Source organism: [Haemophilus] ducreyi (assembly GCF_900109315.1).
GTDB classification, from domain to species: domain Bacteria; phylum Pseudomonadota; class Gammaproteobacteria; order Enterobacterales; family Pasteurellaceae; genus Haemophilus_B; species Haemophilus_B ducreyi.
The window spans coordinates 57,672-115,342 of sequence record NZ_FOJC01000003.1 but is presented as its reverse complement, the minus strand read 5'-3'; the positions used below and the strand labels follow the sequence as shown (position 1 = coordinate 115,342).

General features: G+C 37.7%; 53 protein-coding genes and 1 riboswitch (2 of these 54 cut by a window edge). Of the genes, 28 read left to right on the top strand and 25 right to left on the bottom strand.

Features of this window, described 5'->3' with window-relative positions; genetic code table 11:
* The 4 genes in view from nusB to BMX01_RS02765 are tightly spaced (at most 56 nt apart) and all read left to right on the top strand, a layout consistent with a single transcriptional unit that may run on beyond the window.
* Positions 1-49 carry the final stretch of a transcription antitermination factor NusB gene (gene nusB / locus BMX01_RS02780; RefSeq protein WP_064082624.1) on the top strand. The gene continues 365 nt to the left of window position 1, outside the view, so 49 of the gene's 414 nt are visible here — the last part of the coding sequence; its start codon lies off the left edge, out of view; it ends in the stop codon at positions 47-49.
* Positions 50-105: 56 nt separating this feature from the next.
* Positions 106-1,071, top strand: coding sequence for a thiamine-phosphate kinase (gene thiL / locus BMX01_RS02775; protein ID WP_064082625.1), 966 nt, complete (start codon positions 106-108; stop codon positions 1,069-1,071).
* A 1-nt stretch (position 1,072) separates the two neighbouring features.
* A complete protein-coding gene (locus BMX01_RS02770; RefSeq protein WP_064083425.1) occupies positions 1,073-1,546 on the top strand; it encodes a phosphatidylglycerophosphatase A family protein in 474 nt (157 codons plus the stop codon).
* 9 nt (positions 1,547-1,555) lie between these two features.
* Complete coding sequence (locus tag BMX01_RS02765; protein WP_064082626.1) at positions 1,556-2,176, top strand: LysE family transporter; 621 nt, start codon at positions 1,556-1,558, stop codon at positions 2,174-2,176.
* 60 nt (positions 2,177-2,236) lie between these two features.
* Here the strand turns inward: BMX01_RS02765 and BMX01_RS02760 are convergent, their stop codons facing one another.
* Positions 2,237-3,259 (bottom strand): TrmH family RNA methyltransferase, encoded by a 1,023-nt coding sequence (locus BMX01_RS02760; RefSeq protein WP_064082627.1) that lies wholly within the window; start codon positions 3,257-3,259, stop codon positions 2,237-2,239.
* Between the two features lie 166 nt (positions 3,260-3,425).
* Between BMX01_RS02760 and suhB the strand changes: the two genes are divergently transcribed.
* Positions 3,426-4,238: an inositol-1-monophosphatase gene (gene suhB, locus BMX01_RS02755; RefSeq protein ID WP_064082628.1), complete on the top strand. Its 813-nt coding sequence runs from the start codon at positions 3,426-3,428 to the stop codon at positions 4,236-4,238.
* A 71-nt stretch (positions 4,239-4,309) separates the two neighbouring features.
* On the top strand, positions 4,310-6,163 hold the full coding sequence (gene dxs / locus BMX01_RS02750; protein ID WP_064082629.1) for a 1-deoxy-D-xylulose-5-phosphate synthase: 1,854 nt from the start codon (positions 4,310-4,312) through the stop codon (positions 6,161-6,163).
* Between the two features lie 29 nt (positions 6,164-6,192).
* Here the strand turns inward: dxs and tyrA are convergent, their stop codons facing one another.
* From tyrA to pyk, 4 genes are all read right to left on the bottom strand, one after another.
* The gene (gene tyrA / locus BMX01_RS02745) at positions 6,193-7,311 is read right to left on the bottom strand and encodes a bifunctional chorismate mutase/prephenate dehydrogenase (RefSeq protein WP_074647724.1); all 1,119 of its coding nucleotides are present in this window, start codon (positions 7,309-7,311) and stop codon (positions 6,193-6,195) included.
* Positions 7,312-7,336: 25 nt separating this feature from the next.
* Positions 7,337-8,416 carry a 3-deoxy-7-phosphoheptulonate synthase gene (locus BMX01_RS02740; RefSeq protein ID WP_064082631.1) on the bottom strand — a complete coding sequence of 360 codons (1,080 nt, stop codon included), beginning with the start codon at positions 8,414-8,416 and terminating at the stop codon, positions 7,337-7,339.
* 39 nt (positions 8,417-8,455) lie between these two features.
* Entirely contained in the window at positions 8,456-9,502 is a 1,047-nt protein-coding gene (locus BMX01_RS02735; protein ID WP_064082632.1) for a glycosyltransferase family 9 protein, read from the bottom strand.
* Between the two features lie 99 nt (positions 9,503-9,601).
* Positions 9,602-11,041 carry a pyruvate kinase gene (gene pyk / locus BMX01_RS02730; RefSeq protein ID WP_064082633.1) on the bottom strand — a complete coding sequence of 480 codons (1,440 nt, stop codon included), beginning with the start codon at positions 11,039-11,041 and terminating at the stop codon, positions 9,602-9,604.
* 120 nt (positions 11,042-11,161) lie between these two features.
* Between pyk and sixA the strand changes: the two genes are divergently transcribed.
* The 3 genes from sixA (at position 11,162) to fis (ending at position 13,163) form a co-directional block, all read left to right on the top strand.
* Positions 11,162-11,650 carry a phosphohistidine phosphatase SixA gene (gene sixA, locus BMX01_RS02725; RefSeq protein WP_064082634.1) on the top strand — a complete coding sequence of 163 codons (489 nt, stop codon included), beginning with the start codon at positions 11,162-11,164 and terminating at the stop codon, positions 11,648-11,650.
* A 225-nt stretch (positions 11,651-11,875) separates the two neighbouring features.
* A complete protein-coding gene (gene dusB, locus BMX01_RS02720) occupies positions 11,876-12,838 on the top strand; it encodes a tRNA dihydrouridine synthase DusB (RefSeq protein ID WP_064082635.1) in 963 nt (320 codons plus the stop codon).
* Between the two features lie 28 nt (positions 12,839-12,866).
* Positions 12,867-13,163: a DNA-binding transcriptional regulator Fis gene (gene fis / locus BMX01_RS02715; protein ID WP_064082636.1), complete on the top strand. Its 297-nt coding sequence runs from the start codon at positions 12,867-12,869 to the stop codon at positions 13,161-13,163.
* 126 nt (positions 13,164-13,289) lie between these two features.
* On the opposite strand, the gene BMX01_RS02710 is transcribed toward fis, so the two are convergent.
* From BMX01_RS02710 to trhP, 6 genes are all read right to left on the bottom strand, one after another.
* Positions 13,290-14,321, bottom strand: coding sequence for an N-acetylmuramoyl-L-alanine amidase (locus BMX01_RS02710; protein ID WP_064082637.1), 1,032 nt, complete (start codon positions 14,319-14,321; stop codon positions 13,290-13,292).
* A gap of 14 nt (positions 14,322-14,335) precedes the next feature.
* Positions 14,336-14,836 (bottom strand): tRNA (adenosine(37)-N6)-threonylcarbamoyltransferase complex ATPase subunit type 1 TsaE, encoded by a 501-nt coding sequence (gene tsaE, locus BMX01_RS02705; RefSeq protein ID WP_064082638.1) that lies wholly within the window; start codon positions 14,834-14,836, stop codon positions 14,336-14,338.
* A 42-nt stretch (positions 14,837-14,878) separates the two neighbouring features.
* Positions 14,879-15,430 carry an oligoribonuclease gene (orn, locus tag BMX01_RS02700; RefSeq protein ID WP_064082639.1) on the bottom strand — a complete coding sequence of 184 codons (552 nt, stop codon included), beginning with the start codon at positions 15,428-15,430 and terminating at the stop codon, positions 14,879-14,881.
* The gene (gene coaD, locus BMX01_RS02695; protein WP_064082640.1) at positions 15,423-15,908 is read right to left on the bottom strand and encodes a pantetheine-phosphate adenylyltransferase; all 486 of its coding nucleotides are present in this window, start codon (positions 15,906-15,908) and stop codon (positions 15,423-15,425) included. The genes orn and coaD overlap by 8 nt, the downstream gene beginning before the upstream one ends.
* Before the next feature lie 2 nt (positions 15,909-15,910).
* On the bottom strand, positions 15,911-17,191 hold the full coding sequence (gene waaA / locus BMX01_RS02690) for a lipid IV(A) 3-deoxy-D-manno-octulosonic acid transferase (RefSeq protein ID WP_064083035.1): 1,281 nt from the start codon (positions 17,189-17,191) through the stop codon (positions 15,911-15,913).
* A gap of 146 nt (positions 17,192-17,337) precedes the next feature.
* Positions 17,338-18,735, bottom strand: coding sequence for a prephenate-dependent tRNA uridine(34) hydroxylase TrhP (gene trhP / locus BMX01_RS02685; protein ID WP_064082641.1), 1,398 nt, complete (start codon positions 18,733-18,735; stop codon positions 17,338-17,340).
* Between the two features lie 156 nt (positions 18,736-18,891).
* Between trhP and BMX01_RS02680 the strand changes: the two genes are divergently transcribed.
* The 7 genes from BMX01_RS02680 to BMX01_RS02650 all read left to right on the top strand — a co-directional run bounded on the left by BMX01_RS02680 (position 18,892) and on the right by BMX01_RS02650 (position 26,575).
* Positions 18,892-19,266 (top strand): cytochrome b562, encoded by a 375-nt coding sequence (locus tag BMX01_RS02680; RefSeq protein ID WP_064082642.1) that lies wholly within the window; start codon positions 18,892-18,894, stop codon positions 19,264-19,266.
* 107 nt (positions 19,267-19,373) lie between these two features.
* Entirely contained in the window at positions 19,374-20,435 is a 1,062-nt protein-coding gene (locus BMX01_RS02675) for an AI-2E family transporter (protein WP_074647721.1), read from the top strand.
* Positions 20,436-20,625: 190 nt separating this feature from the next.
* Positions 20,626-20,740, top strand: a riboswitch (glycine riboswitch).
* Between the two features lie 133 nt (positions 20,741-20,873).
* Positions 20,874-22,241: an alanine/glycine:cation symporter family protein gene (locus BMX01_RS02670; RefSeq protein ID WP_064082644.1), complete on the top strand. Its 1,368-nt coding sequence runs from the start codon at positions 20,874-20,876 to the stop codon at positions 22,239-22,241.
* A 173-nt stretch (positions 22,242-22,414) separates the two neighbouring features.
* Positions 22,415-23,617: an aminotransferase class V-fold PLP-dependent enzyme gene (locus tag BMX01_RS02665; protein WP_064082645.1), complete on the top strand. Its 1,203-nt coding sequence runs from the start codon at positions 22,415-22,417 to the stop codon at positions 23,615-23,617.
* Between the two features lie 108 nt (positions 23,618-23,725).
* Positions 23,726-24,700, top strand: coding sequence for a 6-phosphofructokinase (gene pfkA / locus BMX01_RS02660; RefSeq protein ID WP_074647718.1), 975 nt, complete (start codon positions 23,726-23,728; stop codon positions 24,698-24,700).
* A gap of 119 nt (positions 24,701-24,819) precedes the next feature.
* Positions 24,820-25,818: a glycosyltransferase family 2 protein gene (locus tag BMX01_RS02655; protein ID WP_064082647.1), complete on the top strand. Its 999-nt coding sequence runs from the start codon at positions 24,820-24,822 to the stop codon at positions 25,816-25,818.
* Positions 25,819-25,864: 46 nt separating this feature from the next.
* Positions 25,865-26,575, top strand: coding sequence for a YwiC-like family protein (locus BMX01_RS02650; protein ID WP_064082648.1), 711 nt, complete (start codon positions 25,865-25,867; stop codon positions 26,573-26,575).
* A gap of 7 nt (positions 26,576-26,582) precedes the next feature.
* Here BMX01_RS02650 and rluD read toward each other — a convergent pair whose 3' ends face one another.
* The gene (gene rluD, locus BMX01_RS02645) at positions 26,583-27,560 is read right to left on the bottom strand and encodes a 23S rRNA pseudouridine(1911/1915/1917) synthase RluD (protein WP_064082649.1); all 978 of its coding nucleotides are present in this window, start codon (positions 27,558-27,560) and stop codon (positions 26,583-26,585) included.
* Positions 27,561-27,713: 153 nt separating this feature from the next.
* On the opposite strand from rluD, the gene BMX01_RS02640 reads away from it, so the two are divergent.
* From BMX01_RS02640 to recQ, 6 genes are all read left to right on the top strand, one after another.
* A complete protein-coding gene (locus BMX01_RS02640; RefSeq protein WP_064082650.1) occupies positions 27,714-28,496 on the top strand; it encodes an outer membrane protein assembly factor BamD in 783 nt (260 codons plus the stop codon).
* Between the two features lie 84 nt (positions 28,497-28,580).
* Entirely contained in the window at positions 28,581-29,627 is a 1,047-nt protein-coding gene (gene tsaD / locus BMX01_RS02635; protein WP_064082651.1) for a tRNA (adenosine(37)-N6)-threonylcarbamoyltransferase complex transferase subunit TsaD, read from the top strand.
* A 14-nt stretch (positions 29,628-29,641) separates the two neighbouring features.
* Positions 29,642-30,070, top strand: coding sequence for a glycosyltransferase family 25 protein (locus tag BMX01_RS07890; protein ID WP_064082652.1), 429 nt, complete (start codon positions 29,642-29,644; stop codon positions 30,068-30,070).
* Positions 30,046-30,432 carry a hypothetical protein gene (locus BMX01_RS07885; RefSeq protein WP_064082653.1) on the top strand — a complete coding sequence of 129 codons (387 nt, stop codon included), beginning with the start codon at positions 30,046-30,048 and terminating at the stop codon, positions 30,430-30,432. The genes BMX01_RS07890 and BMX01_RS07885 overlap by 25 nt, the downstream gene beginning before the upstream one ends.
* Positions 30,433-30,483: 51 nt before the next feature.
* Positions 30,484-30,789, top strand: a complete 306-nt coding sequence (cyaY, locus tag BMX01_RS02625) for an iron donor protein CyaY (protein ID WP_064082654.1) — start codon at positions 30,484-30,486, stop codon at positions 30,787-30,789.
* A gap of 35 nt (positions 30,790-30,824) precedes the next feature.
* Entirely contained in the window at positions 30,825-32,630 is a 1,806-nt protein-coding gene (gene recQ / locus BMX01_RS02620; RefSeq protein WP_074647716.1) for a DNA helicase RecQ, read from the top strand.
* Between the two features lie 57 nt (positions 32,631-32,687).
* On the opposite strand, the gene eno is transcribed toward recQ, so the two are convergent.
* The 5 genes from eno to lexA form a co-directional block, all read right to left on the bottom strand.
* Positions 32,688-34,001: a phosphopyruvate hydratase gene (gene eno / locus BMX01_RS02615; protein ID WP_064082655.1), complete on the bottom strand. Its 1,314-nt coding sequence runs from the start codon at positions 33,999-34,001 to the stop codon at positions 32,688-32,690.
* A 187-nt stretch (positions 34,002-34,188) separates the two neighbouring features.
* Entirely contained in the window at positions 34,189-35,361 is a 1,173-nt protein-coding gene (rlmC, locus tag BMX01_RS02610) for a 23S rRNA (uracil(747)-C(5))-methyltransferase RlmC (protein ID WP_064082656.1), read from the bottom strand.
* 40 nt (positions 35,362-35,401) lie between these two features.
* On the bottom strand, positions 35,402-36,436 hold the full coding sequence (gene nagZ / locus BMX01_RS02605; RefSeq protein WP_064082657.1) for a beta-N-acetylhexosaminidase: 1,035 nt from the start codon (positions 36,434-36,436) through the stop codon (positions 35,402-35,404).
* A gap of 30 nt (positions 36,437-36,466) precedes the next feature.
* Positions 36,467-37,147 (bottom strand): DNA mismatch repair endonuclease MutH, encoded by a 681-nt coding sequence (gene mutH, locus BMX01_RS02600; protein ID WP_064083036.1) that lies wholly within the window; start codon positions 37,145-37,147, stop codon positions 36,467-36,469.
* A gap of 44 nt (positions 37,148-37,191) precedes the next feature.
* Positions 37,192-37,827, bottom strand: coding sequence for a transcriptional repressor LexA (gene lexA / locus BMX01_RS02595; RefSeq protein WP_064082658.1), 636 nt, complete (start codon positions 37,825-37,827; stop codon positions 37,192-37,194).
* A gap of 162 nt (positions 37,828-37,989) precedes the next feature.
* Here lexA and plsB point away from each other — a divergent pair, with 162 nt between their 5' ends.
* Entirely contained in the window at positions 37,990-40,425 is a 2,436-nt protein-coding gene (gene plsB, locus BMX01_RS02590; RefSeq protein WP_064082659.1) for a glycerol-3-phosphate 1-O-acyltransferase PlsB, read from the top strand.
* A 106-nt stretch (positions 40,426-40,531) separates the two neighbouring features.
* Positions 40,532-41,713 carry a formate-dependent phosphoribosylglycinamide formyltransferase gene (gene purT / locus BMX01_RS02585; RefSeq protein WP_064083241.1) on the top strand — a complete coding sequence of 394 codons (1,182 nt, stop codon included), beginning with the start codon at positions 40,532-40,534 and terminating at the stop codon, positions 41,711-41,713.
* Positions 41,714-41,780: 67 nt separating this feature from the next.
* Here purT and dnaE read toward each other — a convergent pair whose 3' ends face one another.
* The 3 genes from dnaE to lptF form a co-directional block, all read right to left on the bottom strand.
* Complete coding sequence (gene dnaE, locus BMX01_RS02580; RefSeq protein WP_064082661.1) at positions 41,781-45,257, bottom strand: DNA polymerase III subunit alpha; 3,477 nt, start codon at positions 45,255-45,257, stop codon at positions 41,781-41,783.
* Positions 45,258-45,368: 111 nt separating this feature from the next.
* Positions 45,369-46,451, bottom strand: a complete 1,083-nt coding sequence (lptG, locus tag BMX01_RS02575; protein WP_064082662.1) for an LPS export ABC transporter permease LptG — start codon at positions 46,449-46,451, stop codon at positions 45,369-45,371.
* A complete protein-coding gene (lptF, locus tag BMX01_RS02570) occupies positions 46,452-47,555 on the bottom strand; it encodes an LPS export ABC transporter permease LptF (protein ID WP_064082663.1) in 1,104 nt (367 codons plus the stop codon). It lies immediately after the preceding gene.
* Positions 47,556-47,887: 332 nt separating this feature from the next.
* Here lptF and BMX01_RS02565 point away from each other — a divergent pair, with 332 nt between their 5' ends.
* Positions 47,888-49,387 carry a leucyl aminopeptidase gene (locus tag BMX01_RS02565; RefSeq protein ID WP_064082664.1) on the top strand — a complete coding sequence of 500 codons (1,500 nt, stop codon included), beginning with the start codon at positions 47,888-47,890 and terminating at the stop codon, positions 49,385-49,387.
* A 69-nt stretch (positions 49,388-49,456) separates the two neighbouring features.
* Here the strand turns inward: BMX01_RS02565 and BMX01_RS02560 are convergent, their stop codons facing one another.
* Genes BMX01_RS02560 through queC form a run of 3 tightly spaced genes read right to left on the bottom strand, consistent with a single transcriptional unit; the run spans position 49,457 to position 51,175 of the window.
* Positions 49,457-50,086 (bottom strand): 7-carboxy-7-deazaguanine synthase QueE, encoded by a 630-nt coding sequence (locus BMX01_RS02560; protein WP_064082665.1) that lies wholly within the window; start codon positions 50,084-50,086, stop codon positions 49,457-49,459.
* Positions 50,086-50,508: a 6-carboxytetrahydropterin synthase QueD gene (queD, locus tag BMX01_RS02555; protein ID WP_064082666.1), complete on the bottom strand. Its 423-nt coding sequence runs from the start codon at positions 50,506-50,508 to the stop codon at positions 50,086-50,088. The genes BMX01_RS02560 and queD overlap by 1 nt, the downstream gene beginning before the upstream one ends.
* Complete coding sequence (queC, locus tag BMX01_RS02550; RefSeq protein WP_064082667.1) at positions 50,501-51,175, bottom strand: 7-cyano-7-deazaguanine synthase QueC; 675 nt, start codon at positions 51,173-51,175, stop codon at positions 50,501-50,503. The genes queD and queC overlap by 8 nt, the downstream gene beginning before the upstream one ends.
* 364 nt (positions 51,176-51,539) lie before the next feature.
* Between queC and purM the strand changes: the two genes are divergently transcribed.
* The 3 genes from purM (at position 51,540) to aspA (ending at position 54,478) form a co-directional block, all read left to right on the top strand.
* Positions 51,540-52,580 (top strand): phosphoribosylformylglycinamidine cyclo-ligase, encoded by a 1,041-nt coding sequence (gene purM / locus BMX01_RS02545; protein ID WP_064082668.1) that lies wholly within the window; start codon positions 51,540-51,542, stop codon positions 52,578-52,580.
* Positions 52,581-52,721: 141 nt separating this feature from the next.
* A complete protein-coding gene (locus tag BMX01_RS08015) occupies positions 52,722-52,922 on the top strand; it encodes a DUF1294 domain-containing protein (RefSeq protein WP_261786246.1) in 201 nt (66 codons plus the stop codon).
* 128 nt (positions 52,923-53,050) lie between these two features.
* Positions 53,051-54,478: an aspartate ammonia-lyase gene (aspA, locus tag BMX01_RS02535; RefSeq protein ID WP_064082669.1), complete on the top strand. Its 1,428-nt coding sequence runs from the start codon at positions 53,051-53,053 to the stop codon at positions 54,476-54,478.
* Between the two features lie 77 nt (positions 54,479-54,555).
* On the opposite strand, the gene clpB is transcribed toward aspA, so the two are convergent.
* Complete coding sequence (clpB, locus tag BMX01_RS02530) at positions 54,556-57,126, bottom strand: ATP-dependent chaperone ClpB (RefSeq protein ID WP_074647713.1); 2,571 nt, start codon at positions 57,124-57,126, stop codon at positions 54,556-54,558.
* A gap of 224 nt (positions 57,127-57,350) precedes the next feature.
* A protein-coding gene (gene argE / locus BMX01_RS02525) for an acetylornithine deacetylase (RefSeq protein ID WP_074647710.1) crosses the window boundary here: on the bottom strand, positions 57,351-57,671 show its end. The gene runs 822 nt beyond the window's last position; 321 of the gene's 1,143 nt are visible here — the last part of the coding sequence; its start codon lies off the right edge, out of view; it ends in the stop codon at positions 57,351-57,353.

The following is a 57,671-nucleotide window of genomic DNA, read 5'->3' as shown; positions in this document are numbered from 1 at the left end:
TATTAATGGTATTTTAGATAAATTAGCACCCGCATTAGGTCGTAAATAGTGATATAAGGTAAGCGAAAGCTTGCCTTTTTGTTTTGAAGTTTACAAAGGAAAATTATGGGTGAATTTGATCTAATTAAACGTTATTTTAACCGCCAATCACCGAAATTTAGTGTTGAACTTTCAATAGGTGATGATTGTGCTATTGTTGCTCATCAAGCAGATACAAGAATTGCGATTAGTACTGATACACTTGTGGCAGGTAGCCATTTTTTAGCGAATATATCGGCCGCGGATCTTGCGTATAAAAGCATTGCGGTTAATTTAAGTGATTTGGCGGCAATGGGAGCCAAGCCTGCTTGGATTTCATTAGCATTAACGCTTGATAAGGTTGATCACGATTGGTTGGCGGAATTTAGCCATAGTTTATTTGCAATATTAGATCGTTATCAGACCACTTTAATTGGCGGAGATACTACTCGAGGCCCTTTGGCGTTGACGATTACCGCACAGGGGCTCTTGCCAAAATTAGATGCATTATTACGTCAGAATGCGAAAGAAGGCGATTGGATTTTTGTTTCTGGCACCATAGGAGATAGCGCAGCTGGTTTGGCTTTATTATTAAGTGGTCGTAAAATTTTAGAAGATGATGACTGCTATTTAGTGCAACGTCATTTACGCCCAACGCCACGTGTTGAGCTTGGTTTAGCATTACGATCTTTTTCGCGTTGTGCGATTGATATTTCAGATGGCTTGTTAGCAGATTTGAACCATATTCTTGAATCTAGTCAAGTGGGTGCAGAAATTTATCTAGAGCATTTGCCACTTTCAACGCCGTTACTTAATCGCAATAATCGTGAACAAGCAGAACAATTTGCGCTAACCGGTGGTGAAGATTATGAACTTTGTTTTACGGTAGCAGATGATAAACGGGCGGAAATGGAACAAGTTTTACATTCACAAGGTATGAAGGTTGCTTGTATTGGTAAGATTGTTGCGGTTAAAAATGGAATGCGATTGTTTAAGCATGGACAGCCTGTTGCTTGTCCTACTCAAATAGGTTTTGATCATTTCAATGAATAAAATAAAAAAAATTAATTTAAAAAATCCAATTCATTTTTTAGCGGTCGGTTTTGGTGCGGGTTTAATTAAACCTGCACCGGGTACTTGGGGATCGCTTATTGGGCTTGTCGTGGCTATTTTATTATGGAATTTGACCGCTTCATCGCTATTTTTCATTATGTTAAGTACGATCTTATTTATTGCGGGTTGCTATATTTGTCGTCAAACAAGCGATGATCTAGGGGTTCATGATGATGGGCGGATTGTATGGGATGAGATAGTCGCCATTTTGTTGATGTTTGCTTTTTTACCTGAATATAATATGACCGCATATTTAATGGCTTTTGTTAGTTTTCGTTTTTTTGATATCGTAAAGCCTTACCCTATTCGTTATTTTGATGAAAAATTAACAACTGGTTTGGGTATTATGTTTGATGATTTACTTGCAGCCATTTATGCATTAATTTTGTTACATTTTATTTATTATTTTATTTAAGGGAAGCAAATGCTCACAATTATATTAGTTCATTTAGTTGGGTTGGCTAGTCCTGGACCTGATTTTTTTTATGTGGTTCGGCGTTCTGCAGGCCATTCTACTAAAGCGGGTTTTTTAGCGGCTATTGGTACTTCAATTGGGAGTATTTTTTGGGCCAGTTTTGCTATTTTTGGTTTAGCTTGGTTAAGTAATAGTGCTGGTACGGTTTTTCAGCATTTTATTATGTTGGCAGGTGGCATTTATTTAGCGTATTTAGGTTCAGTGATGGTGTTTTCTGTTAAGCAAGCGGCTTTTGATCATCAAAAAATAGTTGTAACACCATTAAAAATGTGGACTGAGGTAAAAAAAGGATTATTGATTAATCTTGCTAATGCTAAAGCCGGTATTTATTTTACTAGTGTGATTTCTGTATTTATGGCCAAATTTAATCAAGTATCCGATCTCTTTTTATTGTTATTTTTATTTGTTATTTCAACGTTACTTTATTTTGGTTCAGTGGCAATGTTATTCTCACGTAAACCTGTTCAAGCATTGTATTCAAAATATAATCATTATATTGAGAATATTGCGGGGATGATTTTTATCTTATTTGGCTTATTTTTGTTTTATACTGGTATCAAGAGCCTATAGTTCAAAAAAAGCTTACTGTATTTAGCCGTAAGCTTTTTGTTAGATTGGGTGAATATAATATTAAATAAGGTGGGTTTGATACCATTGATTTAACAGGATACCTGCGCTGACCGTAACATTTAAGCTACTGTTGAGTAGATTCTCAAACGAAAGTTGAACAGTAGTATCGTTTGGATATGAAATATCTTGTGTGGGAATTTCATTTAAGACAAAGACTACTTTGGCAGCTAAAGTTGTTTTAGCTAATGAAGGTGCTTGCTTATTGCGCGTTAGATGTACTATTTGATAGCCTGCTTGGCGTAATTGCGTTAAGGCAATTTCTTTATGTTTACTTTCAAGCGGGCGAATAAATTCTAGTCCACCTTCTGCAACACGTGCTGCGGCACTAGCGTGTAAAGTATCACTGTTTTCTACAATAATTCCTTTTACGTTATAGAAAGCACAAGTACGCATAATTCCACCAATATTTTGCGCATTATGAATATTATCGAGTAATACTAAGCAGTCACGTTTGCGTGGAATGTTTAAATAGCCTTCCAAAATAAAGGGGGTAGATTTTTTAACTAATAAACAGATATCGCCGTGATGTGGTGTACCCGTTACCCGTTCCATTTCTATACGATCGACAATATGATAGGCTTTTTTCTGATTAGCTAAATAGCTTAACTCATCAGCTAATTTTTTCGCGCCTTCCACGGTTGCCCATAATCGCACAATTGCTTGTGGACGTTGCTGAAATACACTAAGGCAAGCATTCTCACCATATATCTTCATTTCTTCTGCCCGATTTTTTTTAATTTTTTCTGGCGCGCGCGGTGATAAAGGCCCTGTTTTTTTCTCCGTGGATAATTTATTATTTTTGACATTGATTTGCACTTTGCCTGTGCCATTTGCTTTACGTGCTTCAGTGGGATAGCTGAATGTATGCGATTTTGCTTCGCTCTTCTCTTGTTTAGCATCACGAGTACGCGTTGAAAAACCGTTTTCATTATTGAAATGGTGCGTTTTAGTACGGAATTTATGTGGTTGCGACTCATTTACGGTTTTAAATTGTGGCGTATTTTTATTGGTTTTTATTTTCATATTGGTGTTCCTTCGTAAATATTGCATTTATTATAGAGTATTGTATTTGGGAAAAGCGGTTTTTTTTGTAAAAAACTTTGGGAAACTGACCGCTTTTTATTTCTTTATTTACTGACTTTCTTTATAATCATTCGTCATTTTATGTTCTTTAAAATTTGGTGGAATTATGAACCCAATGTTAAACATTGCTATTCGTGCAGCACGAAAAGCAGGCAATATTATTGCAAAAGGCTATGAGCAAGCGATCATTGAAACAGAAGTTGTTCAAAAAGGTATAAATGATTATATAACGGATATTGATAAAGCGGCTGAAGCGGCAATTATTGATGTTATTCGTAAATCTTATCCTGATCACGGAATTATCTGTGAAGAAGCGGGCATTTTGGCTGGAAAAAATGAGAATGTACAATGGGTGATTGATCCATTAGATGGCACAACTAATTTCGTGAAGCGTTTACCTCATTTTTCTGTATCGATTGCAATCCGTGAAAATGGCCGTACTACGGTAGGTGTCGTATATGATCCTATTCGTAATGAGCTTTTTACTGCGGTACGTGGTGAAGGTGCAAAATTGAATGAATTCCGTTTACGTGTAAATGCAGAGCGTCGTGATTTAACCGGTGCTATTCTTGCGACAGGTTTTCCATTCAAATCCTCGCAACATCGTGTTGCCCATTTAAATATGCTAGAAGCATTAGTGAATAATGGCGTTGCAGATTTCCGTCGCACTGGTTCAGCAGCATTAGATCTGGCGTATGTAGCGGCAAATCGAGTAGATGGTTTTTTTGAGATTGGTTTAAAACCTTGGGATTGTGCAGCGGGCGATTTAATTGCGCGTGAAGCGGGCGCTATTGTGAGCAATTTTGTAGGCGGTACTGATTATTTAAAATCAGGCAATATTATTGCAGGCCAATCACGAGTTGTGAAAGAAATTTTAAATTATATTCAGCCAACATTAACGGCAGATCTTAAAAACTAATTTTTATTGCGGAATAAGTTATTGTTATTCAATGTAACAATCTTATTCCGTAATAATTTAAAGAAAACATTATGCAAAATAAATATCCTCTGTTAAGCCAAATTGATTCACCTGAAGATTTACGTTTACTTGGAAAAGAAGATTTATCCGCTTTAGCGAATGAGTTACGAACTTATTTATTGGATTCAGTAAGCCAAACGAGTGGGCATTTGGCCTCAGGTTTAGGCGTTGTTGAGTTGACAGTTGCTTTGCATTATGTTTATCATACACCTTTTGATCAACTGATTTGGGATGTTGGTCATCAAGCCTATCCGCATAAAATTCTTACCGGTCGCCGTGATCAAATGCATACTATTCGCCAAAAAAATGGTATCCATCCTTTTCCTTGGCGAGAAGAAAGCCCTTATGATGTGTTAAGTGTTGGTCATTCTTCTACTTCCATTAGTGCAGGTTTAGGGATTGCAGTTGCTGCACAAAAAGAGAATGCTGGTCGTAAAACGGTTTGTGTTATTGGTGATGGTGCTATTACTGCTGGAATGGCGTTTGAAGCGATGAATCATGCTGGTGCATTACACACTGATATGTTAGTGATCTTAAATGATAATGAGATGTCAATTTCTGAAAACGTTGGCGCATTGAATAATCACTTGGCGCGTATTTTTTCAGGATCACTTTATACAAGTATGCGTGATGGTAGTAAAAAAGTCCTTGATAAAGTGCCGACTATCAAAAACTTCATGAAAAAAAGTGAAGAGCATATGAAAGGTGTGATTTTTTCGCCCGATAGTACGCTATTTGAAGAACTTGGCTTTAATTATATTGGGCCTATTGATGGGCATAATATTGAAGAGTTAGTGAAAACATTGACAAATATGCGGGAATTGAAAGGTCCACAATTTTTACATGTCCGCACTAAAAAAGGGAAAGGCTATGAACCGGCTGAAAATGATCCTATCAGTTATCATGGTGTACCTAGGTTTGATCCAGCATCGGGTAAATTACCACAATCAAAAATAGTGCCGACATATTCTGATATTTTTGGTAATTGGTTATGTGAAATGGCAAAAAATGATGAAAAGATCATTGGTATTACACCTGCTATGCGTGAAGGCTCGGGAATGGTTGAGTTTTCAAAACGTTTTCCTACACAATATTTTGATGTGGCAATTGCCGAGCAACATGCGGTCACTTTTGCAGCAGGACTAGCTATTGTGGGTTATAAACCAGTAGTGGCAATTTACTCAACTTTTTTACAACGTGCTTATGATCAATTAATTCATGATATAGCTATTCAAAACTTACCGGTAATTTTTGCAATTGATCGTGCGGGTGTTGTGGGTGCAGATGGCCAAACTCACCAAGGCGCATTTGATTTGAGTTTTATGCGTTGTATTCCTAATATGACCATTATGTGTCCAGCGGATGAAAATGAGATGCATCAAATGCTTTATACTGCTTATAAAATGCAGACACCAACGGCGATTCGTTATCCACGTGGTAATGCACGCGGCATCGCGTTACAACCAATGGCAGAGTTAGCAGTCGGTAAAGCAAGAATCATTCATCAAGGTAAAAAGGTGGCTATTTTGAATTTTGGCGCATTATTAAGTGAAGCGCAAGAAGTGGCCATTTCACATAATTACACCTTAGTGGATATGCGTTTTGTTAAACCATTAGATAAAACACTGATTAGTGAATTAGCCGATTCACATAGTTTATTGGTGACGTTAGAAGAAAATGCTATTCAAGGCGGAGCAGGCAGTGCAGTAAATGAATATTTACAACAAATAGGCAAAATTAAACCGCTTGTGCTGATTGGGCTTCCTGATATGTTTATACCGCAATCAACTCAACAAGAGAGTTATGCTGATTTTGGTTTAGATGCAAAAGGGATTGAGCAGAAAATTAAATTAGCATTATCATAAATAATAATGCTTATCGAAAGATGAGCTTATTACCAATCATCATTTGCTTTTTGAAGTAAAGTGCCACTTTCTTTTAAGAACTGTTTTGAATAATCACCAAACCATTTATGTACTTTATTAAAAGTTTCAATAAAGGTTGTTTTATCATTATTTAAAAAGAATGCTAAGCTCGTTTCATAGGTTTCTTGAAGGGATTTTAAAACGGCTAAATTTTCAGGCTTATTGGAAATGATATCGGCATATAAACTGCCATCTTGAGCAAACAATCGACCGACCATCGCTAATTCTAAATGGTAAATGGGGGAAGAGAGAGTAAGTAATTGCGATAATTGTATTGGCTGTTTCGATAAGTGTAAGCCCATTGAAAACGTTGCGAAATGGCGTAGTGCTTGTATATACGTCATAGCTTGATCGTGTTCTTCTGCTTCAATAACTTCAATTTTTGCACCCCAAATCCGTATTTGTTCAAGTAGCCATTCATATTGGTCAGCAAAACGCCCAGGACAGTATAAGACAACTTGTTTTGCCATATTAGGAATATCAGGACCAAACATTGGATGTAAGCCTATTACTGCGCCGCGATGGACAGCTAACATTTTTTTGAGTGGAGCGGTTTTTACTGAAGTTAGATCTGCCAAAAGCATATTGGGAGTCAGATAGGGTGCTAAGCATTCTAGGGTTTCTAGAGTGCTTGCAATAGGCACACAAACAATAATTACATCACTATTTGCAATAATTTGTTCAGCATTAGGCCAATCTTGTTGGTCGAGTATTTCTATATAATAACCAGATTGCTTCAGGAAAGATCCAAATAACCCGCCTAGCTTACCTCTTCCGCCGACAATAACGATTTTTTTTATAAGAGGGTTAGTTTTTTTAAAGCCAAATTTATTTTCATTAACATAAGATTCTCGCATCACTCTTCTTAAGATATCTTCGATAAAATCGCTTGAAATGCCTAACTTTTCAGCATATTGTCGGCAATTAGCCAGTACAGTGACTTCTCGATCAGGGGTATAAATAGGTAGACCGTCTTCATATTTCACTTTGCCGATTTGTGTAACAATTTTTAAGCGTTCGCTAAGTAATTCAATCAGCGCTTGATCTATTTGATCAATTTTACGGCGTAAATGAGTGAGTTGGTGCATATCAGTTTAGGCATCAAGATTAATATTACTGAAAGGAAGATGGGGGATTTCTTAATTTTGCAGCGAAGTTGAGAAGTATATGTTCAGTGGTTTGCCAATCAATACAAGCATCTGTAATGGATATGCCGTATTTCATCTCTTGGAATGATTGTTCAGAGGGCTGATTACCCGCATTTAAATGGCTTTCAATCATTAAGCCGATGATCGATCGGTTACCTGCCAATAATTGCGTCAGTACATTTTCTGCAACTGCAGGTTGACGTGTGTGATCTTTATTTGAATTACCGTGGCTACAATCAATCATTATGGCTTCTTCTAAACCTGCGTTACGTAATGCAGTTTCACATTCCATTACATATTTTTGTTCAAAGTTAGGTTTTTTACCGCCACGTAAAATCACGTGCCCATCAGGATTTCCTTTAGTATTTAATAAATTGACCTGTCCATTTTGATTGATACCAATGAAACGATGCGGTTGTGCGGTAGATTGCATGGCGTTAATCGCCACAGCTAGGCCGCCATCAGTGCCATTTTTAAAGCCAACGGCCATAGATAAACCAGAAGCTAATTCGCGATGTGTTTGTGATTCAGTCGTTCTTGCTCCAATCGCTGACCAGCTAAAAAGATCTGCTAAATATTGTGGTGTCATTGGATCTAGTGCTTCTGTGGCTAGTGGTAAGCCTAGTTCAGTTAAATCTAAGCACAATTTACGTGCAATGCGTAAACCGGCTTCAACATCAAAAGTGCCATCTATTTGTGGATCGTTAATTAAGCCCTTCCATCCTACGGTGGTGCGCGGTTTTTCAAAATATACCCGCATTACAATATAAAGTTGATCGCTTACTTGGTCGGCTAATTTTTTTAGTTTTTGGCCATACTCTAATGCGGCAGAGATATCGTGAATAGAACAAGGTCCGATGATAATAAGTTTACGTGGATCTTTTTTATGAATAATCGCGGCAATTTTTTGGCGTGATTTTTCAATTTGCTTACGTAAATGATCGGGTAATGGAAACTCAGTTTTTAGTTGTTTTGGAGTAAGTAATACTTTTTCAGTAGAGATATTTACATTATGTAAACTATCTTGATTTGCTACAGAATCCACCTTTATTTCCTTGTATAAAATTTTTGATACATTATTATTTTATAATTTTAAGTTAAGAGTTTCAACTATTTTTTGTTTGACCGCTTCAACAGTAATACGCTGCATTAATTTTTCGCCTTTTTTACTTTTAGCTTTAGTTGCCCAAGCAAGTTTATCCCAAGAGGTGCCGTAATAGTCTAGAATTGCTTCATCATAGACAGAAATTACATTCGCTTGATCAGAATAAGGTGCAGTTCTGCGAGGGTTATGAATGGCATATAAGCCGATTACACGAGTATGTTGGGTGGTGGCAATATGAGCGACTCCCGTATCAGGTGCAATAACAAGATCAACTTGTTTAATTAAAGCCGCAAGCTGTTTTAATGTTGTTTTTCCTGTGGTGTTGATCACCTTAGGCGCTAATTGTTTGATTTGGTTGGCAGTAGCGCATTCGTAATCAGTTGGTGAGCCGACAATAATCACATTAATATTTTGATCAGTTAGCCATTTTGCAATTTCAGCATTAGAGGCGATATCCCAGTCTTTTTCAGTTTTGCTAGAACAAGGCGCAATCACAACATTTTGTGTATGTGGATTTAAAAATTGATTACTGTAAGCAAGATCTGTTGAACTAACGGGTAAATGCCATCTTGGTGTAAGATCAGTAACGCCAATGGCTTTTGCAAACATCATCTGTCCATCTAATACGTGTGGAGAAGCGGTCATTTCTACTTGAGAATCGACAAATAGTGATTGCATTTCTCTTGCGCGATCTTTATTAAAACCAATTTTGTGAGTTGCTTTTATTCCTATTGAAAGCATTGAAGCACGTAATGCGGTTTGCATATTGAGTAAGAAATCAAATCGCTTATTTTTTAATTGTTTCCAAAGTGTAATAATTCCTTGCCAACCGCTTTTTTTATCGTAAGGGATAAGTTCAACATTGTGAATGCCTTGCATTAAATGTGCTTCTGTTTTGCCTATAATCCAACTGATCTTGATATCAGGATATTGGCGTTGTATAGCTTGAATGACTGCAAGGGTATGGCATACATCACCTATGGCAGAAAGGCGTAGAATACAGATATTAAGCGGTGGTTTTTTCATTAGAATTGACGATCCTATACTATGTTGTAATGGCTAATGAGTTTGGTGATAGTAAAAAACCCACGTTGGCACGTGGGTTGCGGTATTTAAATATGAAATTTATTCCACTTTTAAAATTCGACAAGTATTAGTACCGCCATCTTTTGATTCGCTACCTTGTGTTAATAAGACTAAATCACCGGTCATTAAATAGCCTTTTTCTTTGAGCAATGCAATACCTTTTTTAGCCCCTTCGATTGTACGGCTTTCTTCGTTATAGTATACGGGCGTTACACCACGATAAAGTGCAGTGCGATTTAATGCTTGTTGATTACGTGATAGCGCATAAATTGGTAAGCCAGAACTAATACGGCTCATTAATTTTGCCGTTTCACCGGAGTGAGTCAATGCAATGATTGCAGAAACGCCTTCTAGATGGTTAGCCGTGTACATCGCAGACATTGCAATGGCTTCATCAATGGCGGCGAATTTGCCTTGCATGCGGTGGCGAGAAATATTAATACTTGGCATAGTTTCTGCACCTAAACAGACTTCTGCCATTGATTTAACAGTTTCTACAGGGTAATCACCGCTTGCAGTTTCGCCTGACAACATTACGGCATCAGTGCCATCTAACACGGCATTAGCCACATCCATTACTTCAGCACGTGTTGGCATTGGTTTCTTGATCATTGATTCCATCATTTGAGTTGCGGTGATCACTACACGGTTTAACTTTCTTGCACGACGAATTAATCGTTTTTGTACGCCAACTAATGCAGCATCACCAATCTCAACACCTAAGTCACCACGTGCAACCATCACCACATCAGCACCTAAAATGATATCGTCCATTGCTTCTTCAGTTGCTACAGTTTCAGCACGTTCTACTTTTGCAACAATTTTGGTATCTAAGCCCGCTTCTTCTGCTAATTGACGTGCATGGTGTAAGTCTTGACTAGATTGTGGAAATGAAACCGCTAAATAATCTACACCGATACGCGCAGCTAATTTAATATCTTCTTTATCTTTTTCCGTTAGTGCAGGAGCAGATAAACCACCGCCTAACTTATTAATGCCTTTATTATTTGATAAAGGACCACCAAGCGTGACTTCAGTATGTACTTTAGCACCCTCTACAGAAATAACTTTTAATTGTACATTACCATCATCTAATAAAAGGATATCACCGGGTACGACATCGTTGGGTAAGTTTTTATAATCTAAACCGACCACTTGTTGATCCCCTTCACCACGTGGTAAATCAGCATCTAAGGTAAATTTATCGCCTATGTTTAAGAAAATTTTTCCTTCTTTGAACGTTGATACACGAATTTTTGGACCTTGTAAGTCACCTAAAATAGCAACATGTTTACCCAAGCGCGCAGCTATTTCACGAACTTTATTTGCTCGTTCAATATGGTCTTCAGGCACGCCGTGTGAGAAGTTCATACGAACCATGTTTGCTCCTGCGGCGATAATTCTTTCCAAATTATTGCTACGATCAGTTGCAGGCCCCATTGTACAAACAATTTTGGTTCTTCTAAGTTTTCTAGACATGTATTGCTCCGTAATTTATTGATAATAATTAAAAATTCTTTTCACATAGGCTTGTAACTGCTGTAAACGTGTAGCATTATACGCCTAAATGAATGAACTTTAAACAAAAATGAGGTGTTGATGAATATTTGGATTATGCGCCATGGTGAAGCAAGCTTTAATGCAACTTCAGATAGTCAACGCTCACTCACGCCATTAGGGCAACAAATGGCGGAACGGCAAGGCAGATGGTTAGCAGAACGGTTACAAGCACAACAGCAAATATTAGATAAGATTTTGGTGAGTCCTTTGTTACGAACTCAACAAACTTTGACCTATATCAATAAAGGAATGCAAGCGATTAATTTTAGTCAAAATTTGTCTGAGTTAGTTGGAATTTGGCAAGGAATTACCCCGTCAGGCAATCCGGATAATGTTAAAAATTATTTAACCTTTTTATATGAAATAGGCTATAAAAATGTTTTAATTATTTCGCATCTTCCATTAGTGTACGATTTAGTTTTATCGATAACCTGTCAACAAAGCCATATTCATTTTTATCCAGCCGTGATAGCAGAAATAGCTTGGCAATCTGATTTTGGTACGCTTGTTGTGACACAAAAGCCTTAGTTTTTGTATGAATGAATAATTATTTAATTATTTTAATTTTTTTTAATTTGTCGAATAAATAGGCTTCCAAAAAATCAAAAAAGTGCGTATTATATGCGCCTGAATATCAGCATATGCTGACAATTAGATGATATAAACAAGTACGGTTTTTTTAGCCGTACTTTTTATTTGGATGATCCATAAAAAAGCTGCTTCAATTTTAATCACTTATGTAAGAGAGGTAATATGCGAATCGGGCAATATGAGATAAATAGTCGTATTTTTCTCGCACCTATGGCAGGCATTACTGATCAACCTTTCCGGCGTTTGTGTTCACAACTTGGAGCAGGATTAATGTTTTCTGAAATGATGTCTACTAATCCTGATGTTTGGCATACAGAAAAGTCGCGCTTGAGGCTTGCTCATCATGCTGAAATCGGTATAAACGCGGTGCAAATTGCAGGTTCGGAACCGACAGAAATAGCTGAAGCTGCAAAAATAAATGTAGCATATGGAGCACAAATTATTGATATTAATATGGGCTGCCCTGCGAAAAAGGTAAACAAAAAAATGGCAGGTTCTGCTCTTTTACGTGAACCTCAATTAGTTGCACGTATTTTAGATGCGGTAGTAAATACTGTTGATGTGCCAGTTACATTAAAAATTAGAACAGGTTGGGATAAAACGCATAAAAATTTTTTGCAGATTGCCAAGATTGCTGAAAAAGCGGGAATATCTGCATTAACCATTCACGGTCGCACTCGAGATTGCCTTTTTAATGGACAGGCAGAGTATGAAAGTATTAAAGCGGTGAAACAAGCAGTTTTTATGCCGATTATTGCTAATGGAGATATTACTTCTCCACAAAAAGCAAAAGATGTTCTTGATTATACAGGTGCAGATGCAGTGATGATTGGTAGAGGGAGTTTCGGACGCCCTTGGTTGTTTCAAGAACTGAAACAGTTTTTAGAGGCGGGTGACATTATTGATTTATCAATCGATGAAAAATGTCAATTGATGTTGAAGCATATCGAAGATCTTCATCATTTTTATGGTGAACAAAAAGGTTATCGAATTGCACGTAAACACGTTGGTTGGTATTTAGATCAATTAACGCCAGGCTCAAATTTTAAACGTACTTTCAATGCATTAAGTTCAACAACAGAACAATTGATAGCATTGAAAGATTTGGTCAAATCGATTCGTTAGAATCCTTGTTTAAGTTGGATAGAGGACAATGTTAGAACAACAACCTGCACAAAACCCATTAATGGTATCAATGCTGAATGCACAAGCACAGCAAGTAAATAAGCCACTTCGTGATAATGTGAAAGCGGCATTAAAAAACTATTTATCTCAATTAAACGGTGAAGATCCAACAGAATTATACGAATTAGTATTATCTGAAATTGAACACCCGATGTTAGATATGGTGATGCAATATACACGAGGTAATCAAACCCGTGCGGCAACGATGCTTGGTATTAACCGCGGTACATTACGTAAGAAGTTAAAGAAATACGGTATGGGCTAAATGCTTAACAAGGTTAATCAATAAAAAAAACTCATCGGCAAGAGTGAAGTTTTTTGTGTGTGATATTTATAAATAAGCGCACTCATTTGCTATTTTTTTGCAAATAAGTGCGCTTTATTATTAGGATTATTGAATTTTTAATTTTTTGCCGACAACAATATGATTGTTTTGGATTTTATTTAATTTACTCAATTTATCAGGCGTAGTGTTATATAAACGGGCAATCGAATAAAGCGTTTCATTTTTTTGCACAATATGATAGCCATTATTCAATTTACCATTTTCTTTGTTGGCCGTTGCTGTTGATTGGGTTGTTGAAGTTGATTTTGGGGCGCTATCTTTTTTAGGCGATGGTTTAACTTCTTTTTTGTTATTTTCTTTCATCTTGTTTATATTAGGGTGATATGCCCAATAAGTATTTAAGCCTTTATAAATAGCTTGTGCGATTTTGCGTCGATAAACTGGACTGGCTAGTTGTTTTTCTTCAATTGCATTAGATAAAAACCCTGTTTCGACTAAAATTGAGGTGATATCTGGCGAACGTAAGACGCTTAAACTTGCGTGTTGAGGCGTTTTTTTAGCAAGTGGAGTAACTTTTTCAAGGTAAGATAATACGGCTTTACCTAATTCATAACCCGAACGTTGTGAATGAGAAAACTGTAAATCCAATACGGTTTGATTAAGATAACGTTCATTTTTATTAGATAATAATGAGCCTGCACCGCCGAGTAATTCTGATTGCTTTTCGTGATCTTCTAACCATTTACCCATTTCATTGCTAGCGCGTCTATTTGATAACACCCATACTGAAGCACCTTTTGCACTATTTGAGCTAGGTGATGAGTCTGCGTGAATAGAGACAAATAAATTGGCTTTATTTTTTCGTGCTATTTCAGTCCGTTGTGATAGTTGAATAAAAGAATCATCATTACGTGTCATTATTGCCTTAAAGTGAGGATCGGCGTCCAATAATGCTTTTAATTCTTTGGAAATAGCTAAGGTAACATTCTTTTCTTGAATACGAAGATTTTGACCGATAGCACCTGGATCTTTACCGCCGTGGCCTGCATCAATGACGACCACCATTTTTGCATAACCGGTCAGACTAAAACATAAAGTAAATAAACTCGTTATAATATATTGTGCTAATTTCTTCATATTATTCCTCGTATTTAAGCGATCTGATTTGCCTTAATCGTTGCTAAGAGTGGTTTCGCCGTTGCAGTATTTGCTTGCAAACTAAGATGGCGGCCTTGTTCAGCATAATCAATTTGAATCGTTATATCTGCAGGCGGTATCACGCCTTTGCCACGATCAGCCCATTCGAGTAGACAGAGCGTTTGTGGTTGGAAATAATCGCGGATCCCCATAAATTCAAGTTCTTCGGGAGCGGCAAGTCGATAAAGATCAAAATGGTAAATGGTTATGGTCGGCAGTTGGTATTCTTCAACCAGTGCATAGGTTGGGCTTTTGACGTTACCATTATAGTCAAATGCACGAACAATACTGCGCGTTAAGGTTGTTTTGCCTGCCCCCAATTCACCATTTAGGTAAATGACAAGTGAATGTTGTTTATCAGTGGCCAAATAAGTTTTGATGTGTTGTGCCAACTGTTGCCCAAAATTGAGCATTGCCGTTTCGGTGGCAAAATAAAAAGTAGTTAAATCTGACATTGATGATGACTAATAAAATAAAAAGGGGTTTTTCATTGTGAATTATGCTAGCTTAATGAAATGCTCACGGTAGAACTTTAGTTCTTCAATTGATTCACGGATATCATCTAAGGCTAGATGGCTATTTTTTTTGCTGAATTGTTGTAATATCTCTGGTTTCCAACGACGTGCAAGTTCTTTCAAAGTACTTACATCTAAATGCCGATAATGGAAATAATCTGCTAAATCAGGCATATATTGATATAAGAAGCGTTTATCTTGTGCGACGCTATTGCCACAAATTGGTGAACTGCCTTTCATTACCCACTGTTTTAAAAAATCAAGTGTTTGTAATTCAGCTGCTCGTTCAGTCAGTTTGCTTTGTTTTACGCGTTCAATTAATCCATTTGCGGTATGTGTTTTAATGCACCATTCATTCATTTTACTGAGTAATGTGTTTGGTTGATGGACGGCTAATACGGGTCCTTCGGCGAGAATATTCAGATCTTTATCTGTCACAATAGTCGCAATTTCAATAATTCTATCTTGGTTTGGATCAAGCCCAGTCATTTCTAAATCGATCCAAATTAAATGTTGGTTAGCTAATTTATTCATTATTTTTCCTATTTTGTAATGCTTGCACAACCGCGGTTGGTACAAAAGCGTTGACTTGACCTTGGTGATAATAGATTTCTCTTATCATTGTAGAGGATAAGTAACGCCATTCAACCGCAGGTGGTAGAAAAACCGTTTCTAAGCCATCTGCTAATTTATTATTTAATTGTGAAAGTTGAATTTCGTATTCAATATCATCACTACCACGAATGCCTCTAATTAATGCTTTAGCGTGATGTTGTCGGGCAAAATCAGTAAGTAAACCACTAAAACTGACCGCTTCTACATTCGTTAAATGGCTACAGCTTTGTGCAACTAATGCGGTTCTTTCCGATAAAGAAAAGAGCGGTTGTTTAGTCGGGTGTTGTGCTACAGCGACAATCACTTTAGCGAAGAGCTTAGTGGCTCGAGTAATAATATCCAAATGGCCATTGGTAATGGGATCAAATGTCCCAGCATAAATAACAGTATAACTCATCTTTATTTTTCTAAATAAGGGGCTAATAATTGTAAATGGCGTTGTAGTGAGCCTTGGTTTGCTTTTAACACACTCAAACCCGATTGAGCAATTGCAGTGTATTTTTTCGGATCTTTCAGTAGCAAATTGACCGCTTGTGCAAGATCAGTGGGGTCATTGGTGACCTCAATTACGCCGTGGATAGCCTTTAACTTGTTAAAGATCTCTAAAAAATTAAAGGTATGAATACCTGAGATAATAGGTAATCCAAACGCAATAGGTTCTAGAGGGTTATGTCCACCGTGTTTGATTAGACTGCCGCCAACAAAAGCGATATTAGCTAAACCATATAAGATCATCATTTCCCCTAGCGTATCGGCTAACAGCACTTGGGTATGATCAGTTAAGGGGCATTGTTGACTACGTTTAACATAACATAATTCTGATTTAATTAATAAATTTTCTACATTTTTAAAGCGGTTTGGATGGCGAGGCGCCAGAATTAATAGTAAATCAGGCCATTCAGTCAGCAATTGTTGATGTGTAGCTAAAATAATTTCATCTTCACCCTCGTGTGTACTTCCGGCAATCCAAACAGGTCTATTCGCTAAGGTTAATGTTTGCTTAGTTTTTTGTATGGTTTGGCGTAATTGCTCACTAATTTCTAAATCAAATTTAAGGTTGCCAGCAGTGGTTAATTGCTGAAGATTAAAGCCTAATTGTGCATAACGCTCGGCACTGATTTGGTCTTGGGCAATGATCATAGAAATTTGATTTAATATTTTCTGTAATGCGGGTTTAAACCATTGATAATGCTTGAGTGAGCGGGCAGATAGCCGTCCATTTGCAATGATGAACGGAATCTGTTGCCGGTAAGCTTGGGTAATTAAATTGGGCCATAATTCAGTTTCAATCACGATAAATAAGCGCGGTTGAGTGAATTTAATAAAACGATTTACCGCAAAAGGCAGATCAAAAGGTAAATAAATATGTGAAACCGTATTAGCAAAAATAGCCTGTACTCTTTCAGAGGCGGTTTGTGTGAATGTAGTGACTGTGATCGGTAATGTTGGATAGAGGGTTTGGATCGCGTTAATTAAGGGGGTTGCGGCAATTACTTCACCGACAGAAGCCGCATGGATGACGATCCCTTGTGGTCTAGGTGCGGTAAGTTGGCGATAAATGCCATAACGTTCCCATAGCCGAGACGTTTGCTTGGTGTGTCTAGCCGTTTTTTGCCACATCATCAATAAAAGAACCGGTTGGCTTAAATAATTTAATAAAGTATAAATAATCCGTAATATCACGTTATTAGCTGTGTAATTGGTGTTGTTAATGATAAACCATTTTGGAAAATGGTGAGATAAAGTAAATAAGTCAAGCTTAACATATCACGCCTATAAAAAATCCCCTCGTTAAGAGGGGCGGGGATTATAGCGCGTGATTAAGATCAGGCTTTATGTGGATTACGTGTATTAGTATCGGTCAGATTACGCATTAATAAGCCAAAATTTAGATCAATATCAGCAGGTATATCAAGAAAAACAAAATGGCCATCGCCTAAGCCTGCGTTAATGTTTTCGTTTTTACGATTTAACAGGCGTTCAATTTTAAAAATAATATTATCTTTTGGCGTCATTATTTCAACGGTATCGCCAACTAAGAATTTATTTTTTACGGCGACTTCTGCTAAACCTTCAGTATTTCGTTTGCCGGTAAACTCTCCAACAAATTGTTGGCGATTGGAAATAGAATAACCGTATTCATAATTTTGATATTCATCGTGTGTATGGCGGCGCAAGAATCCTTCAGTATAGCCACGGTGAGCAAGTGATTCTAAGGTATCCATCAATGATGGGTCGAATGGCTTGCCCATAGCCGCATCATCAATTGCTTTGCGATAAACTTGTGCTGTACGTGCGCAGTAATAAAATGATTTTGTGCGCCCTTCAATTTTCAATGAATGGACGCCCATTTGCGTTAATCTTTCAACGTGTTGCACAGCACGTAAATCTTTTGAATTCATAAAATAAGTGCCATGTTCATCTTCAAAGGCGGTCATCTGTTCATCTGGTCGATTAGGTTCGGTATATAAAAACACTTTATCTGTATGAGCACCTTCGCCTAAGGTTGGCGCAATGTTTTTAACTTCGATTTCAGGTGTATATTGTTGTACGGTATTTTTTGGCACAATATTGCCCGCTTCATCGGTTTTACCTTCTTCAATTTTATATTCCCAACGGCAAGCATTGGTACAAGTCCCTTGATTTGGATCGCGTTTATTAATATAACCAGAAAGTAAACAACGGCCTGAATATGCCATACATAAAGCACCGTGTACGAAAATTTCTAATTCCATTTCTGGCACTTGTTGACGAATTTCAGCAATTTCCTCTAAAGACAGTTCACGCGATAAAATAACCCGAGTTAAGCCCATTTTCTGCCAAAATTTCACTGTTACCCAGTTAACTGCATTTGCTTGTACGGAAAGATGAATATCAATATTGGGAAAATTTTCTCTTACTAACATAATTAAGCCGGGATCGGACATAATCAACGCATCAGGTTGCATATCAACCACGACTTTTAAGTCTTTAATGAAAGTCTTTAATTTTGAATTGTGAGGTGCAATGTTGACTACAACATAGAATTTTTTGCCTAATTGGTGTGCTTCATTAATCGCAATTTGTAAATTGGCATGGTTAAATTCATTATTTCGTACCCGTAAACTGTAACGCGGTTGGCCTGCATAAACGGCGTCTGCGCCATAAGCAAACGCATAACGCATATTTTTTAATGTGCCAGCAGGTGAAAGTAATTCAGGTTTAGTATATTTTAATTCGGTCATTGCGATTCTCTTTGTGATAATAATAAGTGATTATTCTGTAATTTAATGGAAACAATAATAAAAGTATTCATTTTCTAGTAAATATTACTTTATCGCAACAAATAGATGGATTAGAATACGGGTCTTTACCCTAAAACCTAACTAATGGAAATTTTTATGAACAAATTAAGAGCAATTTTAGCTACTTCGTTATTATCTTTTTCTACCATCGCTTTTTCAAATGGCGTAATGATGGAAATGTTTCAAATGAATAAACAGTTAAAGAGTCTAGAACAGGCTCAAACGAGTAAAGATTTTGAAACGATAGCTACAGATTTCCTTCTTGTTGCACGAAAAGCAAAAGAAACGATGCCTGCTAGCCTACAAGATGATCAAGAGCGTTTTAAAGGTTATCAAGCCGGTATTCAAGATATTATTGATCAAGTTAAGAAAGCTAAAGAGTTAGCGGAACAAGATAAATTTGTTGATGCAAAAGAACTTGTTGAACAACTACATGATCTGAAAAAGAAATATCATTTAGAATATAAATAATGCAATAGATAGCAGATTATTTTGATTAAACGACAAGCGGTCTTATTTCGGCAAAATTTTGCAAGAAAAAGACCGCTTATTTTATATCTCGTAACGTATAATAGATTATGAATCAGCAACCGTATTTAACGAAAGTTTTGGTGACAATTGCCGCGATTATTATTATTTTGGCAGGTATAAAAATGGCGGGTGAAATTATTATTCCTTTTTTGCGTTCACTCTTTATTGCCATAATTTGTTCGCCAATTATTAAATTTATGACAAATCGCCGTATTCCATTAGGCATGGCGATTACTATTTTGCTAGGTTTAATTGTCCTGATTTTTTTCTTATTAGCAGGTATGGTCAACAGTGCTGTGCAAGAGTTCACCGCGTCTATTCCACAATATAAAGTGTTATTGGGACAACGTTTAGAAACGATTTTTAATCTGTTAAATCACTATCATTTACCTCTGAATATTACACAAGAAGAAATCGCAAACAAATTCGATCCAAGTTCAATAATGAATTTTGTCAGCCGGTTACTGCTTAGCTTTTCTGGCGTATTATCTAATTTGTTTGTTTTGTTATTAGTGTTGATTTTTATGTTATTAGAATCACCGGTTGCTAAATATAAGCTCGCTTTAGTATTAAGCCCTGATGATGATTTATCTAATGAAGAGCACTATATTGAACGTGTACTTGAAGGGGTAATAGGTTACTTAGGTGTTAAAACAATAATAAGTGTGCTGACGGGTTTGAGTGTCTGTTTGCTGTTAGTTTTATTGAATGTGCAATATGCTGTGTTGTGGGGAATATTAATCTTTTTACTCAATTATATTCCTAATATTGGTTCAATTTTGGGCAGTATCCCTGTAGTATTACAAGCCCTGTTGTTGAATGGCTTTACGGTTGGTTTAACCGTTTTAATTGGTGTTGTCGCGATTAATATGTTATTTGGCAATGTAGTGGAGCCTAAAATGATGGGTAAACGATTAGGATTATCAACCTTGGTTGTATTTCTTTCATTGCTTTTTTGGGGCTGGTTGTTAGGTACAGTTGGAATGCTATTATCTGTACCTTTAACGATGAGCTTAAAAATTGCGTTAGAATCTAGCCCATCTACTCGGCGTTATGCTGTGTTACTTGGCCATTTAGAAGAAGTACCAAAACATGGACCGCTTTTTTAGCATAAGCGGTGTGATTCGTTAAAAAGTTAGCATTATTGCTTGACGAGAATGAAAGAATGATTAGAATCCTAATCATTCTTTTAGAATAAAAGAAAACGTTCGGATGAAGGTAGCTGGAGAAGAGTTTAGGCTCTACCGACGAGGTAAAATCTTTCAGGTGCAATAGTTTAACTATGTGAGGACAGTTACTGGACGAACCCTTGGAGAGATCCACTCTGTACTATAGTACAGAAAATGGACGCCGAAGGCGCAAATATAAAGCAAATTTATGTGAAACGCTCAGGCAAAAGGACAGGGGAGAAAAGTGATTTCCATTCTTACTCAGTGGTGTTTTAGATGGCAATAAATGCTGTATGCGGGCATTTAACGGGCTAATTTACTAACACTATTACTTTTCTTTCCTTTCCTGCGTAAGTTGTGATTACGAGGAATCATTTAATGTCAATTGACACCATTCTTAATTCAATTAATAGTTTTATTTGGGGCGCGCCCTTATTAATTTTACTCTCTGGAGTTGGTATTTATTTCAGTTTTATGTTGAAGGGTATTCAACTGTCTAAATTGGCGTTAGCTTTTGTATATATGTTTAAGCCTGAAAAGGCGAAAGGACAGGCGGGCGATATTTCAGCATTTGCTGCGCTCTCTACTGCCTTGGCGGCAACGATTGGTACGGGCAACATTGTTGGGGTGGCGACTGCGATCCAAGCTGGCGGACCGGGTGCATTATTTTGGATGTGGTTAATTGCTTTTTTTGGTATGGCGACTAAATATGCAGAAGGCGTGCTAGCGGTTAAATTTCGTACCCGTGATAAAGCCGGGTTTATGGCTGGTGGCCCGATGTACTATATTGAAATGGGAATGGGGCAAAATTGGAAATGGCTAGCGAAAGCATTTGCTTGTTTTGGTATCTTAGTGGCTTTATTTGGGATTGGCACTTTTCCGCAAGTGAATGGTATTACGACCGCATTACAGGATAGTTTTGATTTACCTATAGCGATAACTTCTATCACGTTAACCTGTGTGGTTGCTTCGATCATTTTGGGCGGTGTGAAACGTATTTCAAAGATTGCGAGTGTGATTGTGCCTTTTATGGCATTGGCTTATGTGGTAACTGCGGTGCTGATTTTGATTTTAAATGCTGAAAAAGTCCCCGCTGCATTGGCTTTAATTATTCAAGCGGCTTTTCATCCTGAAGCTGCTGTTGGTGGGGTATTTGGCTTTAGCGTAATGCAAGCCATTCAATCCGGTTTGGCGAGAGGTATTTTCTCAAATGAAGCCGGTTTGGGATCGGCGCCTATCGCGGCGGCGGCAGCACAGACTAAAGAACCTGTCCGCCAAGGATTAATTTCAATGACAGGTACTTTTTTAGATACCATTATTGTTTGTACTATGACGGGGATAGTCATTGTGTTGACAGGTGCTTGGACCGGTGAAGCTAAAGGTGCTGCGTTGACTAATAGTGCTTTTACGTTTGGCTTAGATCACTCAATAGGTGCGATGGTTGTTACAATAGGGTTAATTTTCTTTGCGTTTACTACTATTTTAGGCTGGTGTTATTATGGTGAGCGCTGTTTTGTTTACTTGACGGGTGGTAAAACCAAAGGGATTAAATTTTATCGCGTGATCTTTATTCTGTTGATTGCACTTGCACCATTTCTACATTTAGAAATGATTTGGACAATGGCCGATATTGTGAATGGCTTAATGGCATTTCCAAACTTAATTGCGTTAATTGCCTTGCGAAAAGTGATTTTGAATGAAACAAAAGCGTATTTTGCGCGTTTGAAAGCAGGGCAGCTAGAATAATCATCATACGCTATCTGCTAAAGTGTAGGGGGCTCCCTACACTTTTTTATTATCATTGGTTCAATAAAACCTATACTATTGGCAAAAAATAGCATAAAAAAGCCCGCTTATGGGGGGCTAATTGAGATAAGCAAAATACGATTAAGCGATACGTTTATAAAGGATTATGGAATATGAGTGAACAACTAGTTGCTGGATTTAGACAACAATTTCCTTTTTTTACGCAGTATGCAGAATGGAGTTATTTAGACTCGGCAGCGACCACCTTAAAACCGACAGTATTAATAGAGGCTATGAGTGATTTTTATGCTTCAGCGGGATCGGTTCATCGTAGTCAATATGATTTAGCCCAAACGCAAGACTATGAGTTAGCGCGGCAGTTAGTGGCAAAGTGGTTTAATGTTGAGTCCGCAGAGGGTGTCATTTGGACTAGTGGCACAACACATTCGATTAATTTAGTGGCAAGTGGATTAGCTTATAGTTTAAATGCGGGTGATGAAATTATTATTTCGATTGCAGAGCATCATGCTAATTTTATTCCTTGGCAACAGCTTGCTATGCAAACGCAAGCTAAATTAATTATTGTATCTGTGTCAGCCAATCTTGAGTTAACCGTAGAGCAACTAAAGCAGGTATTATCAACCAAAACCAAAATAGTGGCGTTAAATTTGGTTTCGAATGTGACAGGAATCCGTCAGCCGGTTGAATCGCTGATCCCTATTATCCGACAATATTCATCTGCAAAAATTTTGTTAGATTGTGCTCAGGCGGTCTGTAGTGAAAGGATAGATGTACAGCGGTTAGGTGCCGACTTCTATACATTTTCCGCACATAAAATGTATGGGCCAACAGGGGTGGGTGTCTTGATGGGCAAGGTGCAAAGTTTAGCCCAAATTAGACCGCTTTTTTTTGGTGGTAAAATGCTGAATGATGTTTCGATTGATCATCTTGAATTAGCTGAGTTGCCTTATCGTTTAGAAGCCGGTACGCCAAATATTGCCGGTATCATTGGTTTTGGTAAAGTGTTGCAATGGTTGACAAAGTGGGATATGGATACATTAAACCAAGCGGTGAAGCAATTATCCATACAAGCCTATCAACGATTGACAGGCTACTCAAATATACGGCTGTTTTGTGACAAACCCATAACCATTATTAGTTTTGCAGTGGATCGCATTCATCATGCAGATATTGCTGCGATTATGGCGGAAAGCAAAGTGGCTATACGTAGTGGTGAACATTGTGCTAAGCCCTATTTAGCCCATTTAAATCAGCCGGGTACCTTGAGGATTTCGCTTGCGCCCTATAATCAAGCACAAGATTTAAACCGCTTATTTGAGGCACTAGAGGTGGCATTTACGCTTTTGGCTGATTAGATCAAAAAAAAATTAAGTTTTGCTAGGCGCTATACCCTAAATAGGGTAACCTTTTAAGCAACTAAGCGGGTGTATTTTCAATTTTTAATGATTAGAAAGGTGTCTAATATGGCTAAAGAAATCAAGAAAATTGCAGTGTTGACCAGTGGTGGTGATGCTCCTGGTATGAATGCGGCGATTCGTGGTGTGGTTCGAGCAGCATTAAATGAAGGTCTAGAAATCTTCGGTGTTCAAGATGGCTATTATGGTTTGTATCACGATAAAGTGATTCCATTAGATCGCCGTTCTGTCTCGGAAATTATTAACCGTGGTGGTACTTTTTTAGGTTCGGCACGTTTTCCACAATTTAAAGATATTGAGGTTCGCAAACAAGCGGTTAAGATTTTAGCAAAATATGAAATTGATGCTTTGGTGGTGATTGGCGGTGACGGATCTTATATGGGCGCTAAATTACTCACGGAAGAATTTGGTTATCCGTGTATAGGCTTGCCGGGCACAATTGATAATGATATTGTTGGCACTGATTATACTATTGGTTATCAAACCGCTTTACAAACGGCCGTTGAGGTAATTGACCGTTTACGTGATACTTCTACCTCACACCAGCGTATTTCGATTGTAGAAATTATGGGACGCCATTGTGGTGATTTAACCATTAGTGCAGCATTAGCCGGTGGTTGTGAATATATTATTGTGCCAGAAAAAGGTTTAGATAAAGAATCGCTTATTCATAGTATTGCTGATAATTTCCGCAAAGGTAAACGCCACGCAATTATTGCTATTACGGAATTAATGACAGATGTGCATCAATTGGCAAGAGAATTAGAAAAAAAATTTGGTCATGAAACACGGGCTACCGTGTTAGGGCATATACAACGAGGGGGTTCACCTTGTCCATTTGATCGTATTTTAGCCTCCCGTATGGGAGTCTATGCGGTTGATTTATTACGTCAAGGTTTTGGTGGTCGTTGTGTCGGCATTCAAAATGAGCATTTAGTGCATCATGATATTATTGATGCAATTAATAATATGCGACGTCCATTTAAACAGGATATATTTGAAGCAGCTAGTAAATTAGCCTAATTTTGCTTAAAATAAGAAAGGCGACTGAAATAGTCGCCTTTCTTTTGAATGGCCGTGCTTAAGCTCTAGAAATAGTTAAATAACATGATTTCTGGCTAACAAAAATGAGAGGGGTAAGAATGACAACTTTAGTGTCAGTTTTGATTTGTGCTTATAATGTAGAAAAATATATTGATGAATGTTTAAATGCGGTTATTGCGCAAACCTATAAAAACCTTGAGATTATTGTTGTTAATGATGGTTCAACAGATGGAACATTAGCTAAATTACGTCAATTTGAAGCTAAGGATCCAAGAGTCAAGATTATTGATAATATTGTCAATCAAGGGACGAGTAAATCATTAAATATTGGCATTCAATATTGCCAAGGGGAAATCATTGCACGTACAGATTCAGATGATATTGTCGATATACATTGGATTGAAACATTAATGCGTGAGCTAGATAATTCACCGGAGACGATTGCTATTAGTGCTTATTTAGAGTTTTTAGCAGAAAAAGGCAATGGTAGTAAATTAAGTAGATCGCGTAAGCATGGTAAGATCGCCGAAAATCCAATCTCGTCGGAGGCAATTAGCCAACGTATGTTATTTGGTAACCCTGTCCATAATAACGTTGCATTAGTTCGAAGAAAAGTATTCAGTGAATATGGTTTAAGGTTTGATCCTGATTATATTCATGCGGAAGATTATAAGTTTTGGTTTGAGGTTTCTAAGCTAGGTAAAATGAGAACTTATCCTAAGGCATTAGCATTAGTTAAATATCGATTACATGCTACGCAAGTGTCTTCAGCGTATAATCAAAAACAAAGAAGTATTGCTAAAAAAATCAAACGAGAAGCCATTTCTCATTACTTACAACAATATGGCATTCAGTTACCGGAAAAATTAACTATACACGATCTGTTTAGTATTTTTAGCCCACAAATAGAATTAAGCTTAACAGTAGCAAATAAACAAGAATTATTTTGGTCCTTAGCGACTTCATTATCAGAATATCGTTTTCGCGATTTGTTAAAAATCTATTCATTGGATATATTTCATCAGTTAAGTTTTAAATATAAGAAACGTATTTTTAGAAAATTTCTGTTCCCCAATGGATATCCGTCTGTTATTTAACATTAATAACCGCTCAATAATCTGCTAATTTTAAACAATAAATGTTATGTATAAAGTTAACCCCGTTATTTCAAATCAGCATGGTGCATTAGTTATGGCAAGCATTCCATTTGTATATGGTATGTTTGCGGCTAAACCAATAATAAATCACAGTTGGCTTGCGTTATCTTGGCTATTCTTATACCTATTTTCTTATCCATTTTTTTCGCTATTTAGTAAAAAACCGACCGCACGTAATAAAAAATGGGCAGTGATTTATGCCAGCTTAAGTTTGTTATTTGTTTTGCCTGTTTTATGGCAGAAACCAACGATCTTGCAGTTTTTAGGGCTAATTTTACCGCTTGCAATAATTCAAATTTATTATGCTAAACAGCAGAATGAACGGCATTTAGTGAATGATATTGCGGGTTATTTGACCTTTGGTGTAATGGGTATGGCTAGCTTTTATCTCGCGACTGAACAGGTAAATTGGGGCATCTTGCTCCACCCAACATTATTTTTTATTGCGGCTACTTTTTATGTTAAAAGTATGGTTCGTGAACGAAAGCAGCCGCTATATATGGAATTGAGCATTGCGATACATTTAATTTTAGCGATCAACTATATTTTAGGCGGGCATATTTGGTTATTTTTAGCGTATATTGTGAGTTTAGCGCGCGCCATTATGGTACCGAGTTTTGCTTGGAATATAAAAAAAATAGGGTTATTAGAATTCCCGATAATGCTGTTATTTTTAGCCTGTTTAGTGATGACGTAGATATTGCTTAATAATATAAGTCCTCTTTATAACGTTGATAATCTGTTTTAAGTGCCTCAATTAGCTCAACAAAATCAGCAGGTAATGGAGCGTGACATTCTATTAATTCACTGTTAATAGGGTGTTCTAAGCGTAACATAGTGGCATGTAATGCTTGCCGTTGAAAAGCGCGTAACACGGTAAGGAATGCTTCACTGCTTCCTTTCGGGGGTCTAGGTCTTCCTCCGTATAACTGATCGCCTAATAATGGATGAGCAATGTGCGCCATATGTACTCTAATTTGATGTGTTCGACCTGTTTCTAAGCGTAGCCTTAAACGTGTATAGTTGCGGAATCGTTCCATAATACGATAGTGAGTGATGGCAGGCTTACCCATTGGATGTACTGCCATAGCGGTCCGTTTTGTTGGGTGACGTGCCATTGGTTCATCAACTTTGCCACCTTGTGTCATGATTCCACTTGCGATGGCTTCATATTCACGTGTAATACGACGTTTTTGTAACGCCGTAACTAAATGGGTTTGCGCTGGAATATTTTTTGCAACGACCATTAATCCTGTGGTGTCTTTATCTAAGCGATGAATAATTCCTGCTCGTGGCACTTCTGCAATAGGTGGATAGTAATATAATAAAGCGTTTAAAACCGTCCCATCTGGATTGCCAGCGCCGGGGTGAACAACGAGGTTTTTCGGTTTATTTATTATAATAATATCATCGTCTTCGTGGATAATATTAAGCGGGATATTTTGTGGCTCAAAGTGAATTTCTTCTTCAATTTCTGCTTGGATTTCAATTTGTTCTCCGCCAAACACTTTTTCGCGTGCTCTATTTACAATGATACCGTTCACTTTCACCAAATCATTTTCAATCCAAACTTTTATTCGTGAGCGAGAGTAGTCAGGAAAAAGTTGAGCAAGTGCTTGATCAAGGCGATAACCTAATAAATCTGCAGAAATTTCTGCTGTTAAAGTCATTTGTTGTGTCATTAAATATAAATTCCAAAATTTGTCTGTTGCTTATTTAGTAATGTGCTATAAAATACCATTATTTTTTATGAACTTAGCAAAGTGCCATTGGTCAAATGCTACCATTGTACATTACTTTTTTCATGGCACACACTTTTTATAGGTAAAAATCATATGCGTAAATTGAATTCTCTTGTATCGCTTGTTTTAGCGGGATTATTAGTTATAGGTTGTTCAAATCAAAATCAAACAGAGCAAGAAATACTTTCAGCACAAGCGCTTTATACTCAAGCACAAACTCAATTAGAAAAAGGTGATTATGCCTCTGCTATTGCATCTTTTGAAAAGATGGGTTCAAGAAACGTACAAGCGAGTTTATTTGGTGAACAAATTCAATTAAGTTTAATTTTTGCTCATTATAAAACCGGTGAATATTATAAAGCACTAGACCTAGCTGAACGTTTTGTACGTGCTTATCCAAACAGTAATAATATGGATTATGTGTATTATTTAGTCGGGTTAAGTAATGTTCGCTTAGGAGATAACTTTATTCAGGATTTCTTCCACGTAAATCGTTCTTCGCGCACAATTGAGAGCATTCGTAATGCTTATGGAAATTTCCAAATGATTGTGAGAAATTATCCACAAAGCCAATATGTAAATGATGCTCAACAGTGGATGGTTTATTTATTGAATCGTATGGCAGAGCATGAATTATCTATTGTAAAATTTTATGATAAACGTAATGCATCTGTTGCGGTCGTAAATCGTGTTGAAGAAATGATTCGTTTTTATCCTGCAAGTAAGCCAACCTTTGATGCGTTACCTTATATGCAAAAAGCATATCAGAGAATGGGATTAAAAGATTCAGAGGCAAAAGTCACAGAGTTGATTGAAATGAATAAAGCAAAAGTATTCCCTAAAATTACTAAGCCAGAATATACTAAGCAATTCTAAGTAGTTCTATCATAATATTAACTTAATAAGGGGCGTTATTTGAGATAATGCCCCTTTCCCTATTTAATTAATTAGACGAACATAATGCGAATTTTAGGAATTGAAACTTCATGTGATGAAACTGGTGTTGCTATTTATGATGAGCAACGAGGTCTAATTGCAAATCAACTTTATAGCCAAATTGAGATGCATGCTGATTATGGTGGTGTGGTTCCCGAGTTAGCTTCACGAGATCATATCCGTAAAACATTACCTTTGATTCAAGCGGCATTAAAAGAAGCAAATTTAACCGCTTCTGAGATTGATGGCATTGCTTATACGGCTGGACCAGGGCTAGTTGGAGCTTTGCTTGTTGGTGCCACTATTGCACGTGCATTAGCTTATGCTTGGAATGTTCCCGCATTAGCTGTACATCATATGGAAGGGCATTTAATGGCACCTATGCTAGAAGAAAATTCTCCTGAATTTCCCTTTATTGCGCTGTTGATTTCAGGTGGGCATACACAATTAATTAAAGTAGCGGGTGTAGGTGAATATGAAATTTTAGGCGAATCAATAGATGATGCTGCGGGAGAAGCTTTTGATAAAACGGGTAAATTGCTTGGTTTGGATTACCCTGCTGGTGTTGCTTTATCGCAATTAGCGGAAAAAGGTACGCCGAATCGTTTTGTTTTTCCTCGTCCAATGACGGATAGGCCAGGTTTAGACTTTAGTTTATCTGGTTTGAAAACCTTTGCAGCAAATACGATTAATGCTCAGTTAGGTGAAAATGGTCAGTTAAATGAACAAACGCGTTGTGATATTGCACACGCATTTCAGCAAGCTGTTGTGGATACGATTATTATTAAATGTAAGCGAGCATTACAGCAAACAGGCTATAACCGTTTAGTTATGGCGGGCGGTGTAAGTGCTAATAAACAGTTACGTGCAGAATTAGCTACTATGATGCAAGCATTAAAAGGTCAAGTCTATTATCCTCGTCCTCAATTTTGTACAGATAATGGGGCAATGATTGCCTATACCGGTTTTATTCGCTTGAAAAAAGGGGAAAAAACGGATTTAAGTGTAAGTGTAAAGCCTCGTTGGCCAATGACAACCTTATTAAAATTATCAGCGCACCATAAAGTTTAAAAAGAGAATTTTTTATGCAGAATATACACCAGCATAATTATGTTATTAGTTTAAAAACAGCAGATGCGCGTAGGCAACATATTATTCAAGAGTTCGCTAAACACAATATTCCATTTCAATTTTTTGATGCGATTACACTCGATTTAATTGAAGAGAAAGCTAAGGAATTTAACTGCGATATTTCAAATAGTAGCTTAACGAAAAATGAGATAGCCTGTGCATTAAGCCATATTGCTTTATGGCGGTTAGCGAAAGAAAAGCAATTAGATTACATTTGTATATTCGAAGATGATATTCATTTAGGCCATAATGCATCTGCATTCTTAGATAGCCACTATATAGATACAAATGTGCATTTAGTAAAATTAGAAAAGCATTTTAAGCGGGTTAAAACTTCTTTTTTCGCAGTAAAAAATATATGTCGCGGAAGTTATATAAGTTAAATGGAATAGATGCTGGAACTGCTAGCTATATCGTGACCAAAATCGGTATTGAATATTTACTTAGTCGCTTAGATAAGCTTGAAGCATTGCCAATAGATATGATTATCTTTAAAGATTATTTAAAAGATTCTAATTATATTGTTTGGATGTTACTTCCAAGTGTTGGTATTCAAGATTTTCTATTAAATTCAAAAGAGCATTTTGAAAGTGCTCTGAAAATAGAACGTGATATTCATAATAGTAAAGCTTTAGAAAAAAGTAAAATAAAAATAAATATTTTAGCCAAAATTTATCGTGAAATTCTTCGCCCTTTTAAAAGACTAAAAAAGGCATTTTTTTTGAAAAAAGTACGTTTTAAATAACTTAACGCTCGTTATTACAACAAGAAATAATAGTAATTATTAGGAATAAATATGAATACAACGCATTTCCATCAATTAGTTGAAGAAACTTGGCATAAAATTGAAGAAAAAATTGATGAAGCTGATTTAGCGGTCGATACCGAGATTCATGGCGCAGTTTGCACGCTCACTTTTGATGATGACTCGCAGATTATTATTAATAAGCAAGAAGCAATGTTAGAGCTATGGTTGGCAAGCAAGCTGGGCGGATTCCATTTTAAATATATTGATGGTCAATGGATAACTGCTGAAAAGCGTAATTTTTGGGATCATCTGCAAGAGGCATTTGCTCGCCACGGGGAACGCATTTCTTTTTAAATGCTTATGTAAAAAAGCAATGTAATTAATCACAGATGCAAGAACTATTTTCTAAGGCAAAAGATGTTTTAAATAACATTTTTGGTTATCAACATTTCCGCAACGGACAACAAGAAGTTATTGAAGCCGTATTAACTGGACAAGATTGTTTAGTTATTATGACAACCGGTGGTGGAAAATCACTTTGTTATCAAGTCCCTGCACTTTGTCTAGAGGGAATTACATTAGTTATATCCCCGCTTATTTCGTTGATGAAAGATCAAGTGGATCAATTACTCACTTATGGTATTGAAGCGGGTTATATCAATTGCTCCCAAACATTTGAAGAGCAACAACGTGTCGAACAGAAAGCCTTATCTGGTCAGTTAAAATTACTCTACCTTTCACCCGAGAAAGTGATGACTCAAGCTTTCTTTTCTTTTATTTTTCATTGCAAAATTAGTCTAATTGTTGTTGATGAGGCGCATTGTGTTTCACAGTGGGGGCATGATTTTCGTCCTGAATATGTATTATTAGGCAGATTACGTAAGACTTTTGTCGGTATTCCATTAATGGCTTTGACGGCAACCGCTGATCCAACTACGCGTAAGGATATTCTACAGCATTTATGTTTAACGAATCCTTATACTTACCTAGGTAGTTTTGATCGGCCTAATATCCGTTATACAGTACAGCAAAAATTTAAACCACTAGAACAACTAACGCAATTTATTTTAAGACAGCAGGGGAAAAGCGGTATTATTTATTGTAATAGCCGCAAAAAAGTTGAAGAAATCAGTGAAAAGCTTGCAGCGCGAAAAATCTCAGTAATGGGATATCACGCAGGAATGCCTGTACAACAACGGGAAATGGTCCAAGAAGCGTTTCAGCGAGACAATATCCAAATTGTAGTAGCAACAATTGCCTTTGGTATGGGGATTAATAAATCAAATGTACGTTTTGTTGTTCATTTTGATTTGCCACGTAGTATTGAGGCCTATTACCAAGAAACAGGACGAGCAGGGCGTGATGATCTGCCTTCTGAAGCAGTACTATTTTACAACCCAAGTGATTATGCTTGGATGGAGAAAACCTTATTAGAAGAGCCTGAAACAGATCAGCGCCAAATTAAACAACATAAATTACAAGCAATAGGTGCATTTGCTGAATCGCAAACGTGCCGTCGGTTAGTGTTATTAAATTATTTTGGTGAATCTCGCCAAGCACCTTGTCAGAATTGTGATATTTGTTTAAATCCACCCCGCCAGTATGATGGGACTTTAGATGCACAGAAAGTGTTATCTGTTATTTATCGTACAGGGCAAATGTTTGGTGTACAGCATATTATTGCCGTGTTACGTGGAATGAATAATCAAAGAATCCGAGAGTTTAACCACGATCAGCTATCTGTCTATGGGATTGGCAAAGATCAATCTGCGCCGTATTGGTTAAGTATTATTCATCAACTTATTCATTTAGGTTTAATTAAGCAAAATATTACTAATCATTCATCATTACAATTGACAGAAGAAGCACGCCCAGTGTTGCGTTCGCAAAAATTAGCATTGGCAATGCCACGCTTAACTTTTTCTGCCAATGCGTATATTCAAAAACAAGCCTCTGTGCGTTACGACAAAGATTTATTTGCACGTCTGCGTTTCTTACGTAAACAGATTGCCGATAAAGAGAATATCCCTCCTTATGTTGTATTCAATGACGCAACTTTGCAAGAAATGGCAGAATATCTTCCGCTTAGTAACGTAGAAATGCTAGAAATTAATGGTGTCGGTGAGCGAAAATTAGAGCGTTTTGGTGGCGCATTTTTGAATTTGATTAAAGAACATTGTCAGAATAGAAAATGAGCCTAGTGCGATCATGAGATAATAAAATGCCATAGATTTCTCTATGGCATTATTTTATTAGTAATCAAAGCTTATTTGGCCTTTAATGGCTTTTAACCCTAAGAATGGCGCCATTTCGCCTAATGCTTCTTCAATACGGATTAATTGATTATATTTAGCGATCCGATCTGAACGGCTCATTGATCCTGTTTTGATTTGACCTGCGGCAGTGCCGACGGCTAAATCAGCAATTGTTGCATCTTCAGTTTCACCTGAACGGTGCGAAATAACGGCAGTATAGCCAGCATCTTTTGCCATTTTAATTGCAGCTAACGTTTCTGTTAATGAACCAATCTGATTGAACTTAATTAAGATAGAATTTGCAATGCCTTTTTCAATACCTTCTTTTAAGATTTTGGTATTAGTAACAAATAGATCGTCGCCAACTAATTGGACTTTATCACCTAATATCTTAGTTTGATAAGCAAAGCCATCCCAATCGGATTCATCTTGGCCATCTTCAATAGAAACAATAGGGTATTCTTTACATAAATTTTCTAGATAGTGAGTAAATTCTTGAGAAGTGAATGATTTACCCTCACCTTTCATTTCATATAAACCACTTTCTTTATTATAGAATTCAGATGATGCGCAATCCATCGCCAAAGTAATATCTTTACCTAACACATAACCTGCATTTTCAACCGCTTCTTTAATACAAGCTAAAGCATCAGCATTAGATGCCAAGTTTGGTGCGAAACCACCTTCATCACCTACCGCAGTACTTAAACCTTTCGCTTTTAATACCTTGGCTAAATTATGGAAAACTTCTGCGCCGATACGTAATGCCTCACGTAATGTTTTTGCACCAATAGGTTGAATCATAAATTCTTGAATATCAACATTGTTGTCCGCGTGCTCACCGCCATTGATAATATTCATCATTGGTAATGGCATAGAATACACACCCGGTGTACCATTTAATTCTGCAATATAAGCATATAATGGTAAACCTTTAGAAGCTGCAGCTGCTTTTGCTGTTGCTAAAGAGACCGCTAAAATTGCATTCGCACCGAATTTAGATTTATTTTCAGTACCATCTAAATCGATCATAGTTTGGTCGATTTCAGATTGTGCGCAACCTTCTTTTCCTACGATCGCTTGCGCAATTTCATTATTTACTGCCGCAACCGCTTTTAATACGCCTTTACCTAAAAAACGTGATTTATCGCCGTCACGTAACTCTAATGCCTCACGTGATCCTGTTGATGCACCAGACGGAGCAGCCGCTAAGCCGACAAAACCGCCTTCTAAATGAACTTCAGCTTCAACCGTCGGGTTACCACGAGAGTCGATAATTTCACGACCAATTACTTTTACAATTTTAGCCATTGTTGATATTCCTCTATATTGAGATTTAATAAAAAAGAGTGGCAATATAGTAAAGCTATTTTCCTCTTTTGTCTTGTAAAAAAGCGTATTAGCTCATTAAATTAACTTATTCTTTGATCGAACAAGGCTAAATGTCGTTATTCTCTGATTAAGCCGTTTTATGCAATTTATACGCTATAAAGCAATATCATTTTCGAATGAGTAAAGTTACGGTTTCATAATGAGTAGTATGCGGGAACATATCAAATAATTGAACTCTATGTAATTGATAATGGGTTAAATATGCGAAGTCTTTGACCATACTTTCAGCGTTACAGCTAGAATAAATTAGATAAGGCGTATTGAGTTGGTTCAAAAATTCGGCAAGATCTTTGCCTATGCAGCGCCGTGGTGGGTTGACAATAACTAACTCGGGTGTTTGTTGTCTATCTTTTAACGCAAATTGTGCAGCATCTAACGAAGCAAATGTTACATTGTTAAGTGCTAATTTTTGTGCGGATTGTGTAGCACTTTCAATCGCAGCTGCCGAAATTTCTATGCCTGTTAATGTGACCGTTCTTCCTTGATCTTGTAGGGCTTTTGCACAATGTAAACCAAAGCCACCTACACCACAGAAAAGATCCCATAAATGATTAATAGGTAATGTTTTGACCCATTGTTGTACTGTTGCATAAAGTTGGCTAGCTACTTTGGGATTGGTTTGGAAAAAACCTTGTGGACGGATAAATAATGGGATTTGATTAAATTGTTCTTCTAACACTCGCTGTTCAGTTAAGAAAATTTCGGTTTCACCTTCTAAAATAGCCGCATGTTGTGGTTGTATATTTAAACTGACGACTGAATTAGTCGGCAGTTTGGCTAATAATTGAGGTAATTCACGTTCAATAAGCGGTCTTTTTTGCTCACTTCTTAACACAAAACGTAACATAACTGACTGATTATATTCACTTTTGGTGATTAAGATATATTTTAACTCACCTTTCTTTTTTATGATGTTGTAAGGGACTAAACCTGCTCTAGCGATAAAATCTTTCAGGATTGGAAAAAGTGATTTAAATTGAACAGGGTAGAGTGGGCAATCGGTTAAATCAATGGCACTATTAGCAATTTGAGGATCTTTTAAAATGCCTAACAGTGGACGTTCTACTTGGCCAGACACTACCATTTTGGCTTTATTACGAAAATGTGAGATATCAGACATTATTGGCGGTAGGATATCGGTTATTTCGGGCAAAATAAAAGGGGAAAGTAACCGCTTAAGTTGCGATTGTTTATCGGTAAGTTGAGTTAAATAAGGCTTTGTTAACCATTGACAAGAGTTACATTCCTGTTTTTCAAAATAAGCACAAGATGAATTCATAGTTTTATAAATAATTTATTTAATGTGAATTGCTTAATAATTAATGTGTCGTTTGCCATTCAAGCCAGCTTTCATGTAACTGTTCTAAATATTGTTTGGTTTGCTGATAACGTGGCGATGATGCTAATTGTTGAAAATCAATGGTTCGGCGTTTTTTTAAGGTTAAGTATTTTTGTTGTTCTAATTTATTTGGTTGATAAGTTAAGCCATTCAGTACTTCAATTACACCTTCAGGTTGATTACAAAGTAGTAGCAAATCACACCCTGCGTTAATTGCTTGCTCACTCCGTTGTAGAAAATTGCCCATTAAATTAGCACCTTGCATACCAAGGTCATCTGAAAAAATAATCCCTTTAAATTGAAGTTGTTGTCGAAGTACTTGTTGTAACCAGTATGTAGAACCGCTAGCGGGGTGTGGATCACATTGTGTATATACCACGTGAGCAGGCATAATAGCAGATAGTTTATTTTTAGCGATAAAATACTCGAAAGGTTGAATATCATAATTAAAAATATTCGCTTTGGCGCGCTCATCAAAAGGGGTTTCTAAATGCGAATCTGCGATAACCTGACCATGGCCAGGAAAATGCTTACCTGTGGTTGCCATTCCTATTTCACGCATACCATCAATAAAACCTTCAGCAATCGGTAAAATTTGTGTAACTTTTTCACCAAATGAACGATCACCAATCGCTTTGCATTGATGGCCAAGATCTAATACGGGGGCAAAACTGAGATCAATGTTTAATGCAAACATTTCAGCTGCCATTAACCAGCCTGCCTGCTTTGCCCAAATAATAGCTTCTTGTGGATGCTTTGCCAGTTGCCCGAATGCTTGCATTGCAGGCAATCGTGTGAAGCCTTCACGAAAACGTTGCACACGTCCACCTTCTTGGTCAACGGTGATTAATAAAGGCTTGGTTACTTTTTGGCGTATTTCTTTGATGAGTGCTGTTAATTGTGCTTTATCGACAAAATTACGACTAAATAAGATTAAGCCAGCGATTAATGGGTGTGATAGAATTTCTATTTCTTGTTGGCTTATTTCTGTGCCTTTAATGTCAATTATTAACATAGTGTTTCCTAACAAAGTAATGAAAGTGTGTCAGTCAGATTGCTGTAGAAAATTTTGTAGAATAGCAGCCGTGAATGGTTTACGTAAATAAAAAGCTAATGGTAATGATTGTATTTGTTCACCATGTTGGTCAATCGATTGGGTGATGGATAAGCGGTTACGGCCTTTAGGGCGTAATTGCATCACTTCACCTAAATGTCCATTTATTTGATCTAGTCGCCCAAGCACGATATATTCCATTAATTCTTCCCAGTCGTTACGAAGCTGTTGTTCTTGTTGATAAGAAGGGCTCCAAAGAATAGCTTGCCCAATATAACGATCCTTAATCGGAATGCTTCTTTCAGCTTGAATGGGGATCCAAAGTACACGTTGTAATTTATATTTTACATGCGATGTTTGCCAAGTGATGCCTTGATTATGTATAAGTGGTGCAAGGCAAATAAAGGTGGTTTCAAGTGGCAAACCATGATTATTGATGGGGATCGTTTTAAGCTCAATACCTAGATGAGCAAAGTCTTGTTCAGGTTTACTGCCTGCTGTGGCGCCTAAAGCGCGCTCAATTATTTGCCCGACCCAGCCTTTATCTCTAGTTAGATCAGGAGGCACAACAGTATTTAACTGTTGTGCAAGTTCACCCAATGTGAATCCTGCTAGCCAATTTGCTTTTGCTAATAATTCGGCTTCACTTTGTGGTTGGATTGAAAGTTGCATTAGTAATAAATTTAAATTGCTGAGTGATAACTGATATGGGCAAGTTACATCCACGCATTATTACGAATGACCCCGACCGCAATTCCTTCAATTTCAATATATTTAAGGCGTGGATCAACAATAATTGGCTGTAATTCATCATTTTCAGGGTGGAGATAAATAAGCTCACCTTTTTTCTCTAATCGTTTTACGGTCACTTCATCTTCAACACGAGCAATGACTACTTGCCCATTACGTGCAAAATTGGTTTTATGTACGGCGAGTAAATCACCATCTAAGATACCAATTTTCTCCATTGAGTTACCATTTACTTTCAATAAATAGTCCGCATTGGGATTAAACATTGCGCCATTAACGGGGTAATGGCTTTCAACGTGTTCAATCGCCATAATTGGTGTGCCAGCTGCCACTTTACCGATTAAAGGTAGACTTAAGTCTTGAGTTACGTCTTCGTTATCATTATTGATGAGAATACGAATGCCACGAGAAGTGCCTGATAGCATTTCAATATACCCTTTGCGTGCTAATGCTTTTAAATGTTCTTCTGCGGCATTTGGCGATTTAAAACCAATTTCACGTGCAATTTCAACACGTGTGGGCGGCATTCCTGTTGTATCAATATGGTGTTTGAGAAAATCAAAAATTTCTTGTTGTCGAGCCGTTAAGTGTTTACGTGACATTTTTTCCTCACTGTCTTTATATACAGAATTTTGTGTTATTATATACAGTAATTTTTCTTTTGTAACTAGATAAATGAGGAAAAAAAGTAGAAATTTATGCTAAACTATTAGGTAAATAAATTTATTTAGATGGCATAAACCATAACAATTAAGGATATTAAAATGTCTAGCCTCTTGAGTTTTTATCGTAATATATTGAATTTCCCTTTATCTTTATTGGTGAAATCACAAGCTATTCCAACCGATCCCGTGAGTGAGTTAGGCTTGAATTTAGAGCAACCTATTATTTATGTGTTGCCATATACTTCACAAACTGATTTGCTTATTCTGCAAAAAAATTGTCTTGCCTTAAACCTGCCCGATCCGTTAGTTGAAAATGATATTCAAGGTCAATCTTTACCGCGTTATGTTTTTCTTGATGAAGGTCATCGCTTTTTCAAGTCAAAAGGGGTAAAAAGTGAAACAGAATCTTTGTTTTATCGTTATTTAGATTTACATAAAACAGATGAAACGTTAGATATACAATTAGTGCCTATTTCTGTGTTATGGGGGCGTTCACCTGGTAAAGAAACAGCACCTTCATTGCGTTTATTAAGTCGCTTTCAACGTATTATTGCGATGATTTGGTTTGGTCGAGATAATTTTGTTCGTTTTTCGCAAGCGGTATCATTATGTTATATGGTGAAAGAATATGGTGCAGAGAAAGGCATTGCACAAAAATTAGCAAGAGTGGCAAAAATTCATTTTGCGAAACAGCGTTATTCAGCGATGGGGCCTCGCTTACCCGAACGTCAGGCAATGTTTGATAAATTAATTCAATTACCCACCATTGTGCAAGCTATTGAAGATGAAGCCAAAACCAAAAAGATACCTATTCCCAAGGCACGTCAGGAAGCGGAAAAAATCCTTGATGAAATTGCGGCGGATGTTAGCCACGGAACATTACGGATGGCAGATCGTGTGTTGAGTTGGTTGTGGAATAAATTATATCAAGGTATTAACGTACAAAATGCTGATCGTGTACGTAAATTAGCGTTGGAAGGGCATGAGATAATTTATGTGCCTTGCCATCGTAGCCATATGGATTATTTATTACTTTCATATATTTTGTATCATCAAGGCGTTGTGTCACCGCATATTGCGGCTGGAATCAATTTAAACTTTTGGCCTGCGGGTCCGTTTTTCCGCCGTGGTGGTGCTTTCTTTATTCGTCGTACTTTTAAAGGGAATCGTCTATATTCGACAGTTTTCCGTGAATATTTAGCGGAGTTATTTTATCGTGGCTATTCGGTTGAATATTTTATTGAAGGCGGTCGTTCTAGAACCGGGCGTTTGTTAGAGCCAAAAACGGGTATGGTGTCAATGACATTACAAGCATTACAGCGTGGTTTAAACCGCCCAATTAGTATTGTGCCTGTTTATATTGGCTACGAACATGTTTTAGAAGTCGATACTTATGCCAAAGAATTACGCGGTGCTGCTAAGGAAAAAGAAAATGCAGGGCTTGTTTTACGTGTGATTAAAAAATTGCGTAATTTAGGGCAGGGGTATGTGAATTTTGGTAAGCCGATCCAAGTAAATAGCTATTTGAACCAGCATTTTCCTGAATGGAAATTACCGCCTGTGGAAAATGTACGGCCAAAATGGTTAAATGAAGCTGTAGATGCAATTGCTAAACAAGTGATGGTAAATATCAATAATGCTGCTGCAGTAAATGCTAAAAATTTAATTGGCTCAGTCTTATTAGCTTCTCGTCAAAGGGCGTTATCACGCGAGCAATTAATTGAACAAGTGGAAAGTTATTTACAATTATTCCAAAATGTGAGTTATTCATCAGATATTATTTTACCCACTGAAAGTGCGGATGAAATGCTTGAACACGTGTTGGCATTACCTCGGTCAGGGGTGATGAGTGAGCAAGATAACTTTGGTGAAATGATCCGCTTAGATCGAGAATCAGCCGTATTAATGACGTATTATCGGAATAATATTCAGCATTTATTCGTTTTGCCGTCATTAGTGGCGAGTATCGTTTTACATAATGAAGCAGCGTCTAAAACATTGATTCGTGAAACGGTGAGCCACATTTATCTATTCTTAAAAGCGGAGCTATTTTTACATTTTGATGAAAAAGAAGTGTTAGAGCAAGTTGAACTGATCTTAATGGAATTTATTCGTCAACAAATAGTGAAATATGACGGTGACGTGTTAACCATTAACCGTCGTCGTTTGCCAACCTTGCAATTACACGCGGCTGGGATACGTGAAATTCTACAGCGTTATTATATTAGCTTAAGCCTTTTATTGGAGTGCCCAGCCATTAGTCGTACTCTATTAGAAAAAGAGAGCAGAATGATTGCTCAACGTCTTTCTATTTTACACGGTATTAATGCGCCAGAGTTCTTTGATAAAGCAATTTTTTCAACCTTTACAGCCAGCCTAAAAGCACAAGGTTATTTTGATCTAGAAGGTCATACTGTGATTGAAAAAGTTGAAGAAGTGGCACACATTTTAAGAAGATTGATTTCTGTTGAAGTGCAATTGACTATTCAAGGGGCTATGGACAAAGTTGACCAAGTTGATGAAAAATTAGAATAATATGACATTTAAGCGGTAGTATTTGGTAAATTTTTTGCGAATTACTATCGCTTTTATTATATAATTTACGCAAACGTTTGCTTAAAATTCAGAGGAATTAAAAAAGATGACCACAATGGGTATGCCATTAACACCAAATGCGACAAAAGTAATGATGCTGGGTTCGGGAGAGCTTGGTAAAGAAGTCGTGATTGAATTACAGCGATTAGGCGTAGAAGTGATTGCTGTTGATCGTTATGCAAATGCTCCGGCACAACAAGTAGCACATCGTGCTTATACGATTTCGATGCTAGATGGTGATGCATTACGGGCCGTGGTGGAGCAAGAAAAACCAGATTTTATTGTGCCTGAAGTGGAAGCGATTGCGACAGAAACCTTGGTGGAATTAGAGCAAAAGGGTTATCAAGTGGTGCCAACTGCTAAGGCAACACAATTAACGATGAATCGTGAAGGCATTCGTCGTTTAGCGGCAGAAGAATTAGGCTTACCAACGTCACCATATCGTTTTGTTGATAATTTTGAAGACTTTCAGCAGGCTGTGTTAGCAGTTGGTGTGCCGTGTGTCGTTAAACCGATTATGTCGTCCTCAGGCCATGGACAATCGATCATTAAATCGTTAGATCAAATCCAACAGGCGTGGGATTATTCGCAAGCAGGCGGGCGCGCCGGTGGCGGCCGTGTTATTGTGGAAGGTTTTATTAAGTTTGATTATGAAATTACTTTATTGACAGTCCGCCATATCAATGGCACGTCATTTTTAGCGCCGATTGGCCATCGTCAACAAAATGGTGATTATCGCGAGTCTTGGCAGCCACAAGCCATGTCAGAAGTAGCATTACAAAAAGCACAGCAGATTGCTGAGCGTATTACTACCGCTTTAGGTGGACGCGGTATTTTTGGCGTAGAGTTATTTGTGTGTGGCGATGATATTATTTTCAATGAAGTTTCCCCTCGTCCGCATGATACTAGTATGGTGACTATGGCATCACAAGAATTATCACAATTTGCCTTGCATGCAAGGGCTATTTTAGGACTGCCTATACCACATATTGAGCAATTTGGCCCTGCGGCGTCAAAAGCAATTGTTGTTGAAGGGAAATCCAATAATGTAATGTTTGTTGGTTTAGATAAAGTGCTAGAGGAAAGAGGTACGCATATTCGTTTATTTGGTAAAGCTGAAGTAAACGGACATCGGCGTTTAGGCGTAATTTTAGCCCGAGATGAAAGTACTGATAAAGCACTAGCTAAAGTGGAACGCGCATACGCAAAATTAACTGTAAAATTATAATGTTCCTAGTAAGCAGTCTAATGAGCAAAAAATAGCGAAATTAGCCCGCTTTTGTTGCTATGTTGATTTATTCAAATTCTAGTTCGACCGCATTTTCACCTAGTAAAACGGCTAATTTATCTAGCATTTCATCTTTGGGCGTAATACGCCATTCTACCCCGCCACGTAATAATGCTCGCCCTTCAGGACTTTGATAGTAAAAATGTAACGGCAGTGTGCCTTCTTTGTAGGGTTCAATGATTTCACGTAACGCTTTCACAAATTGCGGTGTAAGTTGTTGTTGGCTAATAGCAAGTGCAAGGCTTTTGGCATATCGGCTACGGATTTCGTCTAAATTGGCAATCTCTCTGACCGACATTTTCAAACCACCGTTAAAATCATCAGACTGTACTGAACCGGTGGCGACAATAATGTTATCTTTTACTAGTAAATCGCCATAATTTTCTAAGGCTTCAGAAAATAATGTAATATCAATTTTGCCAGCACGATCTTCAAGTGTAGCAATACCTAAACGGCTGCCACGTTTGGTTACTGCAATGCGAGATGCAACGATAATACCCGCCACTGTGACCACTTGCCCACGCCGTGTCGGTTGTAATTCATTTAGCCTTGTTGGTGCATAGTGAGCAAGTTCTTTTAAGAAACGGCCGATTGGGTGGCCACTCAAATATAAACCTAATGTTGTTCGTTCGCCTTCTAATACCGCTTGTTCAGACCATTTAGGGGTATTTGCATACGCTTTTTGGACTTGTTCAGGGGTTTCTGTTAACACGCCAAACATATCACTTTGTCCGAGTGCTTCCATTTTACTATGTTGATCAGAAGCTTTAAGCGCATCTTCTAAATTTTTCATTAAGGCTGCACGATGGGGGCCTAATTTATCAAATGCTCCTGACATAATCAGACTCTCAAACGTACGGCGATTGATTTTTTTCAGATCAACACGGGCAGTTAAATCGAATAAATCTTTAAAAATACCGCCTTTGTTACGTGCTTCTAGAATTGCTTCGATTGGGCCTTCACCCACACCTTTGATTGCGCCTAAACCATACACAATTTGCCCTTTTTCATTGACTGAAAAGCGATGCTTGCCACTGTTAACATCGGGAGGTACCACGGTTAATCCCATATTGATACATTCATCATAAAGCCCAACGATTTTATCAGTATTATCCATCTCAGAAGTCATAACGGCTGCCATAAATTCAGCGGGATAATGTGCTTTTAACCAAAGTGTTTGATAGGAAACCAAAGCATAAGCAGCGGAGTGCGATTTATTAAAACCATAACCGGCGAATTTTTCCACTAAATCAAAAATTTTTATTGCTAGCTGGCCATCAATCCCCTTTTCAATGGCACCTTTTTCAAAAATATCACGTTGAGCGGCCATTTCCTCCGGTTTCTTTTTACCCATTGCCCGGCGTAATAAATCAGCACCGCCGAGCGTATAACCGGCTAATTCTTGAGCAATCTGCATGACTTGTTCTTGATAAACAATTACACCATAAGTAGGCTCAAGAATGGGTTTTAAACATTCATGTTGATATTGTGCATCTGGGTAAGAAACTTCTTCAATACCGTGTTTACGATCTATAAAGTTTTGTACCATTCCTGACTCAAGTGGGCCGGGACGGAATAAGGCAACTAATGCGATAATATCTTCAAAACAGTCAGGCTTGAGGCGTGAGATTAAGTCTTTCATCCCGCGGGATTCTAGCTGAAAGACTGCGGTAGTTTTGGCGGCTAACAGCAATTTAAATGATGGTTTATCATCAAGTGGAATGTTTTCGATCCGTATTGGTGGCTTACCGTCACGCGTTAACCGTTGGTTAATCATCTCCAATGCCCATTTGATAATGGTTAATGTTCGCAGACCTAAGAAGTCAAATTTGACTAAGCCGGCATATTCAACATCGTTTTTATCAAAATGCGTAACTGGATGTAAACCTTCTGAATCGCAGTAAAGCGGTGAAAAATCGGTGATTGCCGTCGGCGCAATCACGACACCTCCTGCGTGTTTGCCTGCATTACGCGTTACTCCTTCAAGCTTGCTTGCCATATTGATTAGATCTTTTACTTCTTCATCGGCATTATATAATTCTGGCAATTTCGGTTCCGCCTCAAAGGCTTTTGCTAAAGTCATGCCAGGATCTGCGGGAATCAATTTTGAAATTCTATCGACAAAATTATATGGATGGCCAAGCACTCGTCCAACATCGCGAATAACCGCTTTAGCCGCCATAGTGCCAAAAGTAATAATTTGTGATACGGCTTGGCGGCCGTATGTATCTGCTACGTGTTCAATCACGTGATCGCGTCCATCCATACAGAAATCGACATCAAAATCGGGCATGGAAATACGTTCGGGATTTAAGAAACGTTCAAATAGCAAATCAAATTGTAATGGATCTAGATCGGTAATCTTGAGGGCATAAGCAACTAATGAACCTGCGCCAGAACCCCGTCCAGGACCAACCGGGATATCATTATCTTTTGACCATTGAATAAATTCCATCACGATTAAAAAATAACCGGGAAAGCCCATTTGATTGATTACATCAAGCTCAACTTGCAAACGTTCATCATAAACTGAGCGCTTATTTTTTCGTGTTTCAGCATCTGGAAATAAAAAGGCTAATCGTTCTTCTAATCCTTCTTGTGATTTTTTGATCAGGAAATCTTCCGTAGAAAGTTCGCCGGTTGGGAAGTTGGGAAGAAAATATTCTCCTAGCCGTATTGTTACATTACAACGCATTGCAATTTGAATGCTATTCATCAACGCTTGTGGTAAGTCGGCAAATAAGGTGCACATTTCTTCTTCTGAACGAAAATATTGTTGCGGAGAGTATTTTTGAGGGCGTTTGGGATCGTCGAGTGTATAACTATCGTGAATGGCAACCCGAATTTCGTGTGCATCAAAATCATCTTCTTTCAAGAAGACTACGTCATTGACTGCGACTAAAGGTAATTGATATTTTTTGGCAAATTGAACCGCTTGCTGAAGGTAACGTTCCTCATCTGAGCGCCCTGTTCGACAAAGAGAAAGATAATAATGATCCGCGAAATATTGTTGATAAAAAGCCACTAATGTGGCGGCTTCTTGTTCATTTTCTTTAAGTAAGGCTTTGCCAACATCACCTGATCGTCCGCCTGAAAGTACAATGATTCCCTCATTTAATTCAGCTAGCCACGCTTTTTCGACAATAGGAAACTCAACATAACCTTGCTGATAAGCACGAGAAAGTAGAACAGTGATATTGTGATAGCCTTGATTATTTTTTGCTAATAGTGTTAGTTCAAAAATATCTTCACTAGTTGGATCAGAACGAACATAAATATCAGCACCAATAATTGGCTTTAAGCCGGCAGTTAATGATTCACCATAAAATTTCACTAAGCCACAAAAGTTACTAAAATCAGTCAACGCCATTGCAGCCATCTGTTTGGCAGCGGCAGTTTTGACTAAGGCTTTTACTTTAGCAAGCCCATTAATCATAGAAAAATCACTGTGTACTTTAAGATGAACAAAGCGTGGTTGAGTCATATGCGAATTGTTTAGATGAGGAAAATAGAAAGCAATGTTAACATAAATAAGCGGTTAAGTTTTTGCAAATTTTTGCAGAAATTTAACCGCTTTTAGCCGGGGGAAGGTATATTAATCGCGTTTTTTAGTAAGTAGCCACCAAACGATCGCTAAACAGATAAGGCTTGGAATTAAGGCCCCAATGGCGATGGGTAGCCAGCTAAAGACTAAAGTCATATTGCCAAAGACGATATTTGATACGTAGAAAATGAAGCCAGCAATAATGCCGATAAATAATTTTGTACCCATTGCACTGCTACGTAATGGTCCAAAAATAAAAGAAATGGCTAATAGCATCATAACTGCCATTGAGATAGGCTGGTAAACTTTACGCCAGAAAGCAATTTGGAAGCGTTTTGAATCTTGCCCTGTTTCAGTTAAAAAATTGACGTAATCAGCTAAGCCTGCAATCGACAAGGATTCAGGTTTGAGCGAAACGATACCTAATTTACTAGGGGTAATGGTGGTTTGCCAATTTTGGCTGGCTTGGTGGGTTGTTTGAATACCGTGGTCAGTAATCGTTGCGGTTTGCAAATTTTGGAGTGTCCAATCTTTGCCGTTAAAAAGTGCGCTATCAGCTTGGCTGACTGAAGTCAGTACTTTGTTTTCAAAATGATAGATTGAGATGTTGTTTAATTGATGTTCATTTTCAATGTGGCGAATATACAGGAAATTGTTGCCATCCTTTGCCCAGAAACCACCATTTGTGGATAACATTGAGCCACCGCTTTGTGCTACAGAACGCATATTTCGAGCAAATTGTTCGACTTTAGGAATGATCCATTCGCTTGCACTCATAGTTAAAATGATGATAGGAATAGCGGTTTTCATTACCGCTAAACCAATACGAAAGCGTGAAAAGCCGGTGGATTGCATGATGACCAGCTCACTATGGCTAGCGAGATTGCCTAGGCCTAATAAGCCACCAATCAGTAGTACAACCGGTACAAATTCTTTAATATCACTTGGTAGCATTAATAGTGCGTAATACGTTGCGGTTAACGCATCATAGTTACCTTCGCCTACGTTTTTAAATTCTTCAACTAATTTAATGATAAAAATCAGCCCGCCTGACATTAACAGTACCGCAAACATCATCATGATAATTGTTTTGCCGATATAACGTTCTAAAATGTTCATACTTAGCAAATTCATTTATGCCTCTATTTTGTTACGTGTTAAGCGGTAGCGAAGAGTAGACATCCATTTAGTATCCCAACAATTCATGATGATAGCGAGCATCAGAAAGCCAATTGAGACTGCGGGCATGAATAGTGTTGCATTAAGTTTGTCGTTTTCACCAGAAGATCTCAGCGAACTTTGTAATAAAAAGTAGATGAGGTAGAGTAATACTGCGGGAATTACTTTCGCAAAACGCCCTTGGCGTGGGTTAACTTGACTCATTGGCACTGCTAGTAATGCCATTAAAGGGACGGCGAAAATCAAGACAAAACGCCATTGTAATTCTGCTTTTGCTTCGTTTGAGGTATCGTTAATTAAGCTAGTAAAATTCGCGCGTTGCACACGTTTATCATTGCTCTGGGTATCTTGATAGCCTAAATAAGCTTGGTATTGATCAAAATGCGAAATGCGAAAATCAGCTACATTTGCGCTGCCTTCATAGCGTGTACTGTTTGCTAGGGTTAATATTTGATCACCATTTGGTAATGCTTGTAATCCACCTAGTTCAGCGGTGACCACTGAAGGGCGATTTTTCTTTTGTTGATCTGGCTGAAAAACATAAACATCATTTAGCTTGTTTTCTTGCTTATTAATATTCTCAATAAATAATACATAACCACCAACTTCCATAAATTGTCCCACTGACAGCGCTGAAAAGCGAGGGTTAGATTTTGCTTCTGCGAGAATTTGGCTTTGTTTATTAATGCTCCAAGGTGTAAGCCAAAAGACGTTATACACGGCTAAAGCGGTAGTGAATAACGAGAGGAAAAGCGCGACTTTGGTCAATAAGCTTTTTCCTATACCACAAGCGCGCATTACGGTAATTTCACTGTCTGCGTAAAAACGTCCTAATGTTAATAACAAGGCAATAAATAGCGAAAGCGGTAGCATAAATTGTGAAAGCGCTGGCATTCCTAAGCCAAGTAAACTGAGGACTAGATCGGTAGGAATTTTGCCACTGACGGCTGAGTTAAGCACGCTGATTAGCTGTTGGCTAAAAAACATTAATAATAAAATGAATAAAATAGCTAGTTGGCTTTTTAAAATTTCTTTCGTTAAATATCGACTTAAAATCACGATAACTCTCTTATTTTTCTAATCTTTTAATTGTGGTGAATAGTTTTTAAATTTATTTCATTCAATCATAATGATGCTATGACCAACAATTGACAAAAAAATTGCAAAAAAGACCGCTTACGCTTATAAAGTGTTGTTATCATACCTTTTTTAGTGTGAAAGATCACGAAAGGATTTTGTGGCTTTATTTAGTTTCGCGCCACACTATTTTATAAAGATATTTATTAGCCGACTTGATTTTATGCTTGTAATTTGGCACATAAGGCGTTAGCTTACTGTGAATAGCAATAGATTAGCGATTTTTTAGTGTATGTAACGTATAAGAGGTAAAAATGGAATTTAGTCTACAAAGTAGCACGATTGAACAATTACAAACAGAATGCTTGATTGTGGGGGTTTATCAAGATCATCAATTATCATCAGCCGCGGCCCAATTAGATCAAGTAAGTGGTGGATATCTAACACGTTTATTGCAAATGGGGGATTTAGATGGTTCAGTCGGACAAAGTTTATTATTACATAATGTGCCAAATATCAAATCAGCGCGGGTGTTATTAGTCGGTTGTGGCAAACAAGATGAATTAACTGAAAGTCAGTATAAAAAAATTATGCAACAAATGATGCACGCCATTAATACCACGGCTGTTCAGCAAGCGGTCTGTTTTTTAACCGAATTAATGGTGAAGCAACGAACAATTTACTGGAATATTCGTTTTGCGATAGAAAGTATTCAAGCTAGTCGCTATGTGTATGATGTATTTAAAAGCATAAAAGCGAAGGTTGCCGGTAAGTTAACGCAGATTATTTTTAATGTGGCTAATCAACAAGATTTGCTTGAGGCAGAACGTGGGTTAAAGCACGCACAAGCCATTGCAAGCGGTATGATTTATGCAAAAAATATGGCGAATTGTCCACCTAATATTTGTAATCCGGCTTATTTAGCTGAATTAGCACAAGGATTAGCCACTGATTATCAACAGATTCAGACGCGGATTGTAGATGAAGCAGAGATGGCAACCTTAGGTATGAATGCGTATTTAGCGGTGTCTCAAGGATCGCATAATCCCGCCTTTTTATCAGTGATTGAATATAATCATCATCCTGATCCAAGCGCTAAACCGATTGTGTTAGTCGGTAAAGGCTTAACATTTGATGCGGGGGGCATTTCGCTCAAACCATCTGATGCAATGGATGAAATGAAATATGATATGGGCGGTGCGGCTGCGGTTTATGGCACGATGAAAGCACTAGCGGAAATGCAATTACCATTAAATGTAGTGGGTATTCTTGCCAGTTGTGAAAATATGCCAGATGGCAACGCTTATCGCCCGGGCGATATCTTAACTACGATGAATGGTTTAACGGTGGAAGTACTAAATACGGATGCTGAAGGTCGTTTAGTATTATGCGATGCATTAACTTATGTAGAACGTTTTGACCCCGCTTGTGTGATTGACATTGCTACCCTAACAGGGGCTTGTATGGTTGCTTTAGGGACACACAATAGCGGTTTAATGTCTACGCATAATGAGTTGGCTGATGAGTTATTCACTGCAGCAAGCCAAGCAAATGATAAAGTATGGCGTTTACCTCTAGGTGAAGAATATCAAGAGCAATTGAAGTCAAATTTTGCCGATCTTGCTAATATTGGTGGTCGTTTTGGTGGGGCTATTACGGCAGGACAATTTTTATCTAACTTTACGCAAAAATACCGTTGGGCTCATTTAGATATCGCCGGCACGGCGTGGCAATCTGGTGTAGCAAAAGGCGCAACAGGTAGACCTGTGCCATTACTTGCACAATTCCTAATAAATAGGGCTCAACAGGAATAAACGGTCAGTTTTTAATGTGTTATGTTATTCAAAAGACTGATGAGATGACTCGATTCAGTCTTTTTTATTTTATTCAATACCGATTATTTTATGCGTCTGAATACTTAATTGCCATTTTGGCTTATTAACACGTTGATTTAATTGACCTAATTGTGTGATGGTTTCTAGTAAATTCATTTTGCCCTCTATTTCACAAGGGGAAAGGTAATAATGATGTGCTTGAATTTTCTGTTCAATTACCGCACAAAATTCCGTAACATCATCGTCAACGACAATCCGCACCTCATCTGCTTGAGTGAGATATTCTCGTTGGTATTTTTCCTGATACATTTTTTTGGGGCTGGTTGAAATATAATCAATTTGTGATGGTACCGCTTTTAAGCCATTGGTTTCAATAGCTAACCAGTAGCCGGCATTTTTTAACTGATCAAGCAAAATAGTTAAATTAGCATAGAGTGTGGGTTCGCCGCCGGTAATGATAATATTTTTAGCGGTATAGCTTTTAACTTTTGCTAAAATCATTTCCAACGTCCATTTTTGATATTCATTATAGTTGGTATCACACCAGGGACAAGCCAAATTGCACTTGCCTAAACGAATAAAAATACAAGGTAAACCTGTATTAAAGCCTTCGCCTTGCAGACTTTCAAAAATTTCGACGATAGGAAATGTGGTGGTCGTAAAAATAGTCTGCTTCATTATTTAGAATATTCACAATAAGATGTTGGTGTTTCCCATAAACGAATTAAGCTAACAGGCAAACCGACTTGTGCAAGTTTTTCAAACATATATTTAGCGATTTGTTCGGCAGTTGTGCGGGATGGAATGCCATATACTTTGGAGTCAAGTTCAAGCAGTAGCTTGGCAACCTGGCTTTCACGTTCATTGTTTAAGTCATAAATGTAGGCGTGATCCATTAGATCTAAAATTTCACGTTTAACAATGTTTTTTAAATCGCTATAGTCCATTACCATGCCACGTTTTGCGCCATTACTGACCAGTTCGCCACTTACTTCAACTTGTAATTTGTAAGTATGGCCATGTAGATTTTGGCATTTACCATCGTGCCCATCTAACATATGTGCCATATCGAAACTGAATTCTTTTGCAATTTTAAACATTTTTCTCACCGCTTTTTTCTGCTAAATATTCGTTTAAACCTTTCTCACGTAATAAACAGCTTGGACAGGTATGGCAGCCACCTTCAACGCCTAAATAGCAGGTGTGAGTATGTTTACGTACATATTCAAAAGCGCCTAATTGATCCGCTAATGTCCAAGTTTGCTTTTTGGTTAGGTACATTAAAGGCGTTCGGATATTGAAATTGTAATCCATAGCTAAATTCAGCGTTACGTTCATTGATTTGATAAATATATCACGGCAATCAGGATAGCCACTAAAATCAGTTTCACATACGCCGGTGAAAATTGTTTGAATACCTTGCCCTTTAGCATAAATTGCCGTGTAAAGTAGAAAGAGTGCATTACGACCATCTACAAAGGTGTTTGGTTTATCGCCATCTTGTTTAATAGTTGCTTCGGTAATTAACGCATTGGTGGTAATCGCCTTAATCACAGAGGTATCAATCACGGTTTGTTTTATACCTAAGTCTTGTGCGATCCAGGCCGCTTTTTCTAGTTCTATGCTATGTCGTTGACCATATTGAAAGGTTATCACTTCGACATTTTCACGTTTAAATTCTTGAATAGCTTGAAAAAGACAGGTGGTGGAGTCTTGTCCACCAGAAAAAATAACAATCGCTTTATGTGAGCGTGTTGATCGATTCATTTGTGTTCCTTAGTTTTGATTTTGAAAAGCAATGCTTTTAAGCGTGGGAGGTTTTCGAACCACGAGATTAAGAAAAATAAGCGGTAGTTTTATGCCATTTTTTGTTAAAAATTTCAGAAAACTGCCCGCTTGAGAGATTAAATTATAACACTGCTTTGCCTGACTTGTCTCACAAATTCCTGACGCCGTTGGCATTAATAGATAAGCTAGCCGTCGGTTATGGATGGCAATAAGATCGCCAATTGGTGGATAAAAGCACAATTTAGTGGTGCTTTTTGGCAAAAAGTTTATACCGCAACCGTTTGCTTGGTGGTATAATCAGTACGAATTTTCTTTAACTTTAATTTTAACTCTGAGGTTAATCGTGAGCAATACACAACTTAGCTATAAAGACGCTGGCGTGGATATCCACGCAGGTAATGAATTAGTAGAAAGCATAAAAGCAGATGTAAAACGTACTCGTCGCCCAGAAGTGATGGGCGGGCTAGGTGGTTTTGGTGCATTATGCTCATTACCCACCAAATATAAAGAACCAGTTTTAGTCTCAGGTACAGATGGTGTAGGCACTAAACTTCGCTTAGCGATTGATCTCAATAAACATGATACGATTGGGCAAGATTTAGTGGCTATGTGCGTGAATGATCTAGTGGTACAAGGCGCAGAGCCATTATTCTTCTTAGATTATTATGCAACGGGTAAATTAGAGGTTAATGTTGCTGCTGAGGTGATTAAAGGTATTGCTGATGGCTGTGAAATGGCAGGCTGTGCGTTAGTCGGCGGTGAAACCGCTGAAATGCCGGGAATGTATCACGTGGGGGATTATGATTTAGCTGGTTTTTGTGTTGGCGTAGTGGAAAAAGCGGAGATTATTGATGGTTTAGCGGTTAAAGCGGGCGATACATTAATTGCTTTGGCTTCAAGTGGTCCACACTCAAATGGCTATTCATTGATCCGTAAAGTGTTAGAAGTCAGTGGCGCAACCGCAACAGATGAATTGGCAGGTAAACCATTAAGCGAACATTTATTAGCACCCACTAAAATCTACGTTAAATCTGTTTTATCGCTAATTAAGCAAGTTGAGGTTCACGCTATCGCACATTTAACAGGCGGTGGTTTTTGGGAAAATATCCCGCGCGTGTTACCTAAAGCCACTAAGGCGGTTATTAATGAACAATCTTGGCAATGGCCCGCAGTATTTAAATGGTTACAAGAAAAAGGTAATATTAGCCGTTATGGAATGTATCGCACCTTTAACTGTGGTGTTGGAATGGTGATTGCAGTATCCAGCAAAGATGTTGAAACGGCATTAGCCGTGCTAACGCAAGCGGGCGAAAATGCGTGGGTAATTGGTCATATTGATCATTTAACGCAAGAAGGTGAACAAGTCGAAATTATTGAATCGTAAAAAAACAGAAAGATAGACCGCTTGTGCTGATACAAGCGGTCTTTTTATTTAGTGAATGATAATGTTAGTAATTTATGCAGTATTGATTAACGCGGTTTGCTTTTATTTGATGTATTAGGATAAGCGACAAGCGGTAAAAAAATGCAACGGATCGCTGAATCGAACTTATTGTTTTTAACGGCAATGGGTGGTTTTATCGGCGTTTTTTTAGCGATTAAATATCTTCGTCATAAAAGTAAAAAGTGGTATTTCCATTTTACTGTGAGTTTGGCAGGGTTATTTTGGCTATTAGTTTTACCTATTTTATACTACGTTTTGATCTTTAATCATAAGAATTTCTAATCCGAAAGGTTAATTTATATACGAGTAAAGCTCAGTAAAATGTGAAGCGTATCACATTTCTTTTTACTCGAAATAGTTATGATCTATAATGAATTTTATATTTTTGATTTATTTTTGAGGTAAATAATATGAGTAATGTGCGTATTGAAGTGGATTTACTCGGCGAAAGAGAAGTGCCAAATCAGGTCTATTGGGGAATTCATACTTTAAGAGCGGTTGAAAATTTTAATATTTCTAACAATACTATTTCAGATATACCTGAATTTGTCCGTGGTATGATTATGGTGAAAAAAGCCACCGCATTAGCAAATGGCGAGTTAGGTGCAATTCCCAAAAAAGTGGCACAGGCTATTGTGCAAGCGTGTGATGAAATTTTAGTCAATGGTCGTTGTATGGATCAATTTCCGTCAGATGTTTATCAAGGCGGTGCCGGTACCTCGGTTAATATGAACACTAATGAGGTTATTGCTAACTTAGCGCTTGAAATGCTAGGGCATAAAAAAGGGGAATATCATATTATTGATCCAATGGATCACGTTAATGCTAGTCAATCAACGAATGATGCTTATCCTACAGGATTCCGCATTGCTGTGTATAACAGTTTAATGCATTTAATTGAACAAGTCCTTTATTTACAACAGGGCTTTGAAGCGAAAGCGGTCGAATTTGCCAATGTTCTTAAAATGGGGCGTACACAGTTGCAAGATGCAGTGCCTATGACAGTTGGTCAAGAATTTAAAGCATTTGCGGTGTTATTAGCAGAAGAAGTACGTAATTTAAAACGTACTGCTCAATTATTACTTGAAGTTAACTTAGGCGCAACTGCAATTGGCACGGGGTTAAATACACCGGTGGGTTATTCAGAATTAGCGGTAAAATATTTATCAGAAGTAACCGGTTTAGCTTGTGTTTTATCAGAAAATTTAATTGAAGCAACTTCAGATTGTGGTGCTTATGTAATGGTACACGGTGCGTTGAAACGTACTGCGGTTAAGTTATCTAAAGTATGTAATGATTTACGCTTACTTTCATCTGGGCCTAGAGCGGGTTTGAATGAAATCAATCTGCCAGAATTGCAAGCGGGTTCTTCTATTATGCCAGCTAAAGTAAATCCAGTGGTGCCTGAGGTGGTTAATCAAGTATGCTTTAAAGTGATAGGTAATGATACAAGCGTTACTTTTGCAGCAGAAGCGGGGCAGTTACAATTGAATGTAATGGAGCCGGTGATTGGACAGGCAATTTTTGAATCTATTGCCATTTTAGCAAATGCGTGTGTCAATTTACGTGATAAATGCGTTGATGGCATCAGTGTCAATAAAGAAATCTGCGAAAATTTTGTGTTTAATTCAATTGGGATTGTCACTTATCTTAATCCATTTATTGGCCATCATAATGGCGATATTGTGGGTAAGATTTGTGCTGAAACGGGGAAAGGTGTACGTGAAGTCATTCTCGAAAAAGGATTGCTCACCGAAGCTCAGTTAGATGATATTCTTTCAGTGGAAAATTTAATGCACCCAATTTATAAAGCAAAACGGTTTACGGAAGATGAATAACTAACGTTTAAATTAATAAAGCGGTCCGATTTAGTTATGTTTAGCTAAATAGGACCGCTTTTTTTATCAGATAGTTATCATTGTTTAGCAATGATGTGATTATCTTGATAATCAATAATCACAGGATTATTTGGCAATAATTTGCCACTTAATATTTGTTGGGCAAGAGGATTTTCAAGCTCTTGTTGGATCGCACGTTTTAATGGACGAGCACCAAATAAAGAGTCGAAGCCCGCTTGGCTGATATGATCTAAGGCGGTATTACTTATTGTCACTTGGTAGCCACGTTCAGCAAGCCGTCGTATCAAACGCTGTAATTGAATATTAGCAATTGCGCGAATATGCTGTTGATCGAGTGGATGGAAGACCACGGTTTCATCAATACGGTTGATAAATTCAGGGCGGAAGTGTTGACTTACCACTGACATTACCATTTCTTTCATCGCTAAATAAGTGATTTCTGCATTTTCTTGGATCAAATGCGCGCCTAAATTTGAGGTCATGATCACTACAGTGTTGCTGAAATCCACTGTTCTACCTTGTCCATCGGTTAAACGCCCGTCATCTAATACTTGTAATAAGATATTAAACACATCAGGGTGGGCTTTTTCCACTTCATCTAGTAAGACTACAGAATATGGACGGCGACGAACTGCTTCAGTTAAATAGCCCCCTTGTTCATAACCTACATAACCGGGAGGTGCCCCGACTAAGCGTGATACGCTATGTTTTTCCATAAATTCTGACATATCGATCCGCACGATGGCATTTTCATCATCAAATAAAAAGTTGGCTAATGTTTTGCTTAACTCAGTTTTACCGACTCCGGTTGGCCCAAGGAATAAAAATGAACCAATGGGTTTATTTGGATCAGCAAGCCCTGCACGGCTACGGTGAATCGCATTTGCTACTGCTTCTACGGCTTCATTTTGCCCGATAACTCGGCTATGTAATACTTGTTCCATACGCAGTAATTTTTCTTTTTCGCCTTCCATCATTTTTGTGATCGGAATTCCTGTCGCTTTTGATAATACTTCTGCAATTTCTTCTTCGGTTACTTTAGTACGTAACAAATGGTGATCATTGTTTTCCTCTTCACGTTTAATGGCGTCTTGCAACTGTTTTTCTAATGCTGGAATGGTGCCATATTGTAATTCTGACATTTTTTCAAAATTATCTGCGCGTTTGGCTTGATCCATTGCAATGCGTGCATTTTCTAATTCTGTTTTAAGATGTTGTGTGCCAAGTAAAGCAGATTTTTCCGCTTTCCACACTTCTTCAAGTGCTGAATATTCTTGTGCTTTAGCGGTCATTTCTTCATCTAATTTTGCAAGTCGTTGGCGACTAGCTTCATCTTTTTCTTTTTGGAGCGCTTGGCGTTCCAATTTTAATTGAATAATACGGCGCTCGAGTTTATCTAATGGCTCTGGTTTAGAATCTATTTCCATACGTAAACTAGAAGCCGCTTCGTCGATTAAATCAATCGCTTTATCCGGTAATTGGCGATCGCTAATATAACGATGAGAGAGCGTTGCAGCGGCTACAATGGCTGGATCAGTAATTTGTACGTGATGATGAATTTCATAACGTTCTTTTAAGCCACGTAAAATAGCAATGGTGTCTTCAACACTTGGTTCATCAACTAAAACTTTTTGGAAACGGCGTTCTAGCGCGGCATCTTTTTCAATATATTGTCGATATTCATCTAGGGTAGTTGCGCCAACGCAATGTAATTCACCGCGTGCTAAACTTGGTTTTAATAGGTTGCCAGCATCCATTGCGCCATCGGTTTTACCTGCGCCTACCATCGTATGAATTTCGTCAATAAATAAAATAACTTGCCCTTCTTCTTTGGCGAGTTCATTTAATACCGCTTTTAAACGTTCTTCAAATTCGCCTCGATATTTTGCTCCCGCAATAAGTGCGCCCATATCTAATGATAATACGCGTTTATTTTTTAAACCTTCTGGTACTTCTCCATTCACAATACGTTGTGCTAGGCCTTCAACAATGGCAGTTTTACCCACTCCGGGTTCGCCGATTAATACGGGATTATTTTTAGTTCTGCGTTGTAATACTTGTACGGTACGGCGAATTTCTTCATCACGGCCAATCACGGGATCTAATTTGCCTGTTTTGGCGCGTTCAGTTAAATCAATGGTATATTTTTGTAATGCTTGCCTTGTTTGCTCTGCATTCTGATTGTTCACACTCTCTCCTCCTCGCATTTGGCTGATTGCTTGCGTGACGTTTTCTTTTGTTAAGCCAAATGCTTTAAATAATTTACCTAAGCTGCCATGATCATCTAATACAGCCAGTAAAAATAATTCTGATGAAATAAAGCTGTCGTTAAATTGTTTGGCTAATTTAGCCGTTTGATTTAATAAACGAATAAGTTGTTGTGATGCTTGTGTTGTTGTACCGGTTACTTGTGGTAATTGAGTTAAGATCAGCTCTAACTCGTTGATTAACGTTTGGGTTGATACATTTAAGGTAGTAAATAACGGGGCGATTGCGCCATCTTGTTGTTTTACTAAGGCATAAAGTAAATGAACCGGTTCAATATAGGCATTATCTTTGGCGACTGCTAATGATTGTGCTTCATTTAATGCTTCTTGCAATTTAGTTGTAAATTTTTCGAAATTCATACTCTTGCTCCTCAATTGGATTAATAAGATCGAAATAGCGTTTCCGCTTCAACGTATTAATAAATGGAGCTCTGTTGATTAATTTCAAGCCAAATAGTTAAAAAATAATCACAATGTTTGTGGTGATCGCAAAATAATATGCGGTTAAGGAGGCGTTGAGCCTAAGATTGCTTAAACGTGCAGATGTGGTTAATGGGGGCTAATAATGGACCCTGTGAGATTGATTAGGTACATAAATGTTGAATGATGTTCGTTAATAATTGCCGTGTGGGTTCAATAAATTTTGCGGATAAATATTCATTTGGTTGATGGGCTTGTTCAATGGAGCCCGGCCCTAATACTAAGGTTGGGCAAAGTTGTTGAATGAAAGGGGCTTCTGTACAGTAATTGACGGCATCGCATTTTTCGCCTAGCAGTTTTTCAACGATTTGCACCACTTGAGATGATGGTGGGCATTCGTAGCCGGGAATCGCATCGTGTAGATGGCGGATTTCAATTAAATCGCCATATTGTTCTAATAGTGGTTGTAGGTTTTGATTGACCAT

Bases quoted from the DNA above. Each gene is read 5' to 3' on its own strand.
- pyk (WP_064082633.1), bottom strand. From the start codon at position 11,041: ATGTCTAGAAAACTTAGAAGAACCAAAATTGTTTGTACAATGGGGCCT.
- queD (WP_064082666.1), bottom strand. From the start codon at position 50,508: ATGTTTAAAATTGCAAAAGAATTCAGTTTCGATATGGCACATATGTTA.
- sixA (WP_064082634.1), top strand. From the start codon at position 11,162: ATGAATATTTGGATTATGCGCCATGGTGAAGCAAGCTTTAATGCAACT.
- BMX01_RS02655 (WP_064082647.1), top strand. From the start codon at position 24,820: ATGACAACTTTAGTGTCAGTTTTGATTTGTGCTTATAATGTAGAAAAA.
- BMX01_RS02665 (WP_064082645.1), top strand. From the start codon at position 22,415: ATGAGTGAACAACTAGTTGCTGGATTTAGACAACAATTTCCTTTTTTT.
- tsaD (WP_064082651.1), top strand. From the start codon at position 28,581: ATGCGAATTTTAGGAATTGAAACTTCATGTGATGAAACTGGTGTTGCT.
- coaD (WP_064082640.1), bottom strand. From the start codon at position 15,908: ATGAGTTATACTGTTATTTATGCTGGGACATTTGATCCCATTACCAAT.
- mutH (WP_064083036.1), bottom strand. From the start codon at position 37,147: ATGCAACTTTCAATCCAACCACAAAGTGAAGCCGAATTATTAGCAAAA.
- BMX01_RS02670 (WP_064082644.1), top strand. From the start codon at position 20,874: ATGTCAATTGACACCATTCTTAATTCAATTAATAGTTTTATTTGGGGC.
- eno (WP_064082655.1), bottom strand. From the start codon at position 34,001: ATGGCTAAAATTGTAAAAGTAATTGGTCGTGAAATTATCGACTCTCGT.
- lptG (WP_064082662.1), bottom strand. From the start codon at position 46,451: ATGAATTTGCTAAGTATGAACATTTTAGAACGTTATATCGGCAAAACA.
- purT (WP_064083241.1), top strand. From the start codon at position 40,532: ATGACCACAATGGGTATGCCATTAACACCAAATGCGACAAAAGTAATG.
- BMX01_RS02640 (WP_064082650.1), top strand. From the start codon at position 27,714: ATGCGTAAATTGAATTCTCTTGTATCGCTTGTTTTAGCGGGATTATTA.
- BMX01_RS02565 (WP_064082664.1), top strand. From the start codon at position 47,888: ATGGAATTTAGTCTACAAAGTAGCACGATTGAACAATTACAAACAGAA.
- tyrA (WP_074647724.1), bottom strand. From the start codon at position 7,311: ATGCACCAACTCACTCATTTACGCCGTAAAATTGATCAAATAGATCAA.
- orn (WP_064082639.1), bottom strand. From the start codon at position 15,430: ATGAATAAATTAGCTAACCAACATTTAATTTGGATCGATTTAGAAATG.
- dusB (WP_064082635.1), top strand. From the start codon at position 11,876: ATGCGAATCGGGCAATATGAGATAAATAGTCGTATTTTTCTCGCACCT.
- BMX01_RS02560 (WP_064082665.1), bottom strand. From the start codon at position 50,086: ATGAAGCAGACTATTTTTACGACCACCACATTTCCTATCGTCGAAATT.
- BMX01_RS02675 (WP_074647721.1), top strand. From the start codon at position 19,374: ATGAATCAGCAACCGTATTTAACGAAAGTTTTGGTGACAATTGCCGCG.
- rlmC (WP_064082656.1), bottom strand. From the start codon at position 35,361: ATGAATTCATCTTGTGCTTATTTTGAAAAACAGGAATGTAACTCTTGT.
- clpB (WP_074647713.1), bottom strand. From the start codon at position 57,126: ATGAATTTCGAAAAATTTACAACTAAATTGCAAGAAGCATTAAATGAA.
- BMX01_RS02760 (WP_064082627.1), bottom strand. From the start codon at position 3,259: ATGAAAATAAAAACCAATAAAAATACGCCACAATTTAAAACCGTAAAT.
- BMX01_RS02735 (WP_064082632.1), bottom strand. From the start codon at position 9,502: ATGAAAAAACCACCGCTTAATATCTGTATTCTACGCCTTTCTGCCATA.
- queC (WP_064082667.1), bottom strand. From the start codon at position 51,175: ATGAATCGATCAACACGCTCACATAAAGCGATTGTTATTTTTTCTGGT.
- BMX01_RS02650 (WP_064082648.1), top strand. From the start codon at position 25,865: ATGTATAAAGTTAACCCCGTTATTTCAAATCAGCATGGTGCATTAGTT.
- dnaE (WP_064082661.1), bottom strand. From the start codon at position 45,257: ATGACTCAACCACGCTTTGTTCATCTTAAAGTACACAGTGATTTTTCT.
- aspA (WP_064082669.1), top strand. From the start codon at position 53,051: ATGAGTAATGTGCGTATTGAAGTGGATTTACTCGGCGAAAGAGAAGTG.
- nagZ (WP_064082657.1), bottom strand. From the start codon at position 36,436: ATGTTAATAATTGACATTAAAGGCACAGAAATAAGCCAACAAGAAATA.
- plsB (WP_064082659.1), top strand. From the start codon at position 37,990: ATGTCTAGCCTCTTGAGTTTTTATCGTAATATATTGAATTTCCCTTTA.
- pfkA (WP_074647718.1), top strand. From the start codon at position 23,726: ATGGCTAAAGAAATCAAGAAAATTGCAGTGTTGACCAGTGGTGGTGAT.
- dxs (WP_064082629.1), top strand. From the start codon at position 4,310: ATGCAAAATAAATATCCTCTGTTAAGCCAAATTGATTCACCTGAAGAT.
- lexA (WP_064082658.1), bottom strand. From the start codon at position 37,827: ATGTCACGTAAACACTTAACGGCTCGACAACAAGAAATTTTTGATTTT.
- BMX01_RS02680 (WP_064082642.1), top strand. From the start codon at position 18,892: ATGAACAAATTAAGAGCAATTTTAGCTACTTCGTTATTATCTTTTTCT.
- fis (WP_064082636.1), top strand. From the start codon at position 12,867: ATGTTAGAACAACAACCTGCACAAAACCCATTAATGGTATCAATGCTG.
- trhP (WP_064082641.1), bottom strand. From the start codon at position 18,735: ATGACCGAATTAAAATATACTAAACCTGAATTACTTTCACCTGCTGGC.
- BMX01_RS07890 (WP_064082652.1), top strand. From the start codon at position 29,642: ATGCAGAATATACACCAGCATAATTATGTTATTAGTTTAAAAACAGCA.
- BMX01_RS07885 (WP_064082653.1), top strand. From the start codon at position 30,046: ATGTCGCGGAAGTTATATAAGTTAAATGGAATAGATGCTGGAACTGCT.
- suhB (WP_064082628.1), top strand. From the start codon at position 3,426: ATGAACCCAATGTTAAACATTGCTATTCGTGCAGCACGAAAAGCAGGC.
- BMX01_RS02710 (WP_064082637.1), bottom strand. From the start codon at position 14,321: ATGAAGAAATTAGCACAATATATTATAACGAGTTTATTTACTTTATGT.
- recQ (WP_074647716.1), top strand. From the start codon at position 30,825: ATGCAAGAACTATTTTCTAAGGCAAAAGATGTTTTAAATAACATTTTT.
- thiL (WP_064082625.1), top strand. From the start codon at position 106: ATGGGTGAATTTGATCTAATTAAACGTTATTTTAACCGCCAATCACCG.
- BMX01_RS02765 (WP_064082626.1), top strand. From the start codon at position 1,556: ATGCTCACAATTATATTAGTTCATTTAGTTGGGTTGGCTAGTCCTGGA.
- BMX01_RS08015 (WP_261786246.1), top strand. From the start codon at position 52,722: ATGCAACGGATCGCTGAATCGAACTTATTGTTTTTAACGGCAATGGGT.
- tsaE (WP_064082638.1), bottom strand. From the start codon at position 14,836: ATGTCAGATTTAACTACTTTTTATTTTGCCACCGAAACGGCAATGCTC.
- cyaY (WP_064082654.1), top strand. From the start codon at position 30,484: ATGAATACAACGCATTTCCATCAATTAGTTGAAGAAACTTGGCATAAA.
- rluD (WP_064082649.1), bottom strand. From the start codon at position 27,560: ATGACACAACAAATGACTTTAACAGCAGAAATTTCTGCAGATTTATTA.